At 56.5% G+C, this 56,861-nt stretch carries 54 protein-coding genes (2 of these 54 running past the window's edge); 39 read left to right on the top strand and 15 right to left on the bottom strand.

Annotated features, from left to right (window positions below; all coding sequences use genetic code 11):
- The 9 genes from B9Z41_RS04340 to B9Z41_RS04380 all read left to right on the top strand — a co-directional run.
- A protein-coding gene (locus tag B9Z41_RS04340; RefSeq protein ID WP_100145439.1) for a flagellar basal body P-ring protein FlgI crosses the window boundary here: on the top strand, positions 1-838 show its 3' portion. 302 nt of this gene lie to the left of the window's left edge; the window shows 838 of its 1,140 coding nt (coding positions 303-1,140); its start codon lies off the left edge, out of view; it ends in the stop codon at positions 836-838.
- Positions 839-856: 18 nt separating this feature from the next.
- Positions 857-1,336 carry a rod-binding protein gene (locus tag B9Z41_RS04345; RefSeq protein WP_100145441.1) on the top strand — a complete coding sequence of 160 codons (480 nt, stop codon included), beginning with the start codon at positions 857-859 and terminating at the stop codon, positions 1,334-1,336.
- Entirely contained in the window at positions 1,333-4,722 is a 3,390-nt protein-coding gene (gene flgK, locus B9Z41_RS04350; protein ID WP_100145443.1) for a flagellar hook-associated protein FlgK, read from the top strand. Before B9Z41_RS04345 ends, flgK begins: the two co-directional genes overlap by 4 nt.
- 12 nt (positions 4,723-4,734) lie before the next feature.
- Positions 4,735-5,658 (top strand): flagellar hook-associated protein FlgL, encoded by a 924-nt coding sequence (gene flgL / locus B9Z41_RS04355; protein ID WP_100145445.1) that lies wholly within the window; start codon positions 4,735-4,737, stop codon positions 5,656-5,658.
- A gap of 39 nt (positions 5,659-5,697) precedes the next feature.
- Positions 5,698-7,164 carry a flagellar filament capping protein FliD gene (gene fliD / locus B9Z41_RS04360; RefSeq protein ID WP_100145447.1) on the top strand — a complete coding sequence of 489 codons (1,467 nt, stop codon included), beginning with the start codon at positions 5,698-5,700 and terminating at the stop codon, positions 7,162-7,164.
- Positions 7,165-7,334: 170 nt separating this feature from the next.
- Positions 7,335-9,260, top strand: a complete 1,926-nt coding sequence (locus tag B9Z41_RS04365; RefSeq protein WP_100145449.1) for a flagellin — start codon at positions 7,335-7,337, stop codon at positions 9,258-9,260.
- Between the two features lie 54 nt (positions 9,261-9,314).
- Positions 9,315-10,922: a tetratricopeptide repeat protein gene (locus tag B9Z41_RS04370; RefSeq protein WP_100145451.1), complete on the top strand. Its 1,608-nt coding sequence runs from the start codon at positions 9,315-9,317 to the stop codon at positions 10,920-10,922.
- Positions 10,923-11,010: 88 nt separating this feature from the next.
- Complete coding sequence (locus B9Z41_RS04375; protein WP_100145453.1) at positions 11,011-11,415, top strand: flagellar protein FlaG; 405 nt, start codon at positions 11,011-11,013, stop codon at positions 11,413-11,415.
- A 148-nt stretch (positions 11,416-11,563) separates the two neighbouring features.
- Positions 11,564-13,486 (top strand): flagellin, encoded by a 1,923-nt coding sequence (locus B9Z41_RS04380; protein ID WP_100145455.1) that lies wholly within the window; start codon positions 11,564-11,566, stop codon positions 13,484-13,486.
- A 55-nt stretch (positions 13,487-13,541) separates the two neighbouring features.
- Here the strand turns inward: B9Z41_RS04380 and pseI are convergent, their stop codons facing one another.
- From pseI to pseC, 6 genes are read right to left on the bottom strand one after another with little or no spacing between them, the layout of a single operon-like run.
- Positions 13,542-14,597, bottom strand: a complete 1,056-nt coding sequence (pseI, locus tag B9Z41_RS04385; RefSeq protein ID WP_100145457.1) for a pseudaminic acid synthase — start codon at positions 14,595-14,597, stop codon at positions 13,542-13,544.
- A gap of 7 nt (positions 14,598-14,604) precedes the next feature.
- Complete coding sequence (gene pseH, locus B9Z41_RS04390) at positions 14,605-15,093, bottom strand: UDP-4-amino-4,6-dideoxy-N-acetyl-beta-L-altrosamine N-acetyltransferase (protein ID WP_100145459.1); 489 nt, start codon at positions 15,091-15,093, stop codon at positions 14,605-14,607.
- Between the two features lie 37 nt (positions 15,094-15,130).
- Entirely contained in the window at positions 15,131-16,201 is a 1,071-nt protein-coding gene (gene pseG / locus B9Z41_RS04395) for a UDP-2,4-diacetamido-2,4,6-trideoxy-beta-L-altropyranose hydrolase (protein WP_100145461.1), read from the bottom strand.
- A 10-nt stretch (positions 16,202-16,211) separates the two neighbouring features.
- Positions 16,212-16,841 carry a pseudaminic acid biosynthesis-associated methylase gene (locus B9Z41_RS04400; protein WP_100145464.1) on the bottom strand — a complete coding sequence of 210 codons (630 nt, stop codon included), beginning with the start codon at positions 16,839-16,841 and terminating at the stop codon, positions 16,212-16,214.
- A complete protein-coding gene (gene pseF, locus B9Z41_RS04405) occupies positions 16,816-17,553 on the bottom strand; it encodes a pseudaminic acid cytidylyltransferase (protein ID WP_100145466.1) in 738 nt (245 codons plus the stop codon). The genes B9Z41_RS04400 and pseF overlap by 26 nt, the downstream gene beginning before the upstream one ends.
- A complete protein-coding gene (gene pseC, locus B9Z41_RS04410) occupies positions 17,550-18,728 on the bottom strand; it encodes a UDP-4-amino-4,6-dideoxy-N-acetyl-beta-L-altrosamine transaminase (protein WP_100145468.1) in 1,179 nt (392 codons plus the stop codon). The genes pseF and pseC overlap by 4 nt, the downstream gene beginning before the upstream one ends.
- Positions 18,729-18,865: 137 nt before the next feature.
- Between pseC and pseB the strand changes: the two genes are divergently transcribed.
- The 11 genes from pseB (at position 18,866) to B9Z41_RS04470 (ending at position 34,097) form a co-directional block, all read left to right on the top strand.
- Complete coding sequence (pseB, locus tag B9Z41_RS04415; RefSeq protein ID WP_100145469.1) at positions 18,866-19,894, top strand: UDP-N-acetylglucosamine 4,6-dehydratase (inverting); 1,029 nt, start codon at positions 18,866-18,868, stop codon at positions 19,892-19,894.
- 88 nt (positions 19,895-19,982) lie between these two features.
- Positions 19,983-20,450 (top strand): hypothetical protein, encoded by a 468-nt coding sequence (locus B9Z41_RS04420; RefSeq protein ID WP_100145471.1) that lies wholly within the window; start codon positions 19,983-19,985, stop codon positions 20,448-20,450.
- 206 nt (positions 20,451-20,656) lie between these two features.
- Positions 20,657-24,955, top strand: coding sequence for a flagellin (locus B9Z41_RS04425; protein WP_100145473.1), 4,299 nt, complete (start codon positions 20,657-20,659; stop codon positions 24,953-24,955).
- Between the two features lie 344 nt (positions 24,956-25,299).
- The gene (locus B9Z41_RS04435) at positions 25,300-26,727 is read left to right on the top strand and encodes a sigma-54-dependent Fis family transcriptional regulator (protein ID WP_233202510.1); all 1,428 of its coding nucleotides are present in this window, start codon (positions 25,300-25,302) and stop codon (positions 26,725-26,727) included.
- A complete protein-coding gene (gene fliE, locus B9Z41_RS04440; RefSeq protein ID WP_100145475.1) occupies positions 26,724-27,065 on the top strand; it encodes a flagellar hook-basal body complex protein FliE in 342 nt (113 codons plus the stop codon). The genes B9Z41_RS04435 and fliE overlap by 4 nt, the downstream gene beginning before the upstream one ends.
- Before the next feature lie 20 nt (positions 27,066-27,085).
- Positions 27,086-29,197 carry a flagellar basal-body MS-ring/collar protein FliF gene (fliF, locus tag B9Z41_RS04445; RefSeq protein ID WP_100145477.1) on the top strand — a complete coding sequence of 704 codons (2,112 nt, stop codon included), beginning with the start codon at positions 27,086-27,088 and terminating at the stop codon, positions 29,195-29,197.
- A gap of 34 nt (positions 29,198-29,231) precedes the next feature.
- Positions 29,232-30,272, top strand: coding sequence for a flagellar motor switch protein FliG (fliG, locus tag B9Z41_RS04450; RefSeq protein WP_199172932.1), 1,041 nt, complete (start codon positions 29,232-29,234; stop codon positions 30,270-30,272).
- On the top strand, positions 30,265-31,656 hold the full coding sequence (locus tag B9Z41_RS04455; protein WP_143474148.1) for a FliH/SctL family protein: 1,392 nt from the start codon (positions 30,265-30,267) through the stop codon (positions 31,654-31,656). Before fliG ends, B9Z41_RS04455 begins: the two co-directional genes overlap by 8 nt.
- Positions 31,643-32,332: a hypothetical protein gene (locus B9Z41_RS04460; protein ID WP_100145481.1), complete on the top strand. Its 690-nt coding sequence runs from the start codon at positions 31,643-31,645 to the stop codon at positions 32,330-32,332. Before B9Z41_RS04455 ends, B9Z41_RS04460 begins: the two co-directional genes overlap by 14 nt.
- 8 nt (positions 32,333-32,340) lie before the next feature.
- Positions 32,341-33,660 carry a FliI/YscN family ATPase gene (locus B9Z41_RS04465; protein ID WP_100145483.1) on the top strand — a complete coding sequence of 440 codons (1,320 nt, stop codon included), beginning with the start codon at positions 32,341-32,343 and terminating at the stop codon, positions 33,658-33,660.
- Positions 33,657-34,097 (top strand): flagellar export protein FliJ, encoded by a 441-nt coding sequence (locus B9Z41_RS04470; RefSeq protein ID WP_100145485.1) that lies wholly within the window; start codon positions 33,657-33,659, stop codon positions 34,095-34,097. The genes B9Z41_RS04465 and B9Z41_RS04470 overlap by 4 nt, the downstream gene beginning before the upstream one ends.
- Here B9Z41_RS04470 and B9Z41_RS04475 read toward each other — a convergent pair.
- From B9Z41_RS04475 to B9Z41_RS04490, 4 genes are read right to left on the bottom strand one after another with little or no spacing between them, the layout of a single operon-like run.
- On the bottom strand, positions 34,087-34,434 hold the full coding sequence (locus tag B9Z41_RS04475) for a DUF86 domain-containing protein (protein WP_100145487.1): 348 nt from the start codon (positions 34,432-34,434) through the stop codon (positions 34,087-34,089). The two genes, B9Z41_RS04470 and B9Z41_RS04475, sit on opposite strands and share 11 nt — an antisense overlap.
- Entirely contained in the window at positions 34,431-34,721 is a 291-nt protein-coding gene (locus B9Z41_RS04480) for a nucleotidyltransferase family protein (RefSeq protein WP_100145489.1), read from the bottom strand. Before B9Z41_RS04480 ends, B9Z41_RS04475 begins: the two co-directional genes overlap by 4 nt.
- 36 nt (positions 34,722-34,757) lie before the next feature.
- Entirely contained in the window at positions 34,758-35,507 is a 750-nt protein-coding gene (locus B9Z41_RS04485; RefSeq protein WP_100145491.1) for a hypothetical protein, read from the bottom strand.
- 13 nt (positions 35,508-35,520) lie between these two features.
- Positions 35,521-35,913 carry a surface-adhesin E family protein gene (locus B9Z41_RS04490; RefSeq protein WP_100145493.1) on the bottom strand — a complete coding sequence of 131 codons (393 nt, stop codon included), beginning with the start codon at positions 35,911-35,913 and terminating at the stop codon, positions 35,521-35,523.
- Between the two features lie 115 nt (positions 35,914-36,028).
- Between B9Z41_RS04490 and B9Z41_RS04495 the strand changes: the two genes are divergently transcribed.
- The 8 genes from B9Z41_RS04495 to B9Z41_RS04530 are packed head-to-tail and all read left to right on the top strand — an operon-like array spanning position 36,029 to position 42,426.
- Positions 36,029-36,301: a flagellar biosynthetic protein FliO gene (locus B9Z41_RS04495; protein WP_143474149.1), complete on the top strand. Its 273-nt coding sequence runs from the start codon at positions 36,029-36,031 to the stop codon at positions 36,299-36,301.
- Positions 36,291-37,058 (top strand): flagellar type III secretion system pore protein FliP, encoded by a 768-nt coding sequence (gene fliP / locus B9Z41_RS04500; protein WP_100145497.1) that lies wholly within the window; start codon positions 36,291-36,293, stop codon positions 37,056-37,058. Before B9Z41_RS04495 ends, fliP begins: the two co-directional genes overlap by 11 nt.
- 11 nt (positions 37,059-37,069) lie before the next feature.
- Positions 37,070-37,339, top strand: coding sequence for a flagellar biosynthesis protein FliQ (gene fliQ / locus B9Z41_RS04505; protein ID WP_100145499.1), 270 nt, complete (start codon positions 37,070-37,072; stop codon positions 37,337-37,339).
- Positions 37,340-37,345: 6 nt separating this feature from the next.
- Positions 37,346-38,113, top strand: coding sequence for a flagellar biosynthetic protein FliR (fliR, locus tag B9Z41_RS04510; protein ID WP_100145501.1), 768 nt, complete (start codon positions 37,346-37,348; stop codon positions 38,111-38,113).
- Between the two features lies 1 nt (position 38,114).
- Positions 38,115-39,263, top strand: a complete 1,149-nt coding sequence (gene flhB / locus B9Z41_RS04515; protein ID WP_100145503.1) for a flagellar biosynthesis protein FlhB — start codon at positions 38,115-38,117, stop codon at positions 39,261-39,263.
- Between the two features lie 16 nt (positions 39,264-39,279).
- The gene (locus B9Z41_RS04520; RefSeq protein WP_100145505.1) at positions 39,280-40,731 is read left to right on the top strand and encodes an SPOR domain-containing protein; all 1,452 of its coding nucleotides are present in this window, start codon (positions 39,280-39,282) and stop codon (positions 40,729-40,731) included.
- A 28-nt stretch (positions 40,732-40,759) separates the two neighbouring features.
- Positions 40,760-41,206 (top strand): hypothetical protein, encoded by a 447-nt coding sequence (locus B9Z41_RS04525; RefSeq protein ID WP_143474150.1) that lies wholly within the window; start codon positions 40,760-40,762, stop codon positions 41,204-41,206.
- 2 nt (positions 41,207-41,208) lie between these two features.
- Complete coding sequence (locus B9Z41_RS04530) at positions 41,209-42,426, top strand: hypothetical protein (RefSeq protein ID WP_100145509.1); 1,218 nt, start codon at positions 41,209-41,211, stop codon at positions 42,424-42,426.
- On the opposite strand, the gene B9Z41_RS04535 is transcribed toward B9Z41_RS04530, so the two are convergent.
- The 4 genes from B9Z41_RS04535 to B9Z41_RS04550 form a co-directional block, all read right to left on the bottom strand.
- Positions 42,412-44,037 (bottom strand): FMN-binding glutamate synthase family protein, encoded by a 1,626-nt coding sequence (locus B9Z41_RS04535; protein ID WP_100145511.1) that lies wholly within the window; start codon positions 44,035-44,037, stop codon positions 42,412-42,414. The two genes, B9Z41_RS04530 and B9Z41_RS04535, sit on opposite strands and share 15 nt — an antisense overlap.
- Positions 44,038-44,065: 28 nt before the next feature.
- Positions 44,066-44,563 (bottom strand): hypothetical protein, encoded by a 498-nt coding sequence (locus B9Z41_RS04540; RefSeq protein WP_100145513.1) that lies wholly within the window; start codon positions 44,561-44,563, stop codon positions 44,066-44,068.
- Positions 44,563-45,510: a ParA family protein gene (locus tag B9Z41_RS04545; protein WP_158236138.1), complete on the bottom strand. Its 948-nt coding sequence runs from the start codon at positions 45,508-45,510 to the stop codon at positions 44,563-44,565. The genes B9Z41_RS04540 and B9Z41_RS04545 overlap by 1 nt, the downstream gene beginning before the upstream one ends.
- A gap of 263 nt (positions 45,511-45,773) precedes the next feature.
- Positions 45,774-46,169 carry an RNA-binding S4 domain-containing protein gene (locus B9Z41_RS04550; protein WP_199172933.1) on the bottom strand — a complete coding sequence of 132 codons (396 nt, stop codon included), beginning with the start codon at positions 46,167-46,169 and terminating at the stop codon, positions 45,774-45,776.
- A 76-nt stretch (positions 46,170-46,245) separates the two neighbouring features.
- Between B9Z41_RS04550 and pal the strand changes: the two genes are divergently transcribed.
- From pal to B9Z41_RS04600, 9 genes are all read left to right on the top strand, one after another.
- Positions 46,246-46,770 (top strand): peptidoglycan-associated lipoprotein Pal, encoded by a 525-nt coding sequence (pal, locus tag B9Z41_RS04555; protein ID WP_100145517.1) that lies wholly within the window; start codon positions 46,246-46,248, stop codon positions 46,768-46,770.
- The gene (locus B9Z41_RS04560) at positions 46,751-47,704 is read left to right on the top strand and encodes an NUDIX hydrolase (protein WP_233202511.1); all 954 of its coding nucleotides are present in this window, start codon (positions 46,751-46,753) and stop codon (positions 47,702-47,704) included. The genes pal and B9Z41_RS04560 overlap by 20 nt, the downstream gene beginning before the upstream one ends.
- Positions 47,705-47,733: 29 nt before the next feature.
- A complete protein-coding gene (gene fabI, locus B9Z41_RS04565; protein ID WP_100145798.1) occupies positions 47,734-48,513 on the top strand; it encodes an enoyl-ACP reductase FabI in 780 nt (259 codons plus the stop codon).
- Between the two features lie 25 nt (positions 48,514-48,538).
- On the top strand, positions 48,539-49,966 hold the full coding sequence (locus B9Z41_RS04570; protein ID WP_100145800.1) for a bifunctional enoyl-CoA hydratase/phosphate acetyltransferase: 1,428 nt from the start codon (positions 48,539-48,541) through the stop codon (positions 49,964-49,966).
- Positions 49,963-51,156 carry an acetate/propionate family kinase gene (locus B9Z41_RS04575; RefSeq protein ID WP_100145521.1) on the top strand — a complete coding sequence of 398 codons (1,194 nt, stop codon included), beginning with the start codon at positions 49,963-49,965 and terminating at the stop codon, positions 51,154-51,156. The genes B9Z41_RS04570 and B9Z41_RS04575 overlap by 4 nt, the downstream gene beginning before the upstream one ends.
- Positions 51,153-51,470 carry a type II toxin-antitoxin system Phd/YefM family antitoxin gene (locus tag B9Z41_RS04580; protein ID WP_233202513.1) on the top strand — a complete coding sequence of 106 codons (318 nt, stop codon included), beginning with the start codon at positions 51,153-51,155 and terminating at the stop codon, positions 51,468-51,470. The genes B9Z41_RS04575 and B9Z41_RS04580 overlap by 4 nt, the downstream gene beginning before the upstream one ends.
- 6 nt (positions 51,471-51,476) lie before the next feature.
- Entirely contained in the window at positions 51,477-51,791 is a 315-nt protein-coding gene (locus B9Z41_RS04585; RefSeq protein ID WP_100145523.1) for a CcdB family protein, read from the top strand.
- A 166-nt stretch (positions 51,792-51,957) separates the two neighbouring features.
- Positions 51,958-52,932: a hypothetical protein gene (locus B9Z41_RS04595; protein ID WP_143474151.1), complete on the top strand. Its 975-nt coding sequence runs from the start codon at positions 51,958-51,960 to the stop codon at positions 52,930-52,932.
- Between the two features lie 30 nt (positions 52,933-52,962).
- A complete protein-coding gene (locus B9Z41_RS04600) occupies positions 52,963-54,705 on the top strand; it encodes a patatin-like phospholipase family protein (protein WP_100145529.1) in 1,743 nt (580 codons plus the stop codon).
- A gap of 18 nt (positions 54,706-54,723) precedes the next feature.
- Here the strand turns inward: B9Z41_RS04600 and B9Z41_RS04605 are convergent, their stop codons facing one another.
- Positions 54,724-55,887: an ion transporter gene (locus B9Z41_RS04605; RefSeq protein WP_100145531.1), complete on the bottom strand. Its 1,164-nt coding sequence runs from the start codon at positions 55,885-55,887 to the stop codon at positions 54,724-54,726.
- A gap of 137 nt (positions 55,888-56,024) precedes the next feature.
- On the opposite strand from B9Z41_RS04605, the gene B9Z41_RS04610 reads away from it, so the two are divergent.
- Together B9Z41_RS04610 and B9Z41_RS04615 are read left to right on the top strand one after the other, a co-directional pair.
- Complete coding sequence (locus B9Z41_RS04610; protein ID WP_199172934.1) at positions 56,025-56,822, top strand: GntR family transcriptional regulator; 798 nt, start codon at positions 56,025-56,027, stop codon at positions 56,820-56,822.
- Between the two features lie 19 nt (positions 56,823-56,841).
- Positions 56,842-56,861, top strand: the start of a protein-coding gene (locus B9Z41_RS04615; protein WP_100145533.1) for an ABC transporter substrate-binding protein. It continues 1,183 nt past the right edge of the window; only the first 20 of its 1,203 coding nucleotides appear in the window; its start codon is at positions 56,842-56,844; its stop codon lies beyond the right edge, outside the window.

The following is a 56,861-nucleotide window of genomic DNA, read 5'->3' on the forward strand; positions in this document are numbered from 1 at the left end:
AGTGTTGGTCACCGCTGACTTGCCAGGCTTTGCCAAGCCCGGTCAACGCATCGACATCAACGTCTCGGCCATCGGCAAAGCCACCAACTTGCGCGGCGGCAGCTTGGTCATGACGGCCATGCGCGGTGTGGACGGCGAAATTTATGCCTTGGCTCAGGGCGCGCTCACGGCCACTGGCATTGATGCAGGCGCAGCAGGATCGAAAGTCCAAATTGGCGTGCCCACCTCGGCGCGTATCCCGGGTGGTGCCATCGTGGAACGCGTGGTGGACACGCCGTTTGAGAGTTCAGAGAACATCATCTTCAACATCCGTGAAAACGACTTCTCCACCACGACGGCCATCGTCAACGCGATCAATAAAAAATTTGGCGGCGACATTGCACAAGCTTTGGATGGTGTATCGGTATCGGTACGAGCCCCCCAAAACTTGAACCAACGTGTGGCCTTCATGAGCATGGTGGAGTCGCTGGAAGTCACCCCAGGTGAACCACCGGCACGCGTGGTCATCAACTCACGCACCGGTACGGTGGTGATCAACCGCTCGGTGCGCGTCACTGCCGCGGCTGTGTCGCACGGCACTATCTCGGTGGCCATCACTGCCACCAACGAAATTTCACAGCCCAATATGCTGGCCGGTGGTCAAACCGCTGCGGTGCAAAACGCCGATGTCAAAGTGGCCGAACCCAACAACCCCATGTTCTTGTTCCAGCCCGGTGTGGAGCTGCGTCAAATTGTGGATGCGGTCAACCAAGTGGGTGCCACACCGTCGGCCTTGATTGCCATTCTTGAAGCCTTGAAAAGTTCTGGCAGCTTGCGTGCCGAGCTGATCATCATCTAACCCGTCTCAGAGCACGCCATGAGCAGCCCCGTCGACACCTCCACCGCCCGGTCCTATTTGGACTTTTCGGGCCTGGGCGAGTTGCGTGGCCAGGCGCAGCAAAACAGTGACAAGGCGCTGAAAGAGTCGGCGCAACAGTTCGAGGGCTTGTTCATCCAGATGATGATGAAGTCCATGCGCGAAGCTTCCACGCCAATGAAGGACGAAGACAACGAGTCCAATGCCCGCGAGAGCTTTGAAAACATGTTTGACAAAGAAGTCTCGGTGCAAATGGCCAAACGGGGCGCCATGGGGGTGGCCGACTTCATGGCCAAAGCCGTCAAGCAACAAACCCAGCCCAGCACCGCCGACATGCTCAAAGCCCGCACCGGCATGGCTCTGCATCCCGCAGAACAAGCCATGCCCATGGGCAAACCGGCAGACCCCAGCATGACGCTGCAAAAGCCGCGCATCAAAACGCTGGATGAACTCAAACTCATGAACAGGAGCGGTTCATGAGCGACATGTTGGGCATCAGCAGCAATGCCATCGGCGCTTACCAGCGTGCACTGAGCACGGTGAGCAACAACATTGCCAACGTCAACACCGAAGGTTATTCGCGCCAAGACGTGGTGCTCAAAGACACGGCGCCTTCCAAAGCGGCCAATATGTTTTTTGGCACTGGCGTGGCACTGGAGGCCGTCAAGCGCCAGTTCGATGCTTTTGCCGAATCGAACCTGCGCAACAGCACCAGCGATTTGTCGAGTCAAAAGCCCATGGTCGAATACACCAAGCGGGTGATGGACATCATGGGCGACAAGAGCGTGGGCTTGAGTTCAGCCTTGGACGACTTCTTTGCCGCCGCCAACAGCCTGTCGGCCGATCCTGCATCTTCTGTTCAACGCAGCACCTTCTTGCGCAGCTCAGAGGGCTTGGGCTCTCGTTTTGCAGAACTGTCTGGCCAGCTTGATTTGGTGGGCACCGAGACCCGTCAAGCGCTGGAAAGCACGACCAATCAAGTCAACACCCTCACGGCGCAACTGGCCCTGGTGAACCAAAACATGGCCAAGTCGGCCTCCTTGGAGGGACAGTCCGCTGAAATTTTGGACCGGCGTGATTTGTTGTTGCGTCAACTCTCAGACTTGGTCCGAATCAAAACCAGTTTTGCCACCAACGGCACAGTGAATGTGAGTTTGGGCAATACCGCCACGCAAAGTGTGGTGGTGGACGGTCAAAAGTCGCGTCCGATTGGCATTGACACATCGGTCAAAGGCAAAACAGAACTCTTGCTGGACCCCTACGGAAAAACCGAGTCGCTGGCTGCTGCAAGCGGTGGTCAGTTGGGGGGCTTACAAACTTTCATCAGTCAGGTCTTAGAGCCTGCGCAGAAAAACCTCAATTTCTTGGCCAAAACGGTGGTGACCGAGGCCAACAACATTCAGACCAACGGCATCGACGGCTATGGCCAAACAGGGCAAAACCTGTTCGCCTTAGACCCCAGCGCCACGAATGAAGCTGCTGGTATTCATGTGGCTCTCAATGACGCCATGCGTGTGGCCACGGCGGCGCAATTTCGCGTCAGTGAAGCCAACGCCAACACCAGCAACACACGCGCCAGTGTGCAGTATTCAGTTGGCTCCAAGCCGATGGGCAACGGTATCAGCAACACCAGCTTGGTGAACAACCCCAACCCGACAGCAGGCGTCACCATCAAGGTGGAAGGGGCGCATGTTTTCAGTCCGGTGACCACTTTGTCTGCCGGCGTCAAAGCCACCTTTTATTTGGACGACGCCAAGCCAGGCCAGCAACTGCAAGTCTTGACCCGCGATGGTCGGCAACTGCTGGGACAAACCTTGAGTGAGACGGAAAAGTTTCAGATGCTCACGCCCGACAACGGGTTTGTGCCTAACTCGACCTACAGTGACGCCTATCTCAACCAAACCGGCGATAAAAGTTATCGCCAGATGGACGTCTTTTACGGTGCCATGGCCAAGGTTCGGTACGCCCAGGTGTTCGATAAAAACGGGGCGGCCGCACCACCCCAAGCGCAAGCTGCCGTGCTTGAGACGGGGCGCATCCCCGACAACGCTGCGGGCACACAAATTCAGGCCGGCGCCATTGTGCTCAACGGGGTGAGTCTGCCAGACCTCACCACACAGCCAGCCACCGCTTTGTCGCCCAACGACGTGGCCGCCTGGGTCAATGGTGCATCCAAAGTCACCGTGTCGATTCCTGACTTCAATGGGTTTCAAGCCTCTGTGGGTGGCGTCAAGCTCGACGCCCAGGCTTTGAATCCTGTCCCCAACGATTTGGTGACCTTGGCCAGCACCTTGCAAGCGCGTTTGCGCGCCTTAGATGGCAGCAACAACATCAGCGTGAGCTTGATCAACAACGACCAAGACATTCAAATCACCGACGCCATGGGGCGCGCGATCAGCGATGTGTCCGTGACGCCCAATGGGGGTTCTACATCGGGCGGCACGGTCTCGGTCGTCAGCAGTTTGACCTCACAGACTGGCGTTCATGCCGAGGTGTTCAGCGAAATTCGCGTACCCACGCAGCAACTGGACTTTTCCAAACACCTCAAAATCAATGGCCAATTGGTGACAGGGGCCTTCAAAGACGTGAAGGGCTTGGTCGATGCCGTGAATGCTTTGCAACCCGGCATCGGTGTGAAAGCCAGCGTCAAAGATGGCGAACTGGTGATTTCCTCACTCACCACCGGCGCGCCGATTGTGTTGAACACCGATGCCGTCGCGGGTGAAGGCAGCAACAACTTGCTGGGCTTGTCGGCGATGACTTACAACGGTCAGGTGCGTTTGGTGCAAGTCGCGCGTGACTTGCACATTCCAAGCACCAACATTGACTTGAATCGAAAAATACAAATCAATGGCGTGAGCATCAACACCGCAGGGCTTACCGCGTTGCCTTTGACCGATCGCCTACAGGCCTTGGCAGACCGTATCAACGATCCAAGCCAAGACCCAAGCCCAGGTGTCAAAGCCTCGATTGGTTTTTATGGCGATTTGGTGCTCACCACCACCGATGCCTCTGGCACGGCCAATATTTCCATCGGTCCAGGTAAAAACAGTGACGGTACGTACGAGCAAAACGGTTTGGGCCTAGAGCCGCTGGATTACTCGGTCGAAGATCGCCTCAAACAGTTGTCTGTCAACGACCCTGCCAAGGTCGACATCCGTTTGTCCTTTGGCAGCTATGGCGACCCGGCCCTCATGGGCTCGCCTGCCGACTTGGCGAAAGCGGGCTTGCGCACAGGTGCCTACATCGAGGGTGGTTCACAAGACGATCTGTTGGTGTTTGTCACTGGACAAGGCAAAGCCAGTGTGGCGGCCAGTTTCAGTGGCACGCCCTCTGACATGCGTGATAACTTGCGCAGCCAGTCGCTGGTGGTCAACTTCACAGCGGCGGACCGCTACACCATCACCGATGCCAAAACGGGTACGCAACTCGCTGATCGACATTACGACCCGACGGTGCTGGAGCCTCTGATTGACTTCGAAGGATTGCAACTCAAGCTCTCGCACAACCCCAGCGTTGGCGACAGTTTCCAAATCGATGGCAACCAAGATGGCTTGGGCAACAACGTCAACATGTTGGCCATGGTGGACTTGGCGAAAAAGCCGGTCATTGGTGACAAAACCATTGCCAACAGTTACATCGACCAAATCAACAACGTGGGTAACTTGGCGCAACAAGCCAACATCACCCAACAAGCCTTGACAGTGGTGAACGACCAAGCGGTGGCCGCACGCGACAAAGTCTCAGGCGTGAATTTGGACGAAGAGGCTGCTGCGCTGATTCGTTACCAGCAGGCGTACCAGGCGTCGGCCAAAGCGCTACAGGTGTCAGGCCAGTTGTTTGACTCGATCGTACAAATTCGGTGATAGAGAGAGCCCATGAAAATATCCACCACGCTTTACTTTGACCGTGCCACCCAGCAACTGGGCAATGTGCAGGGCGAACTGGCCAAAACACAAGAGCAGTTGTCGACCGGTAAACAAATTGTCAAACCGAGTGATTCGCCAGACAAAGCTTCCTTGGTCACACGGCTGGAGTCAGAGTTGGCACGTCAAGCCAGCTACCAAAACACCTTGAAGTCGGTCAACACACGCCTACAGTCGGAAGAGACAGCCCTCAAAAACACCAGCGATGTGCTGTTGCGCATCAAAGAACTGTCGATTCAAGCGTCCAGCGATACCTTGGCTCCGGCAGATCGTCAGTCACTCGCGCTCGAAGTCACGTCGTTGAAAGAACAAATTTTGAGTTTGGCCAATTCGCAAGACACCAATGGAAATTATTTGTTTTCGGGCAGTCGTGTGGGGCAGCCTGCATTTGGGCAAGACGCCAGCGGACAAGTGGTGTACCAAGGCGATCAGGCACGCATGAAAGTGGCGGTGGGTGACAACCGCCGCATGAACATGAACATGCCGGGCTCTGATGCGTTTGTCAAAGTGGTGCGCACAGACAGCAAAGGTCAAAAAACGGCAGTGAGTTTCTTCCAAGCCTTGGACGATCTGTCCAACGCCATCAAAAATTCCGACCACGCCAAGATGCAAAGTGGCATTGCCGAGATGGACAGTTTGCAACAAGGCACCAGCGATGCGCTGGCTCAGGTGGGCACGGACATGAACGTGGTGGACATGCAAAACAGCGTGCTTGATGAGGTGACGCTGCGCTTGAAAACCACCAAGTCCGATACCGAAGACTTGGACTACACCTCAGCCATCACCAAAATGAACAAAGACCAGTTGGCGCTGGAGGCGGCGCAAAGCAGCTTTGCCAAGATTTCGCAACTGAGTTTGTTCAAGTACATGAACTGATCGATTCAAGAAAACGTGTATTCAACCGATTGACAGACCATGACCACAACGACCGCCACCTCTACCAGTTCATCAGCCTCTGCAGGCCTGATTGCCGCTTTAGGTGCAGGTTCTGGCATGAACACCCAGGCCTTGGCACAGAGCTTGGTCGATGCTGAAAAGACACCACAAGCCAAAATCATCAATGACAAGATTGATGTCACCAAAAAAGAAATCACGGGTTACAGCGGATTGATGTTCGTGGTGTCCGAGGTCAAAAAAGCGTTCGATGTGTTGGCTGACCCGACGCAGTTCGCAGGCCTTGTCACTAAGAATTCTCAGCCTGCGGCTTTTGACGTGATCACCAATCCCAGCGCCCAGCCTGGCATGCACGACATCAGCGTGACCAACGTGGCCAAACCACAGCGTTCACTCACCAATGCGGGCTTTGCCGACAGCGCGAGCACCGTGGTGTCCGGCACAGATTTCACATTGAGTTTGACCACAGGAACGGCCACGGCCGTACCCATCACAGTCCCTGCCAACAGCACCTTGGTGGGCGTGAAAGACGCGATCAACTCAGCCAATGCGGGTGTGACGGCTCAAATCATCGACTCAGGCGTGCAGGGCGCGACAGACCGCTACAAAATCATGGTCACAGGTCAACCTGGGGCCAGCAATGCTTTCACATTGAGTTCGTCCATTGCGGGCGTTGGTTTCAACACCAACCCAACGCCGGGTCAGTCCGACAGCACCTTGCAGGCGGCGCTGAATGCCAACATTGTGGTGGATGGCATCAGCTATTCACGCTCTTCGAACACCATCCCTGATGTGGTGCCAGGCGTGACGTTTGACCTGCTCTCTGAAACGGTGGGCTCTTCGGCATCCATTCAGCTGAGCCGAGACACCACCGATTTAAAAACGAAGATCGACAAGGTGGTGTCCACCTTCAATGATTTTCAAAACTTCATCAAGATTGCGACCGACCCTAAATCGACCGACCCAGACTTTGGTGGTTCTTTGGCCAAAGTTTCTATCGGTAAAACAGTCCAAGCCAAACTGCGACAACTGGTGTTTGGCACTGCGGGCTCCAGCACCAACAACAGCGTGCGTGGTTTGCGTGATTTGGGCGTGACCTTGCAGCAAGACGGCACCTTGACCGTTGACGCCACGGTGTTTCAAAAAGTCAGCACTGCCAATTACGACAAAGTCGTCTCGATGTTCTCAGGTAAAAGCTTGCAGAACGAAAAAGGTGCCACCACAGATGGTGTGGCAGTCTCTCTCACCGGTTGGGTCAAAACCTTGGTGTCCGCCCAAGGCCCTTTGCTGCAGGGGAGCCAAAATGATTCGACCAAGGTCAACAAATACCAAGACGACCTGACCAAACTGCAAACACGCATGGACGCATTGCTGGCGCGTTACACCAAGCAGTTTGCAGCCATGGACTCTATCGTGGGTAAGAGCAACAGCTTGAAGACCAGTTTGACATCCACCTTCGACGGCATGATGAACGCCTATAAGAAATAACGGTGTCTATTCACAAAAAGCGGCAACCTGTTGCCGCTTTTTTTATTCTCTTAACACATTTCATTTTTTTTTATAAATTTTCTTAAGTTCCATTTCCAGGCGTCGATCTATAAGGTACGGAGCACAAGACTCCTACTTCTTAATCTTCAACTCTGAAAAGGGGAATTGCCATGTCTCTCGTCGTTAATACCAACACCAAATCCAGCATCGCCCAAGACTCGATCATGAAAGTGGGCCGTGATCTGTCCACCGCCATGGAGCGTTTGTCGACTGGCAAGCGCATCAACTCAGCCAAAGACGATGCCGCTGGCTTGTCCATCAGCAACCGCATGACCTCGCAAATCCGCGGCCTGAACATGGCGATCAAAAACGCCAACGATGGCATCTCGTTGATGCAAACCGCTGAAGGCGCGTTGGACGAAGTGACCTCGTCTCTGCAACGCATGCGTGAACTCGCCGTGCAAGCCGCCAACGGCACCAACAACGCGCAAGACCGCGCTGCACTGGACGCTGAAGTTCAGCAGCTCAAGTCTGAGATTGACCGCACGGCCAAGACCACCCAGTTCAACAGCATCAACTTGTTGGATGGTTCGTTCCAAAACAAACAACTGCAAATTGGCGACAAGGCCAACCAAACGCTCAAAGTGGGCATTGCCAGCACCAAAGTGTCTGACCTGGGTCTGGGCACCAGCGCTGCAGGTGGCAACACCTTCATTGGCGGGCGCTTGGGCTTTACCAACACGGCCAGCACCATTTCTTCCTCGTTCGCCAGTGGCGGCAGCCTGAGCTTGGTGATCAACGGCACCATCATCTCCAAGATCAAGTCTGACACCAGTGGTGCCAACAACACCAAGTTGGACATCCATGACGTGGTGACCGCCATCAACAACTCGCGCGCCGGTGTGACGGCCAGTGCCTTCAACGAAGCCACGGCTGCAACAGCGGGTAACGGTGTGATTGGATCGACGGCCTCGTTGACCATCACGGTGACGACGGTTGACGATGCCGCCTCCTTGGCCATCAAGGTCTCCAACACCAACAACATGCAAGAAGTGGTTGACAAGATCAACGCACAAGGTGGTGCTGCGACGGTGCAAGCGCGCATCAACGACGAAGGCAAGCTGGTGTTGTTCAACAACTCTGGCGCCAAATTGACCGTCACGGACACCATTGGCGGCACAACAGTAGGCTCTAACGTGGCCGTGGGCTTCAAGAGCGGCGATGTCTTCCAGGGCATGTTGAAGCTCGAGTCGCAAACGGATGCACCAATTCGCGTTGGTGTTCTGAGCAGTTCAGGGACACCTAATGCAACGGATGCGAATGCTGCGTTGGACACCTTGGGGCTGGTGCAAACTTATGGCATGCGAAGCGGTGACTTGGTGACCACATCGCCAGGCACGTCGACAGAACAATTCGTGGACGCTTACACCTATGAAGGTGCAGCCATCACGGATTCCACGGCGACATGGGCAGCAGGTGAGGTCAAGATCAACGGTGTCGACATCTATCGTTCGGGTGAACAAACTGACACCACGGCCAAGAAGATTCAGCTCATCAACACCTTTGCCGATCAAACCGGTGTGTTTGCACAAGCCATTACCAACTCAAGTGGTTCAGTTGCGATCCGATTGAACTCGGTGAACAACCGCCCCATCAGCGTGGACTTGGGCAATGACACCATCGGTACTTATGGCGGTTACTCGTCGCACGGTTTGCGTGAAGTCAACGTGGGCGACGCTTACTATGACACCACCAAACCCACCTTGGGTAACAGCGGTGGTTCGTCGATGACGGGGATGAACGTGTTGTCGGCTGCTTCGGCTGCTGATGCCATGAAGGCCATCGACAACGCGATTGAGCAAGTCAGCCAGTCACGTGCGCAGTTGGGTGCTTACCAAAACCGCCTGAATGCCACGGTGAACAACCTGAGCAACGTGGTGACCAACACCGAGCAGTCGCAGAGCCGCATCATGGACACCGACTACTCGAAAGAGACCACCGCATTGGCCAAGAGCCAGATCATTTCGCAAGCTGCCACAGCCATGTTGGCGCAAGCGAACCAGTCGGCACAGAACGTGATGTCGCTCTTGAAATAAGCTAAATCAAGCTGTTAGCATGAGGGCTGTGTCTGCTGACTCAGCCCTTTTTTTATGTCCAAGCCTCAACTTCACCATCTGTTTCTCAAGGCAGAAAAAGCCAGAAAATCTGCCAACTTTGCCGAATGTAAACGTTTGTGTGAAGCGATATTGCGCATCAACAAAGACGAGATGGGGGCGGTTGAAACCTTGGCACTGTGCGCCCTAGAAACCAAGCACTTTGCTCAAGCCTATGACGCTGCGCGAAAACTCACCGAGGCGGAGCCTCTCAATGTCAACGGTGCCATGATTGCCTCTGTGGCATTGATGAACACCAGTCAAGACGAGTTGGCAGTTCACCTGCTCGAAGACCAAATCAGTCGTACTCCCGATGTACCCGCGCTTTTTTTCAACTTGCATTCGGCCTACGCTGCTTTAGGCTTGAACCAAAAAGCGCTTGAGGTGGCGATGAAGGCCATTCAGTTGGTGCCCACCAATGCAGACGCGTACAACAACTTGGGTGCGAGTTTGCACGCCTGTGCCCGCCAGTCCGATGCCGTGATTGCTTTTCAAACCGCGGTTGACCTGAACCCCAAGCACTACACCGCCCGATTGAATTTGGCCAATGCGATTTCGGGGGATGATGAAAAAATCGTCAGTGAAATCGAGTACGTGGTGCGTGAGGCCAAAGGTGTTTTGAGCGAGCGAGCTTTGGTAGGTGCTTTGCACAACACCGCTTTTCCGTATCTTCGACTTGGAAATTTAGAAAAAGGCTGGGAGAGACTTGAATATGGTTTTAGTCCTCTGATTGACTCCAACCGAGGTCGCCGCCCGCAACGCACGTTCAAAGAACCTCGCTGGACGGGGGAGCCCTTACACGGCAAAACGCTGCTGGTTTGGCGCGAGCAAGGTTTGGGAGACGAAATCATGTTTGCTTCCATGCTGGATGAATTACGCGCCTTGGACGGCAAGGTGATTGTTGAGTGTGAGCCTCGTTTGGTGTCGGTGTTTCAACGCTCGTTCCCTGAGTTTGAAGTACGGGCAGAAATTTACCGCGCTATTTTTCCGTTTGACAGCCCAAACAAAGACTTCAACGTACAAATTCCACTGGGTAGTTTGGCGGCTTTGTATCGCCGAAAAATTGAAGATTTTGAGCGTTCAAAACCTTATTGGTTGCCTGAGCCTGTCAAGCAAGCAGACTACGCGCAGCGCTTGCAAGAAGCATGTGGCAGCAAACTGCGTGTGGGTCTGTGCTGGCGCAGTGCCGTGGTGTCACCTACCCGAAGCACCTCTTACACCATGCTGTCTGATTGGGCTGACCTGTTGAGGCGAGATGACGTGTGTGTGGTCAACTTGCAATATGGTCCGTGCGAAGAAGAGTTGCAACAAGTCGAAGCTGAACTGGGTTGCAAAGTTATTCGTTGGCCAGACACCGATTTGCAAAGAGACTTAGAAGCCGTGGCCGCCATCATTGCCAATTTGGATGTGGTGTGTTCTGTGGGAACTGCGGTGGCTCAAATCAGCGGCGCGGTGGGAACCAAAACCTTGCTGTGTGCAGACTCTTACAACTGGACCTCTTTTGGCACTCAGGGCTACCCATTTCAACCGAGCATGCAATTGGTGGTGGGTGACGAGAAAAGTAGTATGAAATCTGCTGTCGACAAGTCCATCCGAAATATTTAATTTTTTCGCTCAAGTTCTTGGATTGAACGCCGATGCATAGATTGCCTAGTTTTAAGTTGGCACTATGACAGGTGCTTAAGGAGAATTTATGAGTTCAATTAACAACACGGGTGGTGTCGTTACTGCTGCTTTTGCACAAAACCATGCAGGTTCAATCTCGCCTGCTCCCGCCGTGGCTACGGAGCCCGTGGCGCAGCCCTCTGATATTGCCAACCGTTTCAAAGACTTTCGTCAGGTGGTCGAGAAATCATCGAGTCAACTCGATGACAGTCGCAGGCAATTGGAGCAGGCGGTGCAAGAACTCAAACGCACATCGGACAACGCAGGCCGAGCGCTTGGTTTTCGAATTGATCCTGCGGTCAGTGGAACCATCGTGACGGTTTCTAACTTAGAAACCGGCCAAGTCATTCGCCAAATTCCCGACGAAGTGGTGGTGCGTGTCGCCCACTCTATTGAGAAGATGAAGGGCTTGCTCTTCGACGGAAAACTTTAATTTCGTCTTGTCAGCGGCATTGGCTTGCCGCTTTTGAAAAAAAGTGGCAAATATTTGCCGCTTTTTCCTAAAGTAAGCCCAACACAGTCCGAATCACCAAGTACGGCGCCCAGAGCACCTACCTTTTAACTCTCTCTAGGAGAATGTGATGACTGTTGTTAATACCAATGTGAAGGCGTCAATAGCCCAAGACTCGCTCATGAAAGTGGGCCGTGATCTGTCCACCGCCATGGAGCGTTTGTCGACTGGCAAGCGCATCAACTCAGCCAAAGACGATGCCGCTGGCTTGTCGATCAGTACCCGCATGGATTCGCAAATCCGCGGCCTGAACATGGCGATCAAAAACGCCAACGATGGCATCTCGTTGATGCAAACCGCTGAAGGCGCGTTGGACGAAGTGACCTCGTCTTTGCAACGCATGCGTGAACTCGCCGTGCAAGCTGCCAACGGCACCAACAGCGCTCAAGACCGCGCTGCACTGGACGCTGAAGTTCAGCAGCTCAAGTCTGAGATTGACCGCACGGCCAAGACCACCCAGTTCAACAGCATCAACTTGTTGGATGGTTCGTTCCAAAACAAACAACTGCAAATTGGCGACAAGGCCAACCAAACGCTCAAAGTGGGCATTGCCAGCACCAAAGTGTCTGACCTGGGTCTGGGCACCAGCGCTGCAGGTGGCAACACCTTCATTGGTGGTCGCTTGGGCTTTACCAACACGGCCAGCACCATTTCTTCCTCGTTCGCCAGTGGCGGCAGCCTGAGCTTGGTGATCAACGGTACCGTCATCTCCAAGATCAAGTCTGACACCAGTGGTGCCAACAACACCAAGTTGGACATTCATGACGTGGTGACCGCCATCAACAACTCGCGCGCCGGTGTGACGGCCAGTGCCTTCAACGAAGCCACGGCTGCAACAGCGGGTAACGGTGTGATTGGATCGACGGCCTCGTTGACCATCACGGTGACGACGGTTGACGATGCCGCCTCCTTGGCCATCAAGGTCTCCAACACCAACAACATGCAAGAAGTGGTTGACAAGATCAACGCACAAGGTGGTGCTGCGACGGTGCAAGCGCGCATCAACGACGAAGGCAAGTTGGTGTTGTTCAACAACTCTGGCGCCAAATTGACCGTCACGGACGCTATTGGCGGCTCGACAGTGGGCTCTAACGTGGCCGTGGGCTTCAAGAGCGGCGATATCTTCCAAGGCATGTTGAAACTCGAATCCAAAACCGATTCGCCTATCAGCATTGGCGTGCTCAGCAATGCAGGTACGGTGTCAGCGACCGTGACCACGGCTGCGTTGGACACCTTGGGGCTGGTGCAAACTTATGGCATGCGAAGTGGTGACTTGGTGACCACATCGCCAGGTACGTCGACAGAACAATTCGTGGACGCTTACACCTACGAAGGTGCAGCCATCACGGATTCCACCGCGACATGGGCAGCCGGTGAGGTCAAGATCAACGGTGTTGACATCTACCGTTCGGGTGAACAAACAGACACGACAGCCAAGAAGGTTCAGCTCATCAACACCTTTGCCGATCAAACCGGCGTGTTTGCACAAGCCATTACCAACTCTGACAGCTCTATTGCGATCCGATTGAACTCGGTGAACAACCGCCCCATCAGCGTGGACTTGGGCAATGACACCATCGGTACCTACGGCGGTTTTGCCTCGCACGGTTTGCGTGAAGTCAACGTGGGCGACGCTTACTATGACACCACCAAACCCACCATGGGCAACAGCGGTGGTTCATCGATGTCTGGTTTGAATGTGTTGTCCACTGCTTCTGCAGCAGACGCCATGAAAGCCATCGACAACGCGATTGAGCAAGTCAGCCAGTCACGTGCGCAGTTGGGTGCTTACCAAAACCGCCTGACCGCGACGGTGAACAACCTGAGCAGTGTGGTGACCAACACCGAGCAGTCGAAGAGCCGCATCATGGACACCGACTACTCGAAAGAGACCACCGCATTGGCCAAGAGCCAGATCATTTCGCAAGCTGCCACAGCCATGTTGGCGCAAGCGAACCAGTCGGCACAAACAGTGCTCTCGCTGTTGAAGTAAGAAGTTAGATGGCAGTTCAGGGCTGGGTGTTCACGCACCCAGCCCTTTTTTGCGTTCACACCATGTGCTGCCAGCGCACGGGAGAGTTGATGGAGACACTTTGTTTCACAGTGCGGCCCAAAACATCGTCTAAGTGTTTAGGTGCCAAGCCAAAGCCTGGTCGCACACTGCGTACAGCGTCTGCTGTGATCACATCGCCTGCTTGCAAGTCCTTGACGAAATACAGTGAGCGCCGAAACTGCGCATTGGCTTGTTCGCTGGGCTTTCTGCCGTAATCCACACGTCCCAAGGCTTGCCAAGCGGTGCGTGCGCCACGACACAGCTCTGACAATTCTTTGGGTTCGAGCGAAAAGCTGTCATCGGGCCCACCACCTTGGCGGTTGAGTGTGAAGTGTTTTTCGATGATGCAGGCACCCAGGGCCACGCTGGTGATGGCGGTGGTGTTGTCGAGCGTGTGGTCAGACAAACCCGTGACAACGCCAAAGCGATCTTGCATGTCTTGCAGCGTGCGCAAGTTGTAATCTGCCGCTGGGGCAGGGTAGCCACTGACGCAGTGCAGCAGCGCCAACTCTTTGCATCCCCCTGAATAGGCCGCATCCACCGCCTCTTGAATTTCTAAGTCATCGGCCATGCCGGTAGAAATAATCATGGGCTTGCCCGTGCGTGCCACGTAGCGGATGAGTGGCAAATCGATGGCTTCAAAGGACGCTATTTTGTAAGCCGGTGCTCCCAGGCTTTCTAGCAAATCCACGGCTGTGGCATCAAACGGTGAGCTGAAGAGGGTGATGCCAATGTGGCGCGCATGTTCAAACAGGGGGGCGTGCCAGCTCCACGGCATATGGGCTTCTTGGTACAAGTCATACAGGGTACGGCCGTCCCACAAACCACCGGTGATGCGAAAGTCTTCGCTGTCGGCATTGAGCGTGATGGTGTCTGGCGTGTAGGTCTGTAACTTCACCGCATCTGCCCCAGCCGTCTTGGCTGCTTCAATGAGGCGGTAGGCATTGTCGAGGCTGCCATTGTGGTTGGCAGACATTTCTGCAATCACGTACGGGGCAGCGTCTGCGCCAATCCAGCGTCCGTCAATGCGAAGAGGGTGAGGTTGTGACATGACGATCCTAGGTGAGAGATGTTTTTAACCATTCGCTGCGCAACAAACCAAAGCACAGCAGGTCACGGTACTGAGATGCAATGAACACTTGCGCACGCAAGCGCCCCTCCAGTGAAAATCCAAGCCGCTCATGGAACCGAACCGAGGCCGCATTGCCCTCTAGCACCTGTCCACAGAGCTTATGCATTTGCATTTGTTCAAACGCAAATGACAGAGCGCTTTGCCCCAGCGCACGACCAGAACCCTTGGCTGCGTCCGGTGCCAAATAAAACCCCCAATCGACGCTGGCTTGAGGTGCAATGCCCGTGAAATGCACCAGCCCAAAGGGCAGACCTTGGTTTTCCACCAACATGATCTTGCGTTGTGGGTTGTGCAGCGAGCGCTCAAACCACTGACGGTGTTCGTCTAGAGTGATCACATGCTGCGTGAGCATGTGCTGGCGAACATCGGGGTGATTGCGCCAAGCCAAGACCATGTCCAAGTCTGTGGCTTGCATGGGTCTGATGTCGCAAGGGGCGTCGCAAGTGGCGGTCTCATGCATGCAGCATCTCCCTGGCGACGCGTGCCGTGCCTGCGCCATCTGTGATGTGTGAGCAGGCGATGTGCATCGCTTGTCGCGGCGCATCTTGTTGCAACGCGCGCAGTTGTTGGTGCAATGCGTTTTCCCAGCCGTCTTGCAATTCAACCAAGGCAGCGGCATGGCTGGCGTGCAGGGCTTGGGCGCTCAAGCGCTGGTTGGCTGCCAACACCAAGTTGATGGATGGCAAGCCCAGGCAACAGCGCTCCAGGGCCGAGGTGCCTGCGGCACCAATGGCGATGTCGTGTGTGCACATGAGCCGAACAAAGTGGCTGGGGTTGTGGGCCACCTGTGTTGGCCAACGCATGGAGTGAGCCATCTCACTCACTTGTGTCAGCCACGGCGCATGCAGCCCCATGACGACTTGGATGTCGAGTGGTGCATCACTGTCAAATTGATTCAAGGCCGACAGCACCTGACTGGTCACGTTGTTTTTGTCGACACCGCCGAGCGTCAGCAACACTTTGAGCGGTGCGTGTTGGTGGCGAGGCCTGGGTGTGTCCGTGCGAGATTGAGAAATTTCATGTCTGATCAACGCGTAATGAGGACCCGCCAAAACGCGACACCCTGGGGGCGTTAACGACGCGTAGTCATTGGCCAGTCGTCCAGGGTTGGCGTCCAACAACAGGTCGCAGTGGTGCGCGCGGTTGGCCAAATCGTCGATCACCATGAGTTGCGATACGTGTGGCGACAGCGCCATTTCCCAGGCTTGATCGAGTCCGTAATGGTCCACGACCAGCCAATCGACACTGAGGTGCTGGATGGCATCGATCGTCGCGCGTGCATCGTCTTGCCAATTGGGCAGCAGGCTTTCTGCGTTGTGCCTGGCATCGCTGAGTGTGTGATCGAGTGCCCGCACGTCAAAACCTTGGTCTCGCAGGTAGGTATTCAAATGTCCGGCATGGCTCGCGCAGACAAAGCTGCAATCGGCACCTTGGGCACGCAGTGCCTGAGCCAAACTGGCGCAGCGCATCACATGGCCATGGCCTATGGTCAAGGATGCATCGGCTCTGAAGACAATGTGCATGGCCAGCGGCTTATTTCTTTTCCATCAAGAACCACGTGATGTCGTCTTGCGGAAAATTGGGGTCGCGTCGATAGGCAAATCCGTAATCGACCAACTTCATCTGTGGATGACGGTCCATGATGTCGCCTGCAAAATCACGTTTGAACAAACGGTCGCTGTGGCCCCGGTAAGGGATGGCCACCGGCGACGGGTTGTAATACTCGGCCACCAACAAATAGCGCTGGCATGACTGCACCAATTTGTCGTACACCACGGGCAGCACATCGGGGTTGAGGTGAATCAGCACGCCTTTGATGAGGGTCAAATCCCAGGTGCGTGTTGGTTCGAAATTCAACAATGATGTGGGGTAGACATGGTCCGCAGGAATGGTCTTGGCCAGCAAAGCGGCGGCGTTGGGATTGATTTCAATCCCGTGCACATCCAGCTTTGGAAACAGCAGTTGCAGCGCCTTCAAATTCATGCCGATGTTGGCACCAAATTCGATGCAGCTGCCGACATCGCGTGCCTGCTTCAAGGCCTTGACAAAGAAATCTAAATTGGCGGCCAACAAGGCATCGCCTTGGTTGCGGTGGATGTAGTCATCGCCAAATTCACCGGCCCAAAAGTTTTCTTGTTCAGTTTGAAATGTGGAATGTGGCATGGTGTGCGTCTTTGTTCAATGGAAGTTCTTGTGTGTTGCTTTGGCACATGCGTTCTGCTCTGACCCAGTCTTCGGGCGTGTCAATGTCTTGCACGCGGTATCTGGGCAGCAGGTGCGCCATGGCGCGGGAAGAAAAAATGGGTGTCTGGTTCAGCCAGGCCGCAGGTGTGCCCCAATAAAACTGACCCGCATCATGGTAGGCGTGGGGCAAGTCTTGCGAGCGTGTGCCAAAGTGTTCTGGGTCAAACATCTCGACACGATGTTGTGCGTTCAACTGAAAGGCACGCTGGATGGGAAACGCATAACTGGTGGCTGCAAACACGTAATCACAGTCGTTGCTCAACAAGGTGTGCAAGCTCTCTTGCACATCCATGGCGGTGATCATCGGCGCGGTGGCGTAAATGCAGCACACAGCCTGTGGCGTCATGCCCTGTGCGTGTGCCCACGCAACGGCATGGGCCACCACCGGAAGGGTGGGTGTGTGGTGATCGCTCAAATCCGCAGGGCGCATAAACGGCACCTCGGCCCCACAGCTTTGGGCCACAGCCGCAATGTCGGCGTCATCGGTGGAGACGATCACACGCTCAAAGCAAGCGCTGTGCAGCGCCGCTTCGATGGACCACGCGATCATGGGCTTGCCGCAAAACATGCGGATGTTTTTGCGTGGAATGCGCTGGCTGCCACCACGCGCTGGAATGATGGCGATCTTCATGAAGCCAGCGCTTTCGTCAGCACATCGACAACGTGCAGTTGCTGCGCGTCGGTCAGCGAGGCATACATTGGGATGCTGAGTGCTTGTTTGAAATAGATTTCAGCGTTCGGGCAATGGCCGCGCTGGAAACCCATGGCCGCATAAAACGGTTGCAGATAGACCGGGATGTAATGCAAATTCACCAGTACGCCCGCCTCGCGCAAGGTCAGATACACCTGTTGCTGTGTGGGGTGCTGCTCAGAAATTGGCACCTGCACAGGGTACAGGTGGTAGCTGGAATAACTGTCTTGATGTTGCAGTGGGCAAACAAGCGGCAGATGTTGCAGTGTCTCGTTGTACCTTGCTGCAATGGCGTGACGCTTCTGCACAAACGCATCGAGCTGTTGAAGCTGGCTCAAGCCCAACGCGGCTTGCAGTTCTGTCATTCGGTAGTTAAAGCCGAGTTCGAGTTGCTGGTAGTTCCAAATCTCATCGGTCGGGCGCGCTTGCATGTCCAAGGGGTCACTGCTGATGCCGTGGCTGCGTAAGCGCATCATGGCTTTGGCATAAGCGGGGTCGTTGGTCACCGCCATGCCACCTTCGGCGGTGGTGATGATCTTGACCGGATGAAAGCTGAACACCGTGATGTCGCTGTAGCGGCCTGCACCCACAGGCTCGCCTTTGTATTTGGCCCCAATGGCATGCGACGCATCTTCGATGATCTTGAAACCATATTGAACCGACAGCGCGTGGATGGTCGCCATGTCACACGGCTGCCCGCACATGTGCACAGGCACCACCACCTTGGGCAAGCGGCCTTGTTGTTTGGCCAGCAGCAACTTTTTCTCTAACGCGACGGGGCACAGATTGAAGGTCTGCGGGTCGATGTCCACAAAGTCCACCTGGGCACCGCAATACAAGCCGCAGTTGGCCGAGGCCACGAAGGTGGTGGGGCTGGTCCACAACCAGTCCCCGGGGCCGAGCCCCAAGGCCAGACATGCGATGTGCAGCGCAGAGGTGGCGCTGTTGACGGCCACACCATGGCTTGCGTGGCAATAACTTGCCACGGCTTCTTCAAACGCAGGCACCACGGGCCCTTGCGTCAAGAAGTCGGATCGCAAGACATTCACCACCGCATCGATATCGGCTTGTGTGACCGTGTGGCGGCCATAAGGAATGTGATCTTGTGCTGGCATGGGTGCGTGTCAAACATCTGACGGTTGGCTTGGATTCCTTGATTCAAGCAAGTAACAGACCAACTTTTGATTTGGCACGACTCCTGCTTAGTCAGTACATCTTTCAGCACAGGGCGTCGGTTTGTCGACGTAGGCTAATGAACTCATCCATTGATATTTGCGACCAATCCATTCTCATCACAGGCGGCACCGGTTCGTTTGGCAAGTCTTTTGTGAGGTCGGTGTTGGAGCACTGCCCCAAGGTCAAGCGCTTGGTGGTGTTCAGCCGCGATGAACTCAAACAGTTTGAGATGCAGCAAGAGTTCCCAGAGTCCAAATACCCGGCCTTGCGATTCTTCATTGGTGATGTGCGTGATCAAAACCGATTACGCCGAGCCTTAGAGGGCATTGACACCGTCGTGCATGCGGCGGCCTTGAAGCAAGTGCCTGCCGCTGAATACAACCCCTTTGAATTTATCCAAACCAACATCATGGGGGCACAAAACCTCATTGAGGCTTGCTTGGACACACAGGTCAAGCGTGTGGTGGCATTGTCGACAGACAAAGCCGCAGCCCCCATCAATTTGTATGGTGCGACCAAGCTGTGCAGTGACAAACTCTTTATCGCTGCCAACAACTTCAAGGGGGCGCGTGATTTGCGTTTCTCGGTGGTTCGCTATGGCAACGTCATGGGCTCACGTGGTTCGGTGATTCCCTTCTTTTTAGAGAAAGCCAAGACCGGCGTCTTGCCCATCACCGATCCTGAAATGACACGTTTCAACATCTCGCTCGACGAGGGGGTTGAAATGGTGTTTTGGGCCTTGGAGCATGGTTTAGGCGGCGAAATTTTGGTGCCAAAAATTGCGTCATATCGCATTGAAGATGTGGCACAAGCCATTGCCCCTAGCTGCCGTCAAGACATTGTGGGCATTCGACCCGGCGAAAAATTGCACGAAGAAATGATCACACGCAGTGACAGTCCCAACACCTTGGACTTAGGCGATTACTACGCGATCTTGGGTTCTGGTGCGCACAAGCAGCGCGCCCAATACCTTGACAGCAAGGGCGCCAAAGAAATGCCTGTGGGCTTTGCTTACGAGTCTGGCAGCAACGACGACTTCTTGAGCGTCGACCAAATTCGCGGGCTGATTCGCCAACACATCAATCCCGCGTTTGAGCCTGTTTAAACGTTACTCATATAGCCGACCACCCTCTACCCGCCGCTGGCGACTCAGCCATTGGTATTTTTTTCTCACACCTCAGCAGGAGCTTTCCATGACCCTCATTCAAGAACTGATGAATCAATCCGCCGTTGGCGGCTTACTCAACCCCAGCCTGATCAAGCGTTTCAGCCCGGCTGAAATTCGCGAAACCATTCAATCCTTGGTGGCCACTGAACAAATTGAAATGGCCAATGCCTTGAGTGATGCCGGCATGGCACTGTACCCACACAGCGAAGATATTTTGGCCATCACCAGTTTGCTGGCCATGATGAACCAAGACTGGCCCTTGGCTGTGGAGTTGATGGAAGAGCTGACACAAGTGCAGGGCAGCACCACACCTCCCTTCACGTATGTGATGTTTGTGCGCGCGCTGCGTTGCAACCTGGACCCAGCCCGCGCCCTTGAGGTGGTGCGCCAAGGTCTGGCGGCCTATCCCGACCAGCTCGAACTGTTGGCGGAGAAGTTGGCCCTTGATGACTTCAGCGAGTCCATGCAGTCCACCACAGCCTTTCACCACTGAGCGGCAAATGTGTCGATTTCACGGCGGCAAGTGGCAAACCATTGCCAGTGAAGCGACAAAACCTTGCCACTGAATACTTAGATGAACATATTTTTTTACTCTAAAAAGGGAAAACCCTTATTTAGAGAGTCAAAAAAAACTTGGCATGGTATGTGCATCAATGTAGGCAAGTTTGATTGACCAATTCAGGTCAGGAGATTAGAAAAATGGCAGTTATCAATACCAACGTCAAAGCATTGTTTTCGCAAGCGGCGCTCACCACGTCCGGCAGATCGCAAGCGCTTGCAATGCAACAGTTGTCCACCGGCAAGCGCATCAACTCGGCTCGAGATGATGCCGCAGGCATGGCGATTGCGACGCGCATGACGCAGCAAATACGAGGCTTGAACCAAGCTGTTCGTAATTCTGGGGACGCCATCAATCTGATTCAAACAGCCGAAGGCGCGACCAACGAAATCACGGACATGATGCAGCGCATGCGTGAGTTGGCCGTTCAAGCTGTCAACGACACCAATGACAACGCACAGCGCAGTTACTTGGACCTGGAGTTTCAACAACTCAAACAGCAAATCGTGCAAATTTCGGACAACACCGAGTGGAACGGTTTCCCTGTCTTGAATGGTTCAGCCGGTGAGCGTGTGGGTGAAATGCCCGTTTACAAAGTGACTTCAGAAAACCAATTCGGCTCTGTCTTCATCAACCCGACCACCTCACGCACCGTGGCTGGATCGGATTCTGGTGAAAAGCAAACGTTGCAAATTGCGGGTACCTTGCCCACGCTGGTCAGCCCCCAAACATTGACGATCACTGTGGGTGGTGTGGACGTGGTGTTGGATGCCGCCTCTGTGGCAACGGCTGCGACAGTGGCCACCAAAATTCAACAAACGCTGAGCAATGATCCGAAATTCAGCAGCAGTTCGGGGCGCAGTGTCACGGTTGCTGCGGACACCTTGACCATCACGTATGCGCCCACAGACGGCAATGTGGCCGCAACCAGTTTTGACCCCAAAGCCGCTGTCGGTTTGACGGCAACACCCACCACCACACGTGAAGCCATCGCACAGGGCGCAGAAAACTTCAAAGGTAACGGTTCCTTCATCAACAGTGGCGCCCTCAGCATGAGTGTGGATGCCAGCGGCAATGTGACGGCCTCCTTCAAGACGGCGCAAGGCACGACGATTCCGATGCAAGGCATCATGAACAACACGGCAGTGACGGAAAGCTCTGCTGTGACCTTCAATGCGATGACCGCAGGACAAACCATCACCTTGGGTGGGTTGACTTATACGGCGGGTGCCGCAGGTGCCACGGCCGCAGAGGTGGCCACCGACTTTGCCAGCCGAGTCAACGGTTATGCCGCAGGCACTGCGCCAGCCCCTGTGAAAGGTACTTTCACTGGCGCATTGAGTGGCTTTGCCTCAGGTGCCGCCACCGGCGCCGTGGTGACCTTCACCAGCGCCTCCACTGGGACCAACGTCACCAATTTGGCCATCAGCGGTTCGGGTGCTTTGCCTTCCGTGGTGGTGACCGATGGTGCACCTGCAGGTTCGATCACGTTCATCAAGAGCACGGGCACGAACTCCCAGGTGCTAACGGATGACTTGGTGTATTCATTCCAAAAATCAGATGGCACCAGTGCCACCCTGACAGGTCGCGCATTCAGCTACAACGTGGCGGTTGAAGGCAGCATCCCCGCATTGCGTGCCGGTGATTTGAAAATCAATGGCATTGACATTGGGGCTTCTTACGCCACCGACGACAAGGTGTCTCCCTTGGCCAATGCCGCAGGCAGTGCAATTGCCAAAGCTGCAGCGATCAACCGCTTGGCGGTTGCCACCGGCGTGACGCAAGGCGAAACACAAATGCTGACGTTCGCTGGTACACCCACGCCAGGCAACATCACCGTGGGCGGTGTGAGCGTGACCTTGACCGCCTTGGACACCACCTCTGCCGCAGCAACGGCCAAAATTGCAGCGGCTTTGCAAGCCAGCCCTTTGTTTGCACAAGGCACAGGTCGCGTGGTGAACTATTCGCCCGGTAACTCAAACCTGTCCATCACCTACGCGCCCAGCGAAGGCAATATGCCCGACACGGTCATCCAAACCGGCCCCACCGGTTTGACCGGCCTGGTCGACACCACGGCTGAGAATTTCATTGCCTCAGCTGGCACGGGTGTGTTTGCGAAGGTCAATGAGAACGTCATGTCAGGCCGCGCCATGTCAGGCACGTCGGTGGTCAAAGGCACGGTGTTCATCAACGGATACGCCAGCGCCGACATCACCACCGTGCTGAACAATTCGCGTGAAACACGTGCCAATGTGGTTCGTGCCATCAACTTGATCAGCGATAAAACGGGTGTCAAAGCGATTGACACAGGTTCAGATGCCAAAGGCATCACCTTGAGCGCCGCCGATGGTCGCAACATTGAGGTGAGCTTTGACACATCGGCCAACGCCGACGACTTTGGTGCGCGCATTGGTGTGCGCCAGGGCGTGCAAGCCAGCACCATTTCTTTGGAATCGAAAATCCCAGCGCCTGTGGTGCTGACCTCCGACACCCTGGGGGACATCACCCGTGCAGGTTTGGTCGCGGGCAACTTCAGCAAAAACGAGGCAGTGACCAACACCAGCCCACGTCCTATCGTGGGCCCAAGTGTGGCTCAGGTAGAGAGCGTGACCTACTCGGGCACCGTGCCCACAGCAGGTGACACCTTTGCGTTGACCGTCAATGGCACCACCTTCACCTACACCGCTGTGGCAGGCTCTTTGACCGCACAAGCTGTGCGAGATGGTTTGGTCTCATTGGTCAACGCGAACACCACAGTGCCTGTGACCGCGATGGCGGGTCGTAACGCTGGCGAAATTTTGTTGACGTCAGACAGTCCAGGCACAGCTTTCACACTGACCAATTCAAAAAGCAACACCACCACCACCGTCAACGCCACCACAGTGCAGGCCAATGCCAAAGCCAACTTCAAGCCTTTGGGCATGGACGATTTGGTGATCAATGGCGTCAAAATTCCGCCTTCCACCAACGCGGGCGACACCGACTCCAACACCGTGGCCTCTAGCAGCGACCCCGCTTCAAGCGCGATCGCGATTGCAGCCGCCATCAACTCACAAACCGCCATCACAGGTGTGGTGGCCAAAGCCAACGGGGCGGAAGTCAAAGGCATCAACACCGACACCAGCCTGCCAATTTTGGCCTCGCCAACACTCCAGTCCTTGTTCATCAACGGCACAGAAGTGAAAGTGCAGTTTGTGCAAGACGAGCCCAAGCTGGATCGCTTGAACAAAGTGGCCGACGCCATCAACATGCGCGCTGGCGAACACGGCGTCACCGCGGTGGTCAACGGCGACGGCATCAGCCTCAAGTCGGATGGACGAAACATGTCTGTCTGGTTCGACTCGAACGTGAAAGATTTGTCTGCTGCCAACTTTGGTTTAGACCAAGGCGGCGCGGTGGCCCAGTCGTCACAAATCAGTTTTTCAGGCGCGACATTTGCCGCCACAGACACCGCATCGGTCACCATCAACGGCGTCAAGGTCACGTCGGCAGCTTCAGGCGCCGCAACGGCGGTTGCTTTGGCGGGTGCTTTGGAAACCTCTATCCGAGCAGCCATCACGTCGGGTGCCATCAAAAACGTCAGCGTGACGAACACCGCCGGTGTGTTGTCGATCACGTCGACCGTGCCTGGATCTGCGTTTGACATCGCAGGGGCTGCCACCAACAGTGCGACGACCAACTTGGCCATCAACGAAGTCACGGCCAACAGCTTTGGCAACAACCAAATCACCGGCGTGTTCAATGCGACCGCCAGCAGCAGCACCGCACGCACTGTGTATGGCACCGTGCGCATGGTGGCACAACCGCCACAGTTGCCGGGCTTGCCCAAACCCATCGGCGCACCGCCTTCGTCTGCGGACCAACTGTTGCAAGCCAATGCCAAGCCGTTCACGGTCAGCACCGGTGACGATGGTTTCGGCAACAACAGCAATTTCTCTGCGCTGGGTTTCAACGAGGGCAGCTACGGTGGCCGATCCAGCTCAGAGATGGACCCGCCACGGGTGGGTCGTTTGGCTTTTCAAGTTGGATCGAGTTCCAACCAGACGGTCACCATTGACCTGGCTGACTTTGGCAAGAACGGTCCGATCACGGGTGAAATCACCGGCGACGTGGACCAAAACATCGACCAACGCACCGTGCGCATCAACACACGTGAGGGGGCGACCGATGTCTTGACCAAGCTCGACTCGGCCATGGACAAGATCAACGCCACCCGTGCCACCATGGGTGCGGTGATGAACCGCTTGGACCATGTCATCAACAACTTGACCAACGTGTCCATGAACTTGTCGACATCACGCAGTGGCATTGAAGACGCTGACTACGCGTCTTCAAGCACCGAGCTGGCCAAGACGCAAATCATGCAACAGGCTGCCACGGCGGTGTTGGCTCAGGCCAACACCAGCCAGCAGACTGTGCTCAAGCTCTTGGGTGGTTGATGAGCAAGGGGCCTAACTGCTGGGCGTGTCGTCACCTCACCATCACGTGGGACGTGCGCCAGCCGTATGGCTGCAAGTTCATGGGTTTCAAATCCAAAGCGATTCCCTCGCTGGAGGTGCTGCGCAACGATGGGCGCTTTTGCGGCGCGTTTTCAGCCAAGCCTGCGCCTGACCCTGACAGCCGATCCAACGCGCCATCGACGGCGTCTGTCGGCAACCCGTCGAAGCGTCAAGATTCTGACTTTCAGAACCGATATATCCCGATCAATCTAATCACTTAGGTTTCATTTATCGCTGGCACGTCCTTTGCATAACAGTCTTACCTTTATTTCGGACTGTTCAAAGTGAATGCTTCTTCTGTCAACGTCATTCATGCCGTGTGGTTGGACCCCTTCAGTCCCATCGACGCGACGGATCGCGCCCAGCTGAGTACCGCCGGTATCAGTCTGGAAACCGTTTCTACCTTGGGTGACCTCACGCTGGCTTTGCGCCGCGCGCATGTGCTGGTCATTCGCCTGGGCGACAGCGCGGAGCTGCTGCAAGAAGTGCAGACCTTGGTGGCTCAGTTGGGCCACACCGTGCCGGTGCTGTGCCGCGTGGACCGCCGTCGCATGGAAGTCGCCGTCGACGCCATGCGCCTGGGTGCTTTGCACGTGTTGTCCGCCGATGAATGGGCACCTGCTGCCTGGCAACAAGCCGTCAAAGGTTTGAACGCGCCCGAACTCAAAACCAAGAGCTATGTGTTTGTCGACCCCACCAGCCAACACCTGTTGGCTTTGGCGCAACGCGTGGCGCAAACCGAAGTCACGGCCTTGTTGGTCGGCCCCACGGGCGCTGGCAAAGAAGTGTTGGCCCGTGTGTTGCATGAGTCGTCTCCGCGTGCCAGAGGCCCCTTTGTGGCCCTCAACTGCGCGGCTTTGCCCGAGCACTTGATCGAAGACATGTTGTTTGGCCACGAGAAGGGCGCTTTCACTGGCGCTTTGAAAGAACACAAAGGCTTGTTTGAACAAGCCCACGGCGGCACCATCTTTTTGGATGAAATTGGCGAAATGCCCATGCAGTTGCAAGCCAAGTTGCTGCGTGTGTTGCAAGAGAAAAAACTCAACCGTTTGGGTGGCGAAGCTGTCATCGACTTGGATGTGCGCGTCATTGCAGCCACCAACAAAGACTTGAAACTGGCCATTGAGCAACGCGAATTCCGCGAAGACCTGTATTTCCGCATCAGCACTTTCCGCTTGCGCATTCAACCCTTGAAGGAACGACAAGGCGACATCATGCCCTTGGTCATGCAGTCTCTGGCGCGCCACGGCAAGAGTGGCTTGCCTTTCACCGTGACTGCCGAAGCCCAAGCGCTGCTGCAGAGCTATCCCTGGCCTGGCAACGTGCGTGAACTCGAAAACGTGGTGCAACGCGCGGTGGTGTTGTGTACCGGACGCACCGTCAGCCCTGCACATTTGATGTTTGATGACGCCATGACGGACCGCCAAGTGTCGATGTCAGACTTTGAGGTGACCGCACCCCAAGTGGCGGTGAGTCGTGAGATGACGGGTGATTTTTCTCCCATCGCGGTTCGCCCTGTGGATGAACCTCTGAGGCCCATCAATTTGGAACACGCGGTGAAAACCAGCGAACACCAAGTGATCATGGCTGCGATTCAAAGCACCGACAGCCGCATGGAAGCCGCTGCCAAGCTGGGCATCAGCCCCCGCACCCTGCGCTACAAACTCGCGCAATTGCGTGACCGTGGCATGCATGAAGGAGTCTCCGCATGATTGATCGCATCTCCAATGCCAACATCCAGTCGATGATGGAAACACTGCGTGCTTACCAGGCGCAGTCCACCAACAACACCTCGGCCACGCCCGAGACGGCCACCACCAAGGTGGGACAGCCCACATTTTTTGACTCGGTCAAAAACGCACTCGACAAAGTCAACCAAGCTGACGTCAAGGCCGATGCGATGGCCGAAGCCTACGACCGTGGCGAAGAGGTGCCCCTCACCGAAGTGGTGTTGAGCATGCAGAAATCGTCGCTGGCTTTTGAAGCCACCTTGCAAGTACGCAACAAAGTGATGAAAGCGTACGAAGAAATCATGAACATGCCGGTGTGATGCTGAACTGAGAGACTGATATGGCCACAGATACCTTGAATATGAACGCGATGGGCTTGCCCTCAGCCCCCAACGCAGACAACGCTGCCGCCGGCAAAGCGGGCAACTCGCCTGTCACCACCAACAACCGCATGCCTGCTTGGTTGAACCAAAAAGAAGGCCCGGGTGCCATGGTGGTGGACATCTTGCGTCAGCCCACGGTGCGCAAAACACTGCCTTTCATTGTGGTGTTCATGCTGCTGGTGTCGGTGGCGGTGTTTTTCACCTCGCTCAAGCCCACGCCCTACCGTCCCTTGGTGTTGATGCTCAACGACGCAGACAAGCAATTGGCCATCGAAGCGCTGAAGGCCGGTGAATTCAAACCCGAAGTGGATGCCAACACCGGCCAATTGACGGTGCCCACGGCGCGCTACCAAGAGGCCCGCATGTTGCTGGCCTCCAAAGGTTTGCCACGCACCGAAACCACGGGCATGGACAACCTCAAAGACATGCCCGCCATGACCACCAGCCAGTTCATGGAGCAGGTGCGCTACAACAACGCGATGGAGCAAGAGCTGGCACGCAGCATTGTGCAAATCGGTGGCATCAAGGCTGCCCGCGTGCATTTGGCCGCGCCCAAGCAAAGCGTGTTTGTGCGTGACCGCGCGCCGACCAAGGCATCGGTGATCATCACCCGTGCGCCAGGGCGCACGGTGTCGTCGGCCAACGTGCAAGCCATCATCCAATTGGTGGCGTCGAGCGTGCCTTACCTTGCGCCTGAAAACGTGTCGGTGGTGGACAACTTTGGCAGCTTGATGAATGAAATGTTGGTCGAGCAGCCATTGGGCTTGACCTCCGCCCAGCTGATGCAAAAGCAACAGATGGAAGACCTGTACCGCACACGTTTGATCCAGTTGTTGGCGCCTATCGTGGGCGAGTCCAACGTGAGCGCACAGATCAGCATGTCGCTCGACTTCACTCAAACCGAAGTGACGGTGGAAGACTTTGATGGCCAGGACAAAGGCCCCAAGACCCGTTCAGAATTGTTTGTGGAAGACCGCAACACCTTCCGTGATGCGATTGGCATTCCCGGCTCATTGTCGAACACGCCACCGAGCCCCACCAACCCGCAAGCCACCACCCAAACCAACGCCGACCCTACCAAGGGCGTGAGCGAAAAAGGCGTGCAAGTGACAGCACGCAGCACCAAAAATTACGAATTGGACCGCTCGGTGCGTCACACCAAAAACGCCATGGGCAACATCTCCAAAATTGGTGTGGGTGTGCTGATCAACGAGCGCCCGATTCCTGCGGGCATGAAGGTGGAAAAACCCGCCGATGGCTCACCTGCGCCGACCTCTATTCCTTACACCCCCGAAGAGCTGGAGCGTTTGAACCAATTGGTCAAAGGTGCGGTGGGCTTCAACGAAGCGCGTGGTGACATGGTCACCGTGGTGGCTACCAAGTTTGAGCCGGTGGTCGACCCGACCGTTGTGCCTTGGTATCTGGACGAGAACTACCAGGTGCTGGTCAATGCGGGTGTGATTGGTGGCCTGTTCTTGCTGTTGTTGTTGACCGTGATTCGTCCGATGGTGCGTCGCATGGTGCGCCCCGAGATTGATCCCGCCGCCATTGCTGCCGCGGCTGCTGAAGCGGCCAATGCGGAGGCGCGATTGGCCATTGAAGTGGCCACGGCAGAGTCTGCGGCCGCACAGGCTACGGCCAAAGCGGCCAAAGAAGCCCACGAAGCCGAAATGGCCCGCATGGCCGAAGAAGCCGCCAAAGCCGCCGCCGAGGCCGCACGTGTGGCCGAAGAAGCCCGTCTGGCCGCCGAGGCCAAGGCTGTCGCCGAAGCCGCTGCCCGCGATGCCATGGCCGCCGAGCTGGCCGAGCGCAACGCACAACATGCCGCAGGCGTGCAGCAGGCCGCCGATGACGCTGCCTCTGACATTGAAATTGAAGAAGGTGAAACGCTGGAAGAGGTCAAAGCCCGCATGGCGAGCTTGAAGCCCAAGAAACAGTCGATCTCGGCTGACTTGCTCAACACCGCCAATTCGTATGATGACAAAGTGGCGTTGATTCGCATGATCGTGGCCGAAGATTCCACCCGCGTGGCCGGTGTGCTCAAGGGCTTGATCAGCCCATCCGCCTAACCCGCGCCGAACGACAGAGATTGAGGACTAGACCATGGCTGATAACGACAATGGCATTGTGATGACCGAGGCGCTGCGCACCGAACTGGCAGCCATCACCTCCACACAACGTGCCGCAGTGCTGATGCTGCTCTTGGGTGAAGACCAAGCCGCAGACATCATCAAATTTTTGAACCCCAAAGAGGTACAAGCCTTGGGCGCGGCCATGGTGTCTGTGGCCGACTTTTCGCAAGAAGCCGTCAACGTGGTGTTGGACGAATTTGTCGAACATCTGAAGAAACAATCTACCCTGAGCATGGGCAACACCGACTATGTGGAAAAGGTGATGCGTCGTGCCTTGGGCGACGACAAAGCTGCTTCTGTGTTGGGCCGCATCATGCCGGGTCAAGGCACCAAGGGCCTGGATATCCTGACCTGGATGGACGCGCGCGGTATTGCCGACATGATCAAGTCCGAGCATCCCCAAGTGGTGGCCATCATCATGTCCTTGCTCGAACCTGAAGTGGCGGCTGACGTGATGATTTATCTGGACCCTTCGATCCGCCCTGAGGTGATTCAACGCATTGCCAGCTTGGACACTGTGCAGCCCTCGGCTATGGCCGAGTTGGAAGCGATCATGAAGCAGCAGTTCTCCAAGAGTGCGTCGGCTCAGTCGTCGAGCTTTGGGGGCGTGCAAGCGGCCGCCAAGATCATGAACTTGACCAAGACCGAGTTGGAGTCAAGCATCATGAACGGCTTGAACGAAATTGATCCTGACATCATGCTCAAGATCCAAGACAACATGTTCACCTTCGAAAACCTCACCAGCGTGGACAACAAAGGCATTCAGGTGCTCATGCGTGCGGTGGAGCCAGACTTGTTGATGATGGCCCTCAAAGGTGCCAGCCCAGCCTGCCAAGACCGTTTCTACGACAACATGTCCGAACGTGCCCGTGGCATGTTCCGCGACGACATGGAAGCCAAGGGCCCGCAACGCATGTCCGACGTGGAAGCGGCGCAAAAGAACATCATGCGCATGGCGCGCAAGCTGTCCGATTCGGGCGAACTGATCCTCGGGGGCGCGGACTTTGTTTAACCAACCGCGTCCTTTGCGGCCGGCCAAGCCTTGGCAGTCCACCAGCTATTTGCGGTCTACCCGCGAAGAGCAGCCGTTCAGTGCAGCACGGTGGACTGACGCTGAGCCGCAAGCATTTGCCGACACGGGCATGCCGCCACGCCGCACCGATTTTGCGGTGGACAGCTACGAGCCGATGACGGAGCCACTCTCCGCACAGGCCAAGAAGGCCCTGGCCTTGCTCGATGCCGAGCACAGCCATGAGGCCTTTGCACAAGAAAAAAATGCCTCTGAAGATGGCTCCTCCACCAACGCGCATTTGCCGTTTGTGCTGGATGTCTACACAAGTCGTTCCGACAAGACGAGACACGTGGCCAAGCCACAGCCTGTGGTGGCCCCCTTTGTGGCTGACGATCTGTCGCCACACACTGCGGTCAACCTGGCCGAGGTGGTGCCTGCTGAGACAGCTGAAACCGTTGACGAACCTGCACCAGACACCGACCAAGAAGACCATGCCATGGCTGAGTCCCAGGCAACGCCTGTGCTTGAACTGGATGGCGAGCCTGCGGATGCCCCGTCAGAGATCGCCACAGAAGCAGTGACAGACATTCAAGAGCAAGTGGCGACACAAGCTGCCGCAGACGTGGTGGCACAAGGCGAGTCCACAGCGCTTGAACTGCCAACACAAGATGAGCCCACCCACGAGGTTGAGGCAGATGTGCAGACTGAGCTCGCAGAGCCTGAGGCTGCGCCGGTTGAGCCCGAGCCTGAACCGGAACCGGAACCGGTTCAACCTGGCATTGCCCCTGAAGAAGTGGCGCAACGCGAAGCCGACCACTTTGCCCAAGGCATGAAACAAGGGTTGGCCCAGGGCATGGCGCTGGGGGAACAACAAGCCCGTCAGGCCATGGCCGACGATGTGGCCGCCCAATGCGCACTGTTGGCGCAGGTGACACAAGGCTTGCAAACCTTGATGGCCGATTCGACACAATTTTTTGAACCTCTCAAACGACTGAGCCTGCACCTGGCCGAGCAGTTGGTATTGGGCGAGTTGCGCATGTCCAGCGCAGCCATTGAGCGCTTGGTGCAGCACTGTCTGGATGAAGTCAGCCACCCGCTGCAAGAGGGTGTGGTGGTGGAACTCAACCCCGACGACAAGAAAAGTCTGCAAGCCCAAGGTGGCGAATTTTTGCAAGGCCTGCGCCTTGAAGCCAGCCCCGAGCTCCAACCCGGCAGCGTGCGTGTGTTTGCCAATGACATGGTGGTGGAAGACTTGATCGAACACCGCTTGCAAGCCTTGGCAAAGAACCTGCTGCTGGATGTGCCGAGCTGGGAAAAACAATCGGCCCTGGTCCCACCAGCGCCTTCGACAGACCATACGGAGCACGACGATGATCTTGCCTGACGTCCTCAACACCATGCTGATGGGTTTGATTTTCATGGTGATCTTGGTCACTGTGGTTCGCCCGTTGCTGCTCAACGTGGTCGGCAATCCGGTCTTCAGCGATGCCGAGCAACAACAAATGCTCGATGTCGTGCATCAAGAATTGGCGCGTGTGGCGTATGAGGAAGAGACCAAACGTGCTCACCAAATTCGCTACCAACAACTGTTGATCGAATTGCCACCTCGCTTGCAGCCCAAGCCTGTGGTGCAAGCCGAGCCAGAACCCGAAGAGCCCGCCGACCCAGCAGCAGACAGCAGCGTGGTCGATGCCACGGAACAGGGCGATGGGACGACAGAGGCTGTCGCAGACAGCGTGCCTGCCGTTGACGCCCATGGTCAGCCAGTGGCCAGCGATGCAGCGCAAACCGACGCGGCGCAGGCTGGCCGTGCCGACGCAGCAGCGCCCGAAGAGGCGCTGGCCGAAGGTGAAATTGAAATTCGCGAAGGTGAAACCTTGGCCGAAATCAAAGAGCGCATGAAGCGCGAACAAAAGAATGCCAAGAAGCCGGTGATTCCGCCCGAACTGCTCAACAATGCCAAGAGCTACGAAGACAAAGTGGGTGTGGTGCGCATGGTGGTGCACCAAGACCAAAGCCGTGTGGCGGCTGTCATTCGCGGCATGATTGAAACCAAATAAATTCGTCCATGCTTGATTTTTCCCAGGAAGTTCAGCGCAGCTTGCCCAAACTGCGCGTGCCCACGCCACGCACCAGTGGCACCTTGGTGCGCCTGGTGGGCTTGACGCTGGAGACGCGCGGCATCATGGCCCCTCTGGGGGCGTGCTGCGAGGTGTTGGGCCAAAACGGCCACCGCGTGGAAGCCGAGGTGGTGGGCTTCAACGACAAAACGCTCTACCTCATGCCCTTCACCGATCCGGTGGGCGTGGGCCCGGGCGATAGGGTGCGTGTCATAAGCAACTCGGCGCTGGTGCGTCTGGGCGATGGTTTGCTGGGGCGCGTGGTCGATGGCCGCGGACAACCCCTGGATGGCCGCCCCTTGCCCGAGCTGCCCGATGAATTGAGCCTGTTGGGCCGCCCTTTGAACCCGATGGAGCGTGGGCCCATCGACACCATCTTGGACGTGGGCGTGAAAGCCATCAACAGCGTGTTGACGATTGGCCGCGGACAACGCATTGGCTTGGTGGCTGGCTCTGGCGTGGGCAAGAGCGTGCTGTTGGGCATGCTGACGCGCTTCACCAAGGCTGATGTGGTGGTGATTGGTTTGATTGGCGAACGTGGCCGTGAAGTGCAAGCCTTCATTGCGGAGTCGCTGGGGGCCGAAGGCCTGGCCAAGTCGGTGGTGATTGCCGCCCCTGCCAACGTGTCGCCCGTGCTGCGCCTCAAAGCCACCCACATGACCCATGTGGTGGCTGAGTATTTTCGCGACCAAGGCAAAAACGTGTTGATGCTGTGCGACAGCTTGACCCGTGTGGCCCATGCCCAGCGTGAAATTGGCTTGGCCATTGGCGAGCCGCCCACGGCTAAGGGCTATCCGCCGTCGGTGTTTGCTTTGTTGCCCAATTTGATTGAACGCGGTGGTGTGGGCCGTCATGGCCACGGCTCCATCACCTCCATCTACACGGTGCTGGCTGAGGGCGACGATGCCTCAGACCCCATTGTTGACATTGCCCGTGCTTCGCTCGACGGCCAGGTCATGTTGTCGCGCCGCTTAGCGGACCAGGCGCATTACCCTGCGATTGACCTGAATGGTTCGATTTCGCGTGTGATGCAAACCTTGGTGGAGCCAGATGATCTGCGCCAAGCCAACAAGTTCCGTCGCCTGTGGTCGGTGTACCAGCAAAACGCGGACCTGGTGCAGGTGGGCGCGTACGAGGCCGGCACCAACGCTGAGCTGGACGAGGCCATTCGCTTGCGCGACTCGATGGTGATGTTCTTGCGCCAAGACATGCACCTGGGTGAAGACTACGACGTCACCCGCAACCAATTGCGTCATCTGCTGTCATGAAGCCGCGCGCCGCATGGCCCGTGTTGGCCAAAAAAGCCAAAGAAAAATGCGACGAGGCCCATGCCGAAGTCAGCAAGGCACGCCAGCGTGTGGTCCATTTGCAGCAAAGCCGTGAACGCATGGCCATGCTGTATGAAGACTATGTGCGGCGCTCGCAAGAGGCTGAAAAAAAACTCCACAGCATGGCCGAGACCTTGAACTTTCGCGGCTTCATGCAGCAACTGCAAGCGCTGATCGCGCGGGTGGATGAGGACTTGCTCAAAGCCCAGCAGAACCTGGCACAGACGCAACTGGCTTTACGCGCTGCGGAGCACAAGCGCATCCAGATGGAGACATTGCTGGAGCAAGACCTCAAAGCCGTGCGCGACCATGCCAGAAAACGCGAACAGCGCGAGATGGATGCTGCCGGCGTGATGCTCTACAACCTCAAGGCTTGACATTCTTGACCAGCTTGTAGAGATCAGGCAAATCATTGCAAATGGTTTGCCACACCATTTCAAAATCCACTTTGTCGTAACCATGCGATAGACGATTGCGCATGGCATACATGACTTGCCATGGAATTTCTTCATTTGCTGCGGCAAATGAGGGATCAACCCGTTGGATGTTGTTGGCGGCTTCGCCAATGATCTCGATGTTGCGAATCACCGCATCCTGAATCAACTCACTATTGAGAAACCCAAGTTCGTCAATGTCAGCCGTGTGGCGCTCAATGCGCTCAATGGCAGCAAGAATGTGGCCCAAGTAGTCAGGCGCTCGCAATGCTTTCTTCATACAGGGGCCGCTTCGGCCAATACAAAGTTGCGGAATTTGTCAGGCAAGGACTTGGGGGTCAGTACATCGACAGGAACGCCCAAGAGCTTTTCTAGTTCAACTTGAATCTTGGCGATATCCATCAAACTGGTGTTTGGTGTTGGGTCAATCAAGAGGTCTAAGTCACTGCCTTCGTGGTCATCGCCATGGAGCACTGAACCGAAAACACGCGCATTGCGGGCACGATGACGTTCAACCACAGTGCGAATAGCAGCACGGTTTGTTTGCAGGGCAAGAGATGGCTTCATGAGTGTTCCTACATTGAAATCCAATTTAATCGTAACTTAGTTTGCACCTGCAACCCAGCCCGCTTGCAGCCAATGGCAGTAGCGGTCTTTGAAGGCCCAGGGCATCAGCGTGGTGGCTGTGCCTGGTGGAAACACCTGGGCCGTGAGATGGTCCACCCAGACCTCTTGGGCTCCAACCTCGCGCAGCAGGGCTTGGGTGTGCTGGCTGTTGATGTGGCTGTTGTCCAAGCCTGCGCGTGTCAACGACGCGATGCGACTCATCCACAGCCTGTTGTCCTGGGTCGGACCGGAATACAGGTCATGCACGCTGCCCCAGTGACGCCCTTGCAAGGTGTCTTTCAACGACGCCAGGTCTTGTTCTGCCCGCACCTCGTCGCGCACACGAAAGCGGTGCTGGCCCAGCATGTTGTCAAACCACACGCAGGCTTGGGGGTGACGTTGCAGCACATCGCGCAGATGGAGCAACGCGTCTTCGCGGTGGTGTTGCAGGGTGATGCCCTGCGCGCGCAGCGTCTTGCCGTGGCGCCAGTCAAACAAACGGGCTGCCAGAGGGTCGATGTCGTAAGCGTCGATGCGTTTGAAACGCAGCAGCCAGCTCGGCGGCATCATCCAGCCCGCGCTGGCACCAATCAACAGCAAATGGCCTGACCCTGGCGTGACGTGGTTCAAAAAATCTTCAAGCTGTGCGACGGTGGCTTGCCATTGCGAACGTGTGTAGCAGGCGTGCACATGCCAGTTCAGTCCACCGGTGCCACCGGCATGCCAGAGGTCGCGCACAAAGCCCATGTGGGGTCAGCCCTCAGCAGACCAGGCGCATGATTTTGTGAATCGGGGTGTCGGGTGGCACTGGCTCAAACGGACCGATGACGCCTTCGCTGGAAAGCGTCTCGCCACTCAAGCGCACGCCCGAGTGGTACGAGAGCGACAGGGTGCGCACGGTCTCGGCTTTGCAGTCGAACTCCATTTGCATGCGGGTTGACTTGAAGGTTTTGCCATTGTGTTGGTTGACCTTGGGCGTGCGGTAGTCCAGCGCCGTCCAGACCTTGCGGTGGTCGCCTGATTTCACCTGGGTGTCGAGATCGACGTAGAACGTGCCGATGTCAAACAGCCCAACCGCCGTCCAATTGGCGGCGTGCAGGGTTTGGCTGGCAAGCAAGCTGGCGGCAAGAAGAAGGGCGTGGCGCTTTTTCATGAAAGAACTATACCGCCCACCTCTGGGTGTCGGACGGGTTGGCACAACCATTGCAATACCTTGTGCATAGGCACTTCAAGTGTCAAAAAACCGTCACGTCGCCAAGGAAGTCACCATGCAAAGTTTCAATTGGACCCAGTTCATCGCCAGCACGCTCAGCGTGTTGCTGCTGCTGTTGGGCGCGTGGTGGTGGGTCAAGCGCAATAAGAACCTAGGAGCCATGGGCCACGCGGACCGCCGCATCCAGGTGTTGGAGGCCTTGCCCTTGAGCTTGAAGCACAAGATGGTGTTGATTCAGGTCGATGGGCAACTGGTGCTGGCCAGCGTCAGCCCTGGTGAAGTCAAAACCCTGCACGCATGGACACAAGGAGCTGACCATGTGGCATAAGCCTATCGTTCGCAAGATCTTGTATGTGATCTTGGCACTTCTTTTATTGGCTTTGCTCATGTTGCCCACCTTGGGTCATGCGCAAGGTATTCCCTTGGTCAATGTCAGCGGTGGCAAAGCCGGTCAGCAATACAGCATGAGTTTGCAGTTGCTGGGCTTGATGACAACGCTCACGCTGTTGCCCTCGATGCTGCTGATGATGACCTCGTTTGTGCGCATCATCATCGTGTTGTCTATCTTGCGCCAGGCGCTGGGCACGGCACAAACACCGCCCAACACCGTGCTGGTGGGACTGGCTTTGTTTTTGACGTTCTTCATCATGTCGCCCGTGTTTGAGCAGGTCTACAAAGAGGCCGTCGGTCCTTACATGAACAGCAACCTCGATTTCGACAAAGCTTTGATCAAGGCCGAAGTGCCGGTGCGTGACTTCATGATGAAGCAGACCCGTGAAGACGATATTGCCATGTTCATGCAAATCTCTAACCGCCGTGAGTTGGAAAGCTCTGAACAAGTGCCTTTCACCACCTTGATGCCAGCGTTCATCACGTCGGAAATCAAGAGCGCCTTCACCATTGGATTTTTGATTTACATCCCGTTTGTGGTGATCGATTTGATTGTGGCCAGCGTGTTGATGTCCATGGGCATGATGATGCTGTCGCCCATGATCATTTCGATGCCCATCAAGCTGATGCTGTTTGTGTTGATTGACGGTTGGACGCTGTTGATGGCGTCACTCGCCAACAGCTTTGTGTTTTAAGGAGTAGACCCATGGACAGTGCAGCCGTTGTTGATTTGGCCCGTCAGGCGTTGTGGATGACCATGATCATCTCGGGCCCTCTGCTGGGCGTGGGTTTGATCGTGGGTTTGGTGGTGGGTATTTTTCAAGCCGCGACGTCGATCAACGAGCAGACCCTGAGCTTCATTCCTAAGATTTTGGCGGTCGGCCTGACCATGTCAGTGGCCGGGGGCTGGATGATCAACACCATGGTGGACTACACCAAGGGCATCTTCACCCGCATTCCCAGTTTGTTCATGTAAGTCACCATGAACCTCGCGCTCATCGACATCCTCGATAAATTTTTGGTCGTCATTTGGCCGATGTTGCGCTTGTCTGCGTTTTTAGCGTTCACTTCTATTTTTTCGATCCGTGCGGTCAACATGCGCATTCGCATTTTGTTGGCCTTCTCGATGGCCTTTGTGGTCACACAGCAAATTGACATTCCGCGCATCGACCCCCTCACGGCTGAAGGCCTGATGGAGATTTCACGCCAAATTCTGATTGGCCTGACCATGGGCCTGGTGTTTCAAGTGGCATCTGCGGCTCTGGTGGTGGCGGGGCAGGCGGCTTCGGCTTCCATGGGCTTGACCATTGCCAACATGATTGACCCCAACATGGGCAACGTGCCGGTGCTGTCGGCGTTTTTCAACATCATGGGTACCTTGATTTTTTTGGGCATGGGCGGTCACTTGATTGTGTTTGGCCTGGTGCTCGAGTCGTTCAAGCTGTTGCCGATTGGCCAGGAGTTCTTCAGCCAAGACATGCTGGGCAAGATGATTCATTGGAGCGCCATGATGTTTTTGGGCGCGCTGTTGATTGCCTTGCCCGTGATGATGACGCTGCTGTTCATCAACGTCGGCTTGGGCTTTGTGGCCCGTGCGGCTCCGAGTTTGAATATTTTCACGGTCGGTTTTCCGGCCCTGATCTTGACCGGTTTTGTGATTCTCATCATGTCGATGGGCAACAACGTGGCGCGCATCCAGTGGATCTGGGCGCAGTCGTTTCTGATGCTTCGCTCTTATTTAGGGGAATGACATGGCAGAAGAAAGCGGCCAAGACAAAACCGAAGAACCTACCGCGCAGCGGCTGAGCAAGGCCCGTGAAGACGGACAAATTGCGCGGTCGCAAGAACTGCCGCCTGCCGCCATGATGGTGGTGGCCACCTTGTTCTTCACCATGATGGGACAGTACCTGTTTACCAAAATGGGGGGCTTGTTCAAAAGCCAGTTGAACTTTGACCCACGCACACTCGACAAGGCTGAGTTGCTGCCTGCGGTGTTTGGCAACGCGATGGTGGATGGGTTTTTGATTGTGCTGCCGCTGATGGCCGTGCTGTATGTGATTGCCGTGTTGTCCACCACGCTGGCCGGCGGCTTTATCTTTTCACCGCACTTGGCCTTGCCCAAGTTCAGCAAGCTCAACCCGATGTCGGGTTTGGCGCGCATGTTTGGCATGGACGCGCTGATCAACTTGGGCAAAGCGGTGGCCAAATTTTTGGTGGTGGGTGCCATCTTGTTGATGTCCATCATGAACAACCTCAACGACTTGACCAACATTTCCCAAATGGATTTGGGGGAGGCCATCAAGGTGTCGGGCACGATCATCGTGGATGCTTGTTTCTGGCTGAGTTTGGGTTTGGTGCTGGTTGCGTTGGTGGATGTGCCTTTGCAGCGTCACCAGCTCAACAAAAAACTCAAGATGACCAAACAAGAGGTGCGCGACGAAATGAAGAACTCAGAGGGTAGCCCTGAGGTCAAAGGTCAAATTCGTCGTCGCCAGCGCGAAATCTTGGAAAACAAAATGATGGGCAAGGTGAAAGACGCGGACGTGGTCATCACCAACCCAACCCACTTTGCGGTGGCTTTGTCGTATGACCCCACCGGAGACGGTGCACCGCTCTTGGTGGCCAAAGGTGAAGACGGTTTGGCAGCCCGTATTCGTGAAGAAGCACAGGCGCATGGTGTGTATCTTTTTGAGGCGCCTTTGTTGGCCCGCGCCTTATACTTCACGACGAAGTTAGACCACCCCATTCCAGAGGCTCTGTACCACGCGGTTGCGCAGGTCATTGCTTATGTGTTCAGTTTGAACCAGTCGTATGGACGAGGACATGAGGTGGTCAAGCCCACGCCGTCCATCCCCGATGAGATGAAGTTCGATGCCAACGGCGTCTTGATGAACACATAAGACCCGAGTTGCCCGCATGACTGACATTTACCAAAGCCCCGGTGACCGGTTGCGTTTTGAAATTCTCCTGAAGTCCTTGACCGAAGGAAGTCTCAATTTGGCGGTGTTGAGCGATCACGACCAAGTGCTCGACTTCTACGGCAAATTGTTCGACGAACGCTTGCGTGCGCAAGGTGAAACCCACATCGAATTTTGTGCTTCCACCAATTCAGAACAATTGGTCAAAAAGTTCAATGAAATCTTGTCGGAGCTCACACTCAACCAAGCCTTGGAAAAAGACAAGAAGCATGCGCCACGGCGCTACCTGGTGTTTCGCGACTCCATCTTGATGCAAGACTTCGAGTTGCAGTTGTTGGCCCGTTTGGTCAATGGTTTTCCGGCAGGCAATATCAGTGTCATTTTGTTGCTCAACCGCAGCGCCAACTACCGCAGCAAGTTGGAGGCGTTTGGCAAAAACCTGTTGCAATGGGAAGTTGAGACCCAAGCAGGGCAAGCCAAGAAGCCATTGGAAAACTGGGTGGCTGAGCCCCCCAAACCCACATGGCGTGTGCCCGGTGCTGACAAACCAAAACAAGAACCCGTGTTGTTGCCCGAGTCACAAGCTGTGACGCCGGCTGCGCCTGCGGTGTCGGCAGCGGCCTTGTCACCGCAGAACTTGCCCGAACTCTCGCGTGAGCCCACGCTGTTGGCCGAGGTGGTGCCGCCTCAAGCGCCCGAGCCTGCGCTGGTGTTCGAGCGACCTGCCCGCAAAACGCCTTGGGGCCTGATTACCTTGGCGGTGTTGTTGTCGATCGCGGCCTATGGCTACATGTACCGTGATGCGTTGCTCGACGAAGTTGAGTTGATGAAGAAATACCTGCTGCGCGGCACACCCGCTGTGGCCACGCCCGCAGAAGATGCGGCCAGTGCCGCTGCTTTGTCTGCCCAAGCATTGGCTTCTGCCGAGGCTTTACAGGCCGCCGCTTCTGCAGCATCTGCGGCAGAACCCGTCGCGTCAACCGCCAGTGCAGCGGTGGGCCCTGTGGTGGCCGCTGAGCCAGCAGCGTCAGCGCCAGCGCCTGCGCCTGCGGTGGTCGCGTCCTCTGCGCTGGCAAGCGCCAAGCCGTTGGACAAGGCCAGCGACAAACCAGCCGAAAAAGCCGTCGCCGCCAAGCCGAGCGAGCCCAACGCATTGAGCGAGGCGACAGATGAAGAATGGCTCAAGCAATTACCACCCAACAGCTGGGTGGTTCAGCTGGCGGCGTTTGACACCGAGAAAGAAGTGGTGGCATTCAAACGTAGCCATAAGTTGTATGCCAGCGCCCGCATCATGACACCACGTAAAAAAGGTGGCAACAAACGCTACTTTATTTTGGTGTCTGGCCCTTTTGCCAGCAAATCTGAAGCCGATGCTTATATGCAGTCCAGCCCGCTGCTGGGCAAAGCATGGCTGCGTGGCAGCCAGTCTTTGAAAACTCAGTTCGAGTGATTCAGAGCGTTCAGGTGAAGGAATGTTGATGAGTACGTCAGAAGAAGCCCAGTTGATTCGTCCAGACCAAGACGACACCCCTATCGTCGTGAAGGACGAGGGTGCGACCTTTGTGCGGTCCGCGCCAGAGAGCTTGCCGCACATCACCGTGCCTGATTTGGCGCCAGACGCCGCAGGCATGTCTGCCGAAGCCTTGGCACAAGTCCCCACGCTGACCGAGCAGGTGAAGGCTTCTGAACCTGTGCTGACCGAGCCCGAGTTGCCAGCGCAAGAAGTGATGCAAGTAGAGGTGTCACACCAAGAGTCCATGCCTGGCGCAGACCTTCCTCCGATGTCCATGACTTTGCCTCAAGGTCTGCCCAGTCATGTCGAATCATGGTTGCAGCAATGCCAAAGCCGGATCAACCAGCTCACAAACGAAATTCACAAACTCAACGATCGACTCGATCAAATTGACCACAAACCAAAGGCGTGAAGATGGCGGATCCGCAACAAACCAACGACAAAGCGCAGGCGCCTACCCTTGATGTGGATCTGACCGCCCAGCGCCTGACTGAGTTGGCCAATTCGTCACTCGACAGCAACGAGATGGCGCGCCAGATCGAAGAGTTGACTTCGGTGGTGCTGGATTCAGCCGAAGTGTCGACACGCTCGGCCACCATTGCAGCCGATGTCAGTTCCAGCATGCGCGATGTGGTGGACAAGATTCAAGAAAACAACCGCCGCAATGTGCTGCACTCGCGCATCATGTTGGGTTCGTTCGTGGCCTGTTTGTTGATTGCGATGGGCATCTTTTTCGCCATCACCATCAAGATGACCAAATCGATCAAAGAGCTCGACACCATGCTGTATGCCATGGCCAAGCGTGTGATTGAGGTCGATGCGAGCATCAGTTCCATCAGCAAGACCAACGCCGATTTTTCAGAGATCACCGAAAAGCAAGAAGAGATTGTGACCACCCAGACACGGGTGGCCAGTCGTTTGGAAGAGCTTGGCCGTGCCATTTCGTCCATGCCCAACAACGTGGCTGACCAGGGCAACAAAGTCAACGACCCCAAATTCCAAAGCATGCAAAAACAGTTGCAAGGCCTGGAGTCCAAACTGGTGGCCTTGGATGGCAAGTTGCAGCTGTTTGCGCAAGCCGCCTCATCGGCCAAATCAGCGCCCGCTGCGCCAGCGGCCAATACCCAAGCCATCTTGAGCGAGCTTCAAAAACTCAAGCAAGACATCACCTTGGCCAACCAAGCCCAAGACAAAGCACAAATGAGCGTGGCCAAGGCGGCTGTGGCTGCGGCTGCGGCTGCGACGGCGGCAGAAAAAGCCGCAGAAAAAGCGGCGGCCTCTGAAAAAGCAGCCGGTGCAGAACGCATGGCTTCGCAAAAGGCAGCGGCTGAAAGAGCCGTGGCGATGCGCATGGGTCAAGAGAAGTCTGCCGAGCAATTGGCCGCAGAAAAACAGGCGGCTGAACGTGCTGCGGCAGCACGCGCCGCCGCACAAAAAGCAGCGGCAGATCGTGCAGCAGTTGACAAGGCCCTGGCCGATAAAGCCGCCGCCGCGGCAGCCAGTGCAGAAAAGGCCGCCGCTGCTGCTGCCGCAGCGGCAGAGAAGGCCCGTGCTGCGGCAGTGCCAGCAGCACCGGTTGTCAAAGACAACGCGATCCGCTACCCGCGTGTGCCAGCTTCAGGCGCGCAATAAATTGAAATGGTGGGCGCTGGCCATGGGCCAGTCGCGGTAGACATCGGGCAAGTGGCTGACGTCGGCTTGCAGCAAGGCACCGGGTGCCACGTTGTCCACCAACTCTGAGAGATGTTGGGTGTGTGTCTCGGTGACACGACGCATGATGTGTTTGGTCGACAAGTCGCTGGGCTTGTGCAGTCCGGCAGACTGCATCATTTCTTGCAAAGCTTCCAGTGTGTGTTTGTGAAAGTTGTGCACGCGTTCCGCTTTGCTGGGCACGACCAGCGCCATTTGTCGCTTCGGGTCTTGTGTGGTGACGCCGGTCGGGCAGTTGCCCGTGTGGCAGGTTTGCGCCTGAATGCAGCCCAGGGCAAACATGAAACCACGCGCGCTGTTGCACCAGTCTGCGCCCAGTGCCAAAGCACGCGCCATGTCAAACGCACTGACGATCTTGCCACTGGCGCCCACGCGGATGTGCTCACGCAAGCCCGCGCCGACCAAGGTGTTGTGCACCAAACGCAAGCCTTCTTGCAGTGGCATGCCCATGTGGTCAGAAAACTCCAGCGGCGCCGCGCCTGTGCCGCCTTCGGCGCCATCGACCACCACAAAGTCGGGTTGGATGCCGCTTTCTTGCATGGCTTTGACCATGCCAAACCACTCCCAGGGATGGCCGATGCACAGCTTGATCCCCACGGGTTTGCCTTCGCTGAGGGTGCGCAGTTGTTGCACAAACTGCATCAACTCCAGCGGCGTTGAAAAGCTGCTGTGGGCCGAGGGCGACACACAGTCTTCACCCACTTTGACGCCTCGTGCTTCGGCAATCTCTTCGGTGACTTTGGGGCCTGGCAGCACCCCACCGTGCCCGGGTTTGGCGCCTTGGCTGAGCTTGATCTCTACCATCTTGACTTGGGGTGAACGTACGTTCTCGACAAAGTGCTCGGGGCTGAAGCGGCCTTGTTCATCGCGACAACCAAAGTAGCCCGAACCAATTTCCCAAATCAGATCTCCGCCATGGACGCGGTGGTGGCGCGAGATCGAGCCTTCTCCGGTGTCGTGTGCAAAGCCCCCCATCTTGGCGCCTTGGTTCAAGGCCATGATGGCGTTGGCACTGAGGGCCCCAAAGCTCATCGCCGACACGTTGAACAAGCTGATGTGGTAGGGCTGGGTGCAACTGGCACCCCCCACTTTCACGCGAAAGTCGTGACTGGCCAATTGCGTGGGTGCGATGGAGTGGTTGATCCACTCGTAGCCGACGGCACGCACATCCAGCTGTGTACCAAACGGACGTTTGTCAGAAGCCCCTTTGGCGCGGGCGTAGACCAGGCCACGCTGGGCTCTGGAAAAAGGTGAAGCTTCGGTTTCGGACTCTAAAAAGTACTGACGAATTTCAGGCCGAATGGTCTCCAACATGAAGCGCAAGTGACCAATGATGGGGTAGTTGCGCAAAATGGCGTGGTGGTTCTGCTGCAAGTCGTACAGGCCCACCAGACTCAGGCCCAGAAACACCAATGGCCACCAGGCGCTGATACCCATCACACCAGACCCCAGCAAGGTGAACACCAGCAACACCACCGATGCGATGAACGCGGTATAGCGCACCGGATAGATCTGATTGAGTTTGTCCAGCATGCGTGTTCCTTTGTGGGCGGTAAAAAATTTAGCGATCGGCGTTGAGTTTTGCAGCGAGCTTGGATTGCGCCAGAGCGGACACATCGGCCCTGTGTCGTGCGCTGCGCAGTTGTTGAGTGGCTGCCTGCTCAACCTCTTGCAGGTGCTGCAAGATGGTGCTGCGCAGGTCCACCAGGTCTTGGTCAATGCGCTGCAAGCGCTCTTGCAACTCACGTTGCAAGGCCATGCGTTGTGTCAACAAATTCACCTCGGCGGCAATGGTGCGCCAAGTTTGTGTCAAGTGGTCATTGGGCGTGGCGCGCAATTGCTCAAACAACGACTGCATGGAGGCGTCCAGCATGGGTGAAGAGCTGTCTTGTGCGGACTCAGGTATGTCGGTCAAGGTTGGCACATTTTCTGGCACAGGGGGGGACGTGTCGTTTTGCGCCGTTTGCGGTTGGGTCAAGTTGTGCACCTGTCCCCATCCGTCTTCAGGGGTGTATTGCTTGAGTCCTTTGAAGGACAAAAATTGTGGTTCTGCAGACATTATTTACTGATCACGCCCATGGACATGCGTTTGAGAAATTGAGGAATCCCCATCACACTCAGGCTGCTGGCCGATGGGCTCGGATTTGATTTTCCAAGGGTTTCGTCGGGGCGCACCTTTTGCACCCGATGGCGGCCCAAGATGGAGTACTGGCTCGAGAGCGAACTCGATGTGCCCAACAGGTTGCTGCGCGTGCCCAGCACGCTGCTGTGCGTTCCAAGTTTGCTGCGCAATGGCAAGTTGTTGGCCGTGCCCGCTTGGGGCTGCGACAGCTTTTGTGCAGCGTGGCGCACGTCGCGTGCGGCGCACACCGATTTCCCAAATTCATTGAACGAGGCACCGCAAGCGTCTTGCAAATCCATCAGATAGCCACGCTCAAACATGTCGCGCGCGCTTTGTGCTTCCAAAATAGGGGGCGACAACATGAAGCTCACGGGGAAGCGCTGTTTGGAGAACACATCGCTGTGCAAATGTTCTGCCTGCACGCGTGTGGGGGCCACCAGCAGTGTGGGCGGGGTGTGAATGGCTGAATCAAAGACCCAGCGGTGGCGGCTTAAAAATCCGGCGGTGGCTGCCAGCTCAATTTCAGAGACAGAAGTTGGCACGATGACCAGGTCGTACTCAAACATCAACTCACCCGCGATGGAGTCGGTCCAAGTCAGATCACAAATCACCACGTCAGAGCTGCTGGCAGCGCGTCGCAAATGCAAGCGGGCATCTAGGATGGGGCGATTGCCACCTTGGTCCAACGGCAGCATGTGGTGCTGCACCACCACGCCGATGTTGGGCGCACGCGTGAGCCAGGTGCTGGATGAGCCGTGGGTGTCAAAGTCCAGCAAGGTCACGGTTTGACCCTGACGGCGCAGGTACGCTGCTAAGTTGGCGGCAACGGTACTTTTACCCACACCACCTTTTTGACTGGTGACCAAAACTTTGAACGTTGACATGACATTTCTCCAAACGCCAAGGCTGGGCAGTGCTTGTCGCATCCCAGTTTCTTTAGCGGGGAATGGAATTTACCTGTCCATCGAAAGCCCCACAAGCCTTTGTTCATGCGGGTTTCAAGAGGTTGCCTAAAAATACAGATGAATTTGAATACTTAAAAGGTAATGCTGCTTAAAAAAAGAATCAATATGAAGAAGATTCCCTATGTCTTTGATTTTTCTAGATAAATTTAAATTTTTCAGAAAAACAACAGTTCTTCCTTGCATCAATCCAAAGACGCACTCCATCGGTCATCCCATGGCGCACGTGTTTGGTCCAGATGGCGTCGTTCGCGTTTGGTGGGACGGCCTTGTTCGATGCTGTGTGCAGGCTCGGGCGCCAGTCTGCGCGCTTCGCGTTGCGCTGCATTGTGTTGCAGGCTCTCTTCGGTTTCTTGATACATGGTCTGCGCCACTGGGGCAGGGCCACGCATGGGCAGCAGCGCACTGACCACCACGGTTCGTGTCACGGGGCCTTGTCGCAAGGTCACTCGGTCGCCTACTTTGAGTTCGCGTGCTGGTTTGGCTGTGTGGTCGTTCACGTCGATGCGATTCTTTTGAATCTCTTCACACGCCAAGCCACGCGTTTTGTAAAAACGTGCGGCCCACAACCATTTGTCCAAGCGTTTGTTGCATGTTTACATTCTGTATATAAGTTGCGCCTTAAAATTCAGACTCACTTTCACTTCTAATATATCCATGTCCAAACGTTATCTTGCTTTGATTTCTGCAACAGCACTTGTTTTGTTGTCTGCTTGCAGCTCCACCAAATTGGCCGAAACCACTGACTTGAGTGGCAAAGCAACTGATAGCACCTCGGGTGCTCCAGCGCCTATCTCGGGCGTGGCCCCTGTGGTGGCAGACCACTTGAATCCCAACAGCTTGATCTCTACCCAGCGCAGCGTGTACTTTGACTTTGACCAGTTCACCATCAAAGCCGAATCCGCACCCGTGATCGAGCGTCAAGGCAAATACCTGGCTTCCAAATCAAGCCTGGCCATTCGTGTCGAAGGCAATGCCGACGAACGCGGCGGCCGTGAATACAACTTGGCCCTGGGCCAAAAGCGTGCCGAAGCCGTGGTGCGTGCGCTCAAGGTGTATGGCGTGAGCGACAAACAAGTCGAGCCCGTGAGCTTTGGCAGCGAAAAGCCAGTGGCCTTGGGTCATGACGAAGAGTCATGGGCCAAGAACCGCCGCGTCGACTTTGCTTATCCAAGCAAGTGATGCCTGTGCCGGCATTGCGCGCTTGATGCAACTCAACCACGAAGAAGTCACCTCACCACCGCGGGCCTCGGCCTCGGTGGTGTTGTTGCGTGATGCCCCCTCAGACCCGCGTGGTCTGGAAGTCTTTTTGTTGCGCCGTCACACCGCTTCGGCCGTGCTGGGCGGCGCTTATGTTTTTCCGGGTGGCAAGCTCGACGCAACCGACTGCGCGCCGTCTTTGCATGCGCACTTGGACCGCGCGTCCCACGAGCTGTTACAAGCTTTGGGTGAACCCGATTTAGACGCCCCCACAGCGGCTGGCTTGTACGTCGCGGCTGTGCGCGAGGCCTTGGAAGAATGCGGTGTCTTGTACGCGCGTGCGCGCGATGGTCAGCAGCCGCTGCACGATGCCCGCCAACGCCAGCAGTGGCAACAACAACTGCACGCAGGCCAAGGCTTTGAACAGATGGTGCAAGAGGCCGCTTTGGCCATTGACACCGAACAGCTGGCACCGTGGTCGCGCTGGATCACACCACGTGTGCCGTCGATCACCAACAAACGTTTCGACACACGTTTTTTCGTGGCCGTGTTGCCCGCTCAACAAGAGCCTGTGCATGACAACGTCGAGGCGGTAGACAGTGTGTGGCTCACACCACGCGAAGCCTTGACCCGCTATTGGCAGGGCGAATTGGTGTTGGCGCCACCGCAGATCATGACCTTGGTCAGCTTGGTGCCGCATCGCAGCGCACACAGCGTGTTAGAGCTGGCCAAGCGCCAAGCGCCGGCCTTGGTGGAGCCGCAACCTTTTGAAGAAGCAGGTGTGCGCCATATCGCCTACCCGGGTGACCCCAAGCACAGCCGCTCTGAACGCGCCTTCATCGGGCCGACACGATTGCAATTTAAAAACGGACGGTTTGAGCCCGCAGGCGGCCTGGACGTGTTGCTCAACCCTTGATTTCCAACGACCGCGTCAGCGGCACTGCCATGACCACTCTCCCACACGCGTTCCAACTCCAAGGTAAAAAAGGTTTGGTGCTGGGCTTGGCTAACGAACACAGCATTGCCTGGGGCTGTGCGCAACAAGCCCACGCGATGGGCGCTGACTTGGTGACCTCTTGTTTGAACGACAAAGCGCGCCCCTTTGTGGAGCCACTCACGCAAGCCCTGGGGCTTGACTTGCAAACCTGCAACATCGAAACACCAGACGATTTGCAGCACTTGGTGCAGTACGCGGTGGGCAAGCTGGGGCGCTTGGACTTTGTCATCCACTCCATTGCCTGGGCGCCGCTGCAAGATTTGCATGGCCGTGTGGTCGACAGCTCTAGCGTCGGCTTTGCCCGTGCCATGGAGGTGTCGTGCCACTCGTTTGCCACCTTGGCACAGCTGTGCGCGCCACACATGACAGAGGGTGGCAGCCTGGTGACCATGACCTATTTGGGCGCTGACGAAGCCGTGCCGCACTATGGCTTGATGGGGCCTATCAAAGCAGCCCTGGAGTCGTTGGTGCGCTACATGGCGCTGGAGTTGGGGCCACAAAACATCCGGGTCCATGCGGTGTCGCCGGGCCCCATACCCACGCGTGCCGCTTCTGGCATTGAAGCTTTTGATGCCTTGATGCAAAACAACATCGACAAATCGCCCTTGCGACGACTGGTGAGCTTGCAAGAGATCGCCAACCTCAGCACCTTTTTGTGCACCGATGCTGCCAGCGGCATGACCGGTCAAACCATTTATGTCGATGCAGGCAGCCACGCGGTGGCCTGAAAAAAAGCACGTCAGAAAGCAAGCCATGAACGACATCCTTGACACCACCAACGACCCCCTCAACGAGTGGTTCGAAAACTATCCCTACGACAGCATCGTCATTGGCCAAGTGGCGCGCAGCGTGCGCACCCTGACCTTGGCCGACATCCAGGCCTTTGCCGCTGTGTCGGGGGACACCAACCCGGCCCACCTTGACCCTGAATACGCCAACGCCACCTTGTTCCATGGCGTGATCGGTCACGGCATGTGGGGTGGGGCCTTGATTTCCAGTTTGTTGGGCACGGTGTTTCCTGGTCCCGGCACGATTTATCTGGAGCAAAACCTGCACTTCAGCCGCCCGGTACGTATTGGCGACACCTTGACGGTGACCGTCACCTGCACGGCCAAACAAGACGACAAGAAAACACTCGACCTCGATTGCTTGCTACTCAACCAAAAAGGCGAGCGCGTGCTCTATGGGGTGGCCCGTGTCATGGCGCCTACTGAGAAGTTACGTATCCCCCGCATCCATGCGGCGCACATTAGCCTGTTCGATCCCGAAGCCCGCCACGCCCACTTGCTGGCGCTGGGTGCCCATCTGGAGCCTGTGCTGTGCGGGGTGGTGCATCCGTGCGATGCCGATTCGCTGCAAGGCGCGATGGATGCGCACCGCGCGGGCTTGATCCAGGCGGTGCTGATTGCCCCCGAGAAAAAACTGCGCGCGCTGGCCACAGAAGCAGGCATTGACATCACGGGTGCCACCGTCATCGACGTGCCGCACAGCCACGCGGCGGCTGAGCTGGCGGCGCAAATGGCAGCTGACAAACAACTGGAAGCCTTGATGAAAGGCAGCTTGCACACCGATGAGCTGATCCATGCCGTGGTCATGCAGCCGGGCTTGCGCACCGGGCGTCGCATGTCGCATGTGTTTCGTTTTGAAGCACCGATGTACCCCAAACCTTTGTACATCACCGATGCCGCGCTCAACATCGCGCCCACCTTGGCTGAGAAAGCCGACATCGTGCAAAACGCGATTGACTTTGCGCACATCATGGGTGTGGCTGAGCCCAAGGTGGCCATTTTGGCGGCGGTGGAAACCGTCAACCCCAGCATGCCCTCTACCCTGGACGCTGCCGCGCTGTGCAAGATGGCCGACCGAGGCCAAATCAAAGGCGGTGTCATTGATGGCCCTCTGGCCTTTGACAACGCGGTGTCCACCCATGCGGCAGAAATCAAACACATCGTCTCGCCCGTGGCGGGCCAGGCTGACATCTTGGTGGCCCCCGATCTGGAGTCGGGCAACATGATGGCCAAGCAGTTGGAGTATTTGGCGGGCGCCTCAGGCTCGGGTGTGGTCTTGGGTGCACGCGTGCCCATCGCCTTGACCAGCCGCGCCGACACCGCGATGACGCGCAGCGCCTCAGCCTTGCTGGCCAAGCTCATTGCCCACCACAACCGCGCGCACAACACATGAGCATCCTGGCTGTCAACGCGGGTTCTTCGAGCCTCAAGTTCGCGCTCTACCCTGTGCAGGGGCAGGCGGTGTCCGAAGCCGAGATGACGGGCTGCATTGAAGGCCTGGAGCCTGCTGGCAAGCCCTGCATCACTTGGTCCATCCGAGGCCAAGCCAAAACCATCGACGCGGTGCAAGTGGGCGCAAACGTCGACCCCTTTGATGCCGCACTCCCTGCACTCAAACAATTGTTGGTCACCCACTTTGCCCATGTGCCACTGCAAGCCATTGCCCACCGTGTGGTGCATGGCGGCTTGTTGTATTCGGCCGCTGTGCGTGTCACGCCTGAGGTGTTGACACAACTCGCCACGCTCAACAGCTTGGCACCGTTGCATCAGCCGCACAACTTGGCTGGGGTGCGCGCTTTCAGCGAGTCGTTTCCAGACGTGGTGCAAGTGGCTTGTTTTGACACCGCGTTCCACCGTACGCTGTCAGCGCTGGAAACCACCTTTGCCATCGATCGTCAACTCACCGCCCGCGGTGTGCGCCGCTTTGGGTTCCATGGGCTGTCGTACCAGTTTGTCAGCCAGGTGTTGCAAGACGTGTCACCCCGTTCTGCGGGACGCACGGTGATGGCCCACTTGGGCAATGGGGCCAGCGTGTGTGCCACCACCGAACACCAGAGCCGTGCCACCACCATGGGTTTTTCGGCTTTGGATGGCTTGATGATGGGCTCGCGCAGTGGCGCGTTGGACCCCGGCGTGTTGCTGTATTTGATGGAGCAGGGCTGGGGGCACGACGCCATTCAAAAGCTGCTCTACAAACAAAGCGGTTTGCTGGGCGTGTCAGGCGAGAGCGCTGACATGCGCACCTTGCGTGCCTCGGGTTCGCCGTCGGCACAGTTGGCGATTGACTTGTTCACCCACCGCGTGGTGCGCGAGGTCGGTGCCTTGACTGCCTGCGTGGGTGGCCTCGATGTGTTGGCCTTCACCGGGGGCATTGGCGAGCACGACGCGGTGCTGCGCCAACAGGTGTGCGAGGCGTTGCACTACCTGGGCGTGTCGGTCGATGCAGCACGCAACCAAGCGGCCACGGGTGATGCGGTGCGTGCCATCCATGCCGAAGGCAGCGGGGTGGAGGTGTGGGTCATCCCCACTGACGAGGGGCGGGTGGCGGCGCGGGAAGCCTTGGGCTTGATGCGTGGCGCATGACCATGGCCTTGGCTAAAATAGCCATCAAGCCACAAGGATTGAACATGCAAGTCACAGCAACCCAAGCGAAGAATCGTTTTGGCGCCATATGCGCCCAAGCCAAAACTGAGCCGGTGTTTGTTGAAAAAGATGGACGGATTGACACCGTCATCTTGTCGGCAAAGCAGTTTTCCGAATTACAGGCAAGCAAAAATACGGAAACCTTGACGCAACGAAAAGCACAGTTCGAGCAATCGCACGGTGCTTGGCTTGCCGAACAAAACCAGCGATTTGAATCGCATGGACTGTGGTGTGACGACATGCGCGTCTGGTGAGTCGGTATGCAGTTTGATGTGTATGAAAACCCCAGCGCACGCATGCGGGATGTCTATCCCTTTGTGGTGGACGTTCAAAGCAACTTGCTCAGCGGACTTGCCACCCGTATGGTGGTGCCGCTAGCCATCACGAACCTATCCGCAAAAGACCTTCCAAATCGGTTGTGCCCCATCCTGACCGTCAACAACAAGCCATTGATGCTGGTGCCGTTTGAAGCAGCACCGCTGGACAAACGATTGCTCCAGATAGCGGTCGCCTCCGTGCTAGAGCGTTCCTATGAAATCATCGCAACCATGGATGCTGTGTTGAGCGGTATCTAAGACGCCTTACACCTTTCATCGATCATTTCCACCGAAGAGGGGCGGGTGGCGGCGCGGGAAGCCTTGGCGCTCTCATTGAATTCTTAAGAATTCAAAATATTCCCGCTTCATCCACAAAAAATAACCTGGAATAGGTAAAACTCGGCCCTGCACAGGAGGGCTGAGTATGCGTGGTCAACGTTGGTGGTATGCCATGGGTGTGGTCGGGTGGTTGCTGGGGTGTGCCAGTGATCCGCAGCGCGTGCACGTGGTGCCGCCAGCCCCTGCGTCCATATCACCAGCTCCCACAGTCGCTGCACCCGTTTCACCTCCACCTGTTGCAAAGGCTGTTGTACCCACACCAGACACGGCTTCTTCCAGCTCTGAGGCTGCCCAGCCAGCGCCCCTGCCTGTGCGGCCAAGCATCAAGTCAGTTCGACCACCCACAGCCCGTCCCACACAGGCTGAGCGGTCTGACACATCGCGTGCCATGCCTGTGTCTGGGTACACAGGCTCGGCGGCTTATTACGTGCCCTCGGCCATGACTGTGAATCGGTCGTCTTCGGCGTATTTGATGATTCGCCAAGACATGGATGCACAAGGTTTGGCAAATTCTCTGCGCGACATGATTGCGACAAGCATGCACAAGCCTGCGGATCAGATCGAGATCAAGATCGACAGTCGTCCTCCCATGTCTCCGGTCATCGCAGGCGCTGTTCAAGCAATCACTGGCATCCACACAGGTCAGAAGATGCAGGCCAAATTGTCCAGCCTTGACACGAATGACTTCCGTGTCGAAAGCTTGGGCACGGACAAACCGATTCAACAAACCGAAGGCGGCTACTTCCGTTGGGAGTGGCGTGTGACGCCTCTGCGCACCTCTACGCTGCAAGAGCCCTTGAAGTTGAAATTGGACGCCTGGATCGCCGACACAGACAGCGACACCCCACTGATGGACCGAAGCATTGCCATTGAGGTATGGGTGCAAGCGCAACCCTGGCAAGGCCAACTCCAAGACGACGTGACAGACGTCTTAAAGCAGACCTGGCAAGTTCTCAAGAACCACCTGGCCGAGGGCTTGGCGGTGTTCATTGGCACCTTGGTGCTGGGCTGGAAAAAAATCATGCGTCGCTTCTTTCGACGCACCCTGGCCCAACCATGACGTCGTGATTCACACCAACGAGGAGTACACATGTCCACATCGCCACGCTTTGAAATCGGTCTCACCCTGGCAGGTGCTGTGTCGGCGGGGGCCTACACCGCTGGTGTGATGGACTTTTTGATCGAGGCCCTCGACACCTGGGAAGCCGCCAAAACTCGCCAAGCTGACACACCCGGCAGCGAGCCCTTGTGCCCTGTGCATGAGGTGAACTTGCGGGTGTTGTCTGGCGCTTCTGCGGGCGCCATCGTGAGCGCGATTGTGGCGGCCAACATCGACAAAACCTGGACGCCAGTGAATGCCACCAACGCAGACGATCCGCAGGTCAGCAACCCCTTGTTTGATTGTTGGGTCAACCAGGTCGACATCCATGCGCTGCTGGGCGATCATGATCTGCAAAGCGACCCGATGCCAGTGTCTGCGCTCGACGCCACCGCCTTGGACGCCATTGCGCAAAAGGCCTTGTCTTACCAGGGGCCCTCCATCTCTCGTCGCTATGTGGCCAACCCGTTGCGTGCCATTTTTACCCTCACCAACCTCACCGGTGTGCCTTTTCGCTACGACCTGCGCGGCAACAGCGGGTATGGACAAGACCTGACCTTGCACGCCGATCAGATGCGCTTTGCGGTGATGAATGCTGGCGCAGCCAACGCACCTGCGATTCGCCTGACGCCCGATGCGCGCTACGAGTACCCGCTCCAGCCCACAGCCGCCTCTAAGTGGAGCGATGCCGCCTGGCAGCGCTTTGCCATGACCTCGTTGGCCTCTGGGGCCTTTCCCGTGGGCCTGCGTCCACGCCCCGTGGAGCGCAATGCCTCTGACTACACCGACATGCGCCTGCCTGTTCAAGACACACACGGCGCACCGCTGGCCATTCGCCCGTCTTGGTCGCTACAACCGAATGACAAATACCAGTTTCTCAGTGCGGATGGTGGCGGGGTTGACAACGAGCCTTTGCAACTGGCGCGTGTTGAGCTGTCGGGCAGTCCGTTGGTCAACAACGTGCGTGATGGTTTGACCGCTTCGAAGGCCTTGATCATGGTGGACCCCTTTGTGGGGCCTAACCCTGCGGGGCCGGTCAGCGTGGTGCAGAACCCTTTGCATCTGGCCTTGTTCAAGTTGTTGAATGCGTCCATCGAGCAGTCGCGTTTCTCTGCCGAGGACATTGAACTTGCTTGCCGCGAAGATGTGTACAGCCGTTATATGGTGGCCCCCAAGCGCCCCACACCTGCGCTCTTGCAAGCGCAGTACCCCCAGCCCGACGGCAAGTGGATTGCCAGCGGCGCACTCGGTGGCTTCAGCGGTTTTTTGCATCGCGAGTTTCGCAAACACGATTTCTTGCTCGGGCGTCGCAATTGCCAATTGTTTTTGGCGGAGCACTTCACGTTGCCTGTCGACAATCCGCTTTTTTCTGCGTGGCGAAACAATGCTGCGCTGCGCGCTTGCTACAGCGTGGCGGGCAAAGACGGCGAACCCGAGCAGTTACCCATCATTCCCTTGCTGGGCCGGTTGCATCCACGCCATGGCCAAGCAGAGCCTGTGCCCACGTGGCCACAAGATCTGTGCGATGTCGATGCACTCAAAGTCCCGCTGGGCGCACGTGCCGATGCCTTGTTCAAAAAGTACACCCAGGACACGGGCATCGCAGGCTTGGCGCTGGGGCTGCTGTGGCGCTTTTGGGGACGCGGCAAAATTTTGGACAAAGCCAACCAGGTGCTGGTTCAGGCCTTGGTGGCGCAGGGCTTGAGCAGCGGCAAACCTCAAGGCCAGGCCTGATCCAATCTGCGTTGCGTGTTACTTCTCGCGCAGGGTTTGCCAGATGGCCCGCTCCGCAGCGGTGGACTTGGCCTCATTGCGCAACAGTGCGTCAATTTGGTCGGCACTCTTGCCATGCGCCATGCCGCGCAAGGCACTGATTTGTTGTCGGTAGCGCTCCATCATCACCTCGGGGTCTAGGCCCTCGGTCACGTCGTGGCCCACGCTGCGCATTTCTTGGTGCACGCGTTCGATGATGCGGTTCACGTCTTGTGGCGTCAGGTGCAGGCGCTCGGCTTCGGCGTCCATCACATGGCGCTCTGCGCTGGAGTAGCGGCCATCTGCAATGGCTTTGCGAAATTCATTCTCAAAAGTTTCGCGGTCAATGCGCAATTGGTCGGTGAAGGCCGAAGCCATCAAACCCGCAGGAATGGCAAAGATGCCAATGCCAATCAGGCTGATCACCACCGTCATGGCGCGCCCGAGCGGCGTGATGGGCGAGATGTCGCCATAGCCCACGCTGGCCAGCGTGATCACCGCCCAGTACATCGAGGCGGGGATGCTTTCAAACTTGTCGGGTTGCGCGTCGTGTTCCAGCTCGAAGCCCAAGCTCGCGGTCAAGATCACCAGCAGCAACATCATGAAGGCCGAGGCCAGCAACACCCGGTGCTCGCGTTGCACCGCTTTGAACAAGGTGTTGAGGGTGCCGGTGTAGCGCGTGAGTTTGAGCAATCGCGACAAGCGAAACACACGCAAAAAGCGCAGGTCAAAGTTTTTGTCCAGCACCATGTCCAGAAAGAAGGGCGAGATGGCCAACAAGTCGATCATGGCGCTGAGGGTCATCATGTAGCGCAAGCGCCCTTTGATGGGGTGTGCGAATTGTGGCAACTCGCAGCAGCTGTAAACCCTTGCCACGTACTCCACGGTGAAGATCGTCACCGTCACCACTTCGAGCAGCTTGAATTCGGTACTGAATACCGCACGCACTTCGGTGATGGTCTCGAAAATGATGCTCAGCACCGACACCAGCACCGACAAAATGATCAGGTGGTCGATGTAGCGGTGCAGTGGCCCCGAGGTGGGCGTGGGGTGCAACAGCGAGAAAACTTTTTGCCGGAAACTACGCCCCCGGTTCTTGGTGACAAAGAAGTGAAGCGCTTTGTAGAGCGCGCCGATCACGTTGAATTTTTGTAGCAACTGCATGCAGAAATCTTGCCATAGCCACACCGCATTTCCCTGACACACAAACTGAATGCTTTCGCATGCACGGTCACTTGGGTGATTGTCCTCAGCAAATGTCCTATTGACAGGTCAATAGAACTGATTCACCATCGCGAACCATGAATGCCGTCATGCCATTGCCCAAGTACCACCAGGTGTATCTGGTGCTGCGTGAGCAATTGCACGAAGGCAAGTTCGCCCAGGGCTTGCCTGGTGAGCTGGCGCTGATGCAGCAGTTCTCGGTGGCCCGCGTCACGGTGCGACGCGCCTTGGCGCAGCTGGCCCAAGAAGGGCTGATCAGCCGCGAGCCCGGGCGTGGCACCCGTTCCCTGGTGCAGCGCAGTGGCCCGCAAGTGGATGCTGCCACCCACAAAACACAACAGGCACGCCTGACGGGTTTGCTGGAAAACCTGGTCAGCATGGGCTTGCGCACCACGGTCAAGGTGTTGTCGGTGCAACGCCTGCCGGCACCTCATGAGGTGGCCATGGCCTTGCAACTGCCCGACGGTGAACTGGTGCAAAAAGCCCAACGTGTGCGCTACACCAAAGAAGGCCCGCTCTCGCACATCACCACCTGGGTGCCAGAGCGCATTGCCAGTGGCTTTGGCCGCAAAGAGTTGGCGCAAAAACCCATCCTCATGCTGCTCGAAGAGTCGGGCGTCAAGGTGGGGCGTGCGCAACAAAGCATTTCTGCCAAGTTGGCCGACGCCAGCATGGCGCAACATTTGGACATCGCCGTAGGTTCGGCGCTGCTGGCGGTCAACCGCCTGATTTATGACACCGACGACAAGCCCATCCAGTGGTTGCACGGGCTGTATCGACCGGACCGTTACGAATACCAAATGCAGTTGTCTCGGGTGGGCAGCATCGATGCCAAGGTCTGGGTCAGCAAAGAGTTATCGGCCAACTTTCATTGATTTTTCAAAGGAGCACAGCATGACTTCACGTCGTCAGTT

The organism is Limnohabitans sp. JirII-31 (genome assembly GCF_002778315.1).
Taxonomy (GTDB): Bacteria; Pseudomonadota; Gammaproteobacteria; order Burkholderiales; family Burkholderiaceae_C; genus Limnohabitans.

What these genes read in the sequence shown, in the direction of transcription:
- B9Z41_RS04535 (WP_100145511.1), bottom strand. Translation starts at nt 44,037, where the DNA reads ATGCTGGACAAACTCAATCAGATCTATCCGGTGCGCTATACCGCGTTC.
- pseH (WP_100145459.1), bottom strand. Translation starts at nt 15,093, where the DNA reads ATGCAAGCCACAGACTTGGACATGGTCTTGGCTTGGCGCAATCACCCC.
- fliF (WP_100145477.1), top strand. Translation starts at nt 27,086, where the DNA reads ATGGCCACAGATACCTTGAATATGAACGCGATGGGCTTGCCCTCAGCC.
- B9Z41_RS04490 (WP_100145493.1), bottom strand. Translation starts at nt 35,913, where the DNA reads ATGAAAAAGCGCCACGCCCTTCTTCTTGCCGCCAGCTTGCTTGCCAGC.
- fliR (WP_100145501.1), top strand. Translation starts at nt 37,346, where the DNA reads ATGAACCTCGCGCTCATCGACATCCTCGATAAATTTTTGGTCGTCATT.
- B9Z41_RS04425 (WP_100145473.1), top strand. Translation starts at nt 20,657, where the DNA reads ATGGCAGTTATCAATACCAACGTCAAAGCATTGTTTTCGCAAGCGGCG.
- B9Z41_RS04520 (WP_100145505.1), top strand. Translation starts at nt 39,280, where the DNA reads ATGACTGACATTTACCAAAGCCCCGGTGACCGGTTGCGTTTTGAAATT.
- fliE (WP_100145475.1), top strand. Translation starts at nt 26,724, where the DNA reads ATGATTGATCGCATCTCCAATGCCAACATCCAGTCGATGATGGAAACA.
- B9Z41_RS04570 (WP_100145800.1), top strand. Translation starts at nt 48,539, where the DNA reads ATGAACGACATCCTTGACACCACCAACGACCCCCTCAACGAGTGGTTC.
- B9Z41_RS04525 (WP_143474150.1), top strand. Translation starts at nt 40,760, where the DNA reads ATGAGTACGTCAGAAGAAGCCCAGTTGATTCGTCCAGACCAAGACGAC.
- pseI (WP_100145457.1), bottom strand. Translation starts at nt 14,597, where the DNA reads ATGTCACAACCTCACCCTCTTCGCATTGACGGACGCTGGATTGGCGCA.
- pseG (WP_100145461.1), bottom strand. Translation starts at nt 16,201, where the DNA reads ATGCACATTGTCTTCAGAGCCGATGCATCCTTGACCATAGGCCATGGC.
- fliD (WP_100145447.1), top strand. Translation starts at nt 5,698, where the DNA reads ATGACCACAACGACCGCCACCTCTACCAGTTCATCAGCCTCTGCAGGC.
- B9Z41_RS04470 (WP_100145485.1), top strand. Translation starts at nt 33,657, where the DNA reads ATGAAGCCGCGCGCCGCATGGCCCGTGTTGGCCAAAAAAGCCAAAGAA.
- fabI (WP_100145798.1), top strand. Translation starts at nt 47,734, where the DNA reads ATGACCACTCTCCCACACGCGTTCCAACTCCAAGGTAAAAAAGGTTTG.
- B9Z41_RS04530 (WP_100145509.1), top strand. Translation starts at nt 41,209, where the DNA reads ATGGCGGATCCGCAACAAACCAACGACAAAGCGCAGGCGCCTACCCTT.
- pal (WP_100145517.1), top strand. Translation starts at nt 46,246, where the DNA reads ATGTCCAAACGTTATCTTGCTTTGATTTCTGCAACAGCACTTGTTTTG.
- pseC (WP_100145468.1), bottom strand. Translation starts at nt 18,728, where the DNA reads ATGCCAGCACAAGATCACATTCCTTATGGCCGCCACACGGTCACACAA.
- flgK (WP_100145443.1), top strand. Translation starts at nt 1,333, where the DNA reads ATGAGCGACATGTTGGGCATCAGCAGCAATGCCATCGGCGCTTACCAG.
- pseB (WP_100145469.1), top strand. Translation starts at nt 18,866, where the DNA reads ATGAACTCATCCATTGATATTTGCGACCAATCCATTCTCATCACAGGC.
- B9Z41_RS04580 (WP_233202513.1), top strand. Translation starts at nt 51,153, where the DNA reads ATGACCATGGCCTTGGCTAAAATAGCCATCAAGCCACAAGGATTGAAC.
- B9Z41_RS04480 (WP_100145489.1), bottom strand. Translation starts at nt 34,721, where the DNA reads ATGAAGCCATCTCTTGCCCTGCAAACAAACCGTGCTGCTATTCGCACT.
- B9Z41_RS04460 (WP_100145481.1), top strand. Translation starts at nt 31,643, where the DNA reads ATGATCTTGCCTGACGTCCTCAACACCATGCTGATGGGTTTGATTTTC.
- B9Z41_RS04545 (WP_158236138.1), bottom strand. Translation starts at nt 45,510, where the DNA reads ATGTCAACGTTCAAAGTTTTGGTCACCAGTCAAAAAGGTGGTGTGGGT.
- B9Z41_RS04610 (WP_199172934.1), top strand. Translation starts at nt 56,025, where the DNA reads ATGAATGCCGTCATGCCATTGCCCAAGTACCACCAGGTGTATCTGGTG.
- fliQ (WP_100145499.1), top strand. Translation starts at nt 37,070, where the DNA reads ATGGACAGTGCAGCCGTTGTTGATTTGGCCCGTCAGGCGTTGTGGATG.
- B9Z41_RS04400 (WP_100145464.1), bottom strand. Translation starts at nt 16,841, where the DNA reads ATGCCACATTCCACATTTCAAACTGAACAAGAAAACTTTTGGGCCGGT.
- flgL (WP_100145445.1), top strand. Translation starts at nt 4,735, where the DNA reads ATGAAAATATCCACCACGCTTTACTTTGACCGTGCCACCCAGCAACTG.
- B9Z41_RS04600 (WP_100145529.1), top strand. Translation starts at nt 52,963, where the DNA reads ATGTCCACATCGCCACGCTTTGAAATCGGTCTCACCCTGGCAGGTGCT.
- fliG (WP_199172932.1), top strand. Translation starts at nt 29,232, where the DNA reads ATGGCTGATAACGACAATGGCATTGTGATGACCGAGGCGCTGCGCACC.
- B9Z41_RS04475 (WP_100145487.1), bottom strand. Translation starts at nt 34,434, where the DNA reads ATGAAGAAAGCATTGCGAGCGCCTGACTACTTGGGCCACATTCTTGCT.
- B9Z41_RS04375 (WP_100145453.1), top strand. Translation starts at nt 11,011, where the DNA reads ATGAGTTCAATTAACAACACGGGTGGTGTCGTTACTGCTGCTTTTGCA.
- B9Z41_RS04465 (WP_100145483.1), top strand. Translation starts at nt 32,341, where the DNA reads ATGCTTGATTTTTCCCAGGAAGTTCAGCGCAGCTTGCCCAAACTGCGC.
- B9Z41_RS04540 (WP_100145513.1), bottom strand. Translation starts at nt 44,563, where the DNA reads ATGTCTGCAGAACCACAATTTTTGTCCTTCAAAGGACTCAAGCAATAC.
- B9Z41_RS04495 (WP_143474149.1), top strand. Translation starts at nt 36,029, where the DNA reads ATGCAAAGTTTCAATTGGACCCAGTTCATCGCCAGCACGCTCAGCGTG.
- B9Z41_RS04380 (WP_100145455.1), top strand. Translation starts at nt 11,564, where the DNA reads ATGACTGTTGTTAATACCAATGTGAAGGCGTCAATAGCCCAAGACTCG.
- B9Z41_RS04585 (WP_100145523.1), top strand. Translation starts at nt 51,477, where the DNA reads ATGCAGTTTGATGTGTATGAAAACCCCAGCGCACGCATGCGGGATGTC.
- B9Z41_RS04345 (WP_100145441.1), top strand. Translation starts at nt 857, where the DNA reads ATGAGCAGCCCCGTCGACACCTCCACCGCCCGGTCCTATTTGGACTTT.
- B9Z41_RS04420 (WP_100145471.1), top strand. Translation starts at nt 19,983, where the DNA reads ATGACCCTCATTCAAGAACTGATGAATCAATCCGCCGTTGGCGGCTTA.
- B9Z41_RS04485 (WP_100145491.1), bottom strand. Translation starts at nt 35,507, where the DNA reads ATGGGCTTTGTGCGCGACCTCTGGCATGCCGGTGGCACCGGTGGACTG.
- flhB (WP_100145503.1), top strand. Translation starts at nt 38,115, where the DNA reads ATGGCAGAAGAAAGCGGCCAAGACAAAACCGAAGAACCTACCGCGCAG.
- B9Z41_RS04595 (WP_143474151.1), top strand. Translation starts at nt 51,958, where the DNA reads ATGCGTGGTCAACGTTGGTGGTATGCCATGGGTGTGGTCGGGTGGTTG.
- fliP (WP_100145497.1), top strand. Translation starts at nt 36,291, where the DNA reads ATGTGGCATAAGCCTATCGTTCGCAAGATCTTGTATGTGATCTTGGCA.
- pseF (WP_100145466.1), bottom strand. Translation starts at nt 17,553, where the DNA reads ATGAAGATCGCCATCATTCCAGCGCGTGGTGGCAGCCAGCGCATTCCA.
- B9Z41_RS04605 (WP_100145531.1), bottom strand. Translation starts at nt 55,887, where the DNA reads ATGCAGTTGCTACAAAAATTCAACGTGATCGGCGCGCTCTACAAAGCG.
- B9Z41_RS04370 (WP_100145451.1), top strand. Translation starts at nt 9,315, where the DNA reads ATGTCCAAGCCTCAACTTCACCATCTGTTTCTCAAGGCAGAAAAAGCC.
- B9Z41_RS04365 (WP_100145449.1), top strand. Translation starts at nt 7,335, where the DNA reads ATGTCTCTCGTCGTTAATACCAACACCAAATCCAGCATCGCCCAAGAC.
- B9Z41_RS04575 (WP_100145521.1), top strand. Translation starts at nt 49,963, where the DNA reads ATGAGCATCCTGGCTGTCAACGCGGGTTCTTCGAGCCTCAAGTTCGCG.